The sequence below is a fragment of the Micromonospora sp. NPDC018662 genome (genome assembly GCF_044391475.1).
Classification (GTDB): domain Bacteria; phylum Actinomycetota; class Actinomycetes; order Mycobacteriales; family Micromonosporaceae; genus Micromonospora.
Map to the genome: position 1 here is coordinate 226955 of NZ_JBISAC010000002.1, position 56465 is coordinate 283419.

The following is a 56465-nucleotide window of genomic DNA, read 5'->3' on the forward strand; positions in this document are numbered from 1 at the left end:
CGAGGAAGTCCAGCCGCAGCCCGTTGCCGGCGTACGCGCTGGTCAGCGACGCGAGACCGGCCTGGGTGGACATGCCGAGCTGGAGCGTGCCGAGCGCGTACTGGCGGGCCTGCTCCAGTTCCTCCGGCTTCGGCGGCACGGTGGCCAGCCGGCCCAGCTCGTAGCTGGTCTCCAGCAACGCGGGCGCGGTCACCTCGGTGGCCACCTCGGCGCCGGCCACCAGCACCGAACCGGCCACCGAGTGCTCGACCAGCGAGTGCGGCCCGTACGTGTAGCCCTTGTCCTCCCGGATGTTCTCCACCCAACGGGACGAGAAGTAGCCGCCGAAGAGCAGGTTGGCCAGTTGCAACGCGGCATGGTCCGGGTGGGTGCGGGGCACCGCCGGCAGCGCGAGGCGCAACGAGGACTGCACCGAGCCGGGCCGGTCGACGAGCAGCAGCGGGCCGGGCTCCAGCGGCGGCGCGGGCGGCAGCTCGGCGACGTGACCGTCGCCCCGCCAGCTGGCGAGCGCCGCCTCGGCCGCGTCCAGCGCGCGCGCCGGCTGCACGTCGCCGACCAGCACCAGCACCGCCCCGGCCGGGTGCACCCGCTCGGCGTGCAGCCGGCGCAGCGCGGCCGGGCGGACCGCCCGCACCTGGTCGGGCTCGGGGGTCTGCGTCGCGTACGGGTGACGGCCGTAGACGCGCTTGAGCAGCGCGGTCCGGGCCAGGTGGGACGGCTGGCTCTGGGCGACCTGGATCCGGTCGACGAGGCGGTCCCGCTCGGTGGCCACCCAGTCACCCGGGTAGCTCGCGCCGGTGAGCACCTCGGCGAGCAGCTCCAGCATCCGGTCCAGCCCGGTCACCAGGCCGGCGCCGGAGAGCATCAGCCGGTCCGGGTCGACGCCGGCGGAGAGCCCGCCGCCGACCTTCTGCAGCTCGGCGGCGATCTCGGTGGCGCTGTGCGCCTCGGTGCCGGCCAGCATGGTCTGCGCCAGCATCGCGCCGCGGGCCAGGTGGGCCCGCCCGAACGGCATCCAGAGCCGCAGCTCGACCAGGGGTACGGCGGGACGGCGTACCGCGATCACGGTGAGGCCGTTGCCGAGCGTGCGCTCCGCCTGCTTCGGGACGGTGAGTCGCCGGTTCGGGCCGAGCGCCGGCAGCGGACGGACGGTGGTGGCAGTAGCGCTCATCGGGCACCTCCGGCCACGACCTCGACGGATGCGCGACGCTCGGGCCGCAGCGTGGCGGCGGCGGCGCGGACCTGCTCCTCGGTCACCGCACCGACCAGCCGGGGCAGCTCGTTGAGCAGCCCCGGTTCGCCGCGTTGCTGCTCCAGCACGGCCATCCCCAGCGCGCGGCCGAGCACCGCGTCGGTGTCCCGCAGCAGGTGGGTGGCCATCCGGGCCTGGGTACGCGCCAGCTCGCCGTCGGTCAGCCCGTCGGCGGCCAGCCGGTCCAGCTCCTCGTCGATGGTGCGCAGCACCTTGTCCACGTCGCCGCCGGGCGGCAGGTGGGCCTGGAGCAGCAGCGCGGTGGGGTCGCGTACGTCGAACGGGTCACCCATGAAGCCGACGTAGCCGCCGAGGCCGGTGACCGTGCGGTCGCGCTGCACCAGCCGCTCGACCAGCCGGGACGCGTCGCCGTCGGTGAGCACCTCGGCGAGCACCACGTAGGGCAGGTAGCCGGCGAAGTCGGTGATCGGGTCGGGCACCCGCCAGGCGCCTGCCACGGCCGGGAGCGGGGCCAGCGCGTCGGTGTAGGTGCTGCGCCGCTCGGTGGTCAGGTCGGGCTCGGCGAAGTCGGGCCGCTCCGGCGCGGGGCGGGCCGGCACGTCGCCGAAGTGCCGTTCGATCAGCGCGGTCGCCTCGGCCACGTCGATGTCGCCGCTGACCGCCAGCACCGCGTTGCCGCTGGCGTAGTAGTGCCGGAAGAAGTCGGCGGCGTCGGCCACCGTCGCCGACTCCAGGTCGTCGAAGGACCCGTAGCCGTCGTGCGCGTTGGGGAAGGTGTCGAACATCACCGGCGGCAGCGTCAGCCAGGGGAACCCGCCGTACGGCCGGTTGAGCACGTTGACCCGGATCTCCTCCTTGACCACGTCGACCTGGTTACGCAGGTTCTCCTCGGTCAGCCGGGGGCCGCGCATCCGGTCCGCCTCGAGGAAGAGCGCCCGTTCCAGCGCGTTGCTCGGCAGCGTCTCGAAGTAGTCGGTGTAGTCGAAGTGGGTGGAGCCGTTGAAGGTGCCGCCGGCGCCCTGCACGTGCCGGAAGTGGGCGAGCTTCTCCAGGTTCTCCGAGCCCTGGAACATCAGGTGCTCGAAGAGGTGGGCGAAGCCGGTGCGCCCCTCCGGCTCGGAGCGGATGCCGACGTCGTAGACCACTGCCACCCCGATCACCGGGGCGCTGCGGTCCGGGGTGAGCACCACCCGTAGGCCGTTGTCGAGGGCGAACCGCTCGACCGGGTACTTCGTGGCTGGGATCTTCACTCTCCTGGTCGGCACGCGATCGACACTAGCGCCTCCGTACCGGCCACACCGGCGGTGTGCCGTGGCCGAACGGTGGACAGATGCGGGACGGGTCTTGACGCCGCGCGGCTCCCTGCCCCACTCTTCCTACCAACTAAATAGGAATACTGCGGATTGGACATTCGATGAGACGGCTCCCCCTGCGCCGCCTGGTCACGCTGGCCACCCTGGCCGTGGTCGGCGCGGCCACGCTCGGCACCACGGCCGCCTGCGGCGGCGACGACAGCGACGCCGCCGGTGACTCCGGCCCGGTGACGCTGCGCCTGGGCTACTTCCCCAACCTCACCCATGCGCCGGCGGTGGTCGGCGTGGAGAAGGGGATCTTCAAGGAGAAGCTCGGCGACAGCGCCAAGCTGGAGACGAAGACGTTCAACGCCGGCCCGGCGGCCATCGAGGCGGTCTTCTCCGGCGCGCTGGACGCCACGTACATCGGTCCGAACCCGACCGTGAACGCCTTCTCGAAGTCGAAGGGCGAGGCGGTCCGGGTGGTCTCCGGCGCCGCGTCCGGCGGCGTCGCGCTGGTGGTCAAGCCCGGCATCACCTCGGTGGAGCAGCTGCGCGGCAAGAAGATCGCCACCCCGCAGCTCGGCAACACCCAGGACGTCGCGCTGCGCTACTGGCTCAAGGAGAAGGGCCTGGCGACCACCAAGGAGGGCGGCGGCGACGTCAAGGTCGTCCCGCAGGAGAACGCGCAGACCGTCGAGACCTTCGGCAGCGGCGCCATCGACGGCGCCTGGGTGCCGGAGCCGTTCGTCTCCCGGCTGGTCAACGCCGGCGGCAAGGTGCTGGTCGACGAGCGCGACCTCTGGCCGGACAAGAAGTTCGTCATCACCAACCTGCTGGTCAGCACCAAGTTCCTCAAGGCGCACCCGGACGTGGTGAAGAAGCTGGTCGAGGGCCAGGTCGCGGCGAACGAGTTCGTCAACACCAAGCCGGACGAGGCGCAGCAGGCCATCTCCGAGCACATCGGCAAGATCACCGGCAAGCCGCTGGACGTCAAGCTGATCAAGCAGGCCTGGACCACGCTGGAGTTCACCAACGACCCGATCGCGTCCTCGCTGAAGGCCGGCCTGGACCACGCCGTCGCGGTCGGGCTGACCCAGCCGGTCGACCTGAACGGCCTCTACGACCTGAAGTACCTCAACGAGGTGCTGAAGGCGCAGGGCAAGCCCGAGGTCACCCAGCCGTGACGTCGACCACGACGACCCCGCGCAGCGCGACCGGCTCGGTCGCGCTGCGCGGCGTGACCAAGGTGTACGGCCAGGGCGAGCAGGCCGTCCTGGCGTTGGACGGGGTGTCGCTGGACGTCGCGCCCGGCGAGTTCGTCTGCATGGTCGGCGCGTCCGGCTGCGGCAAGAGCACGCTGCTGAACCTGGTGGCCGGCCTGGACCGGGTCAGCGGCGGCGCGATCGAGCTGGGCGAGGGCGTCAACCCGGGCCTGATGTTCCAGGAGCCGGCGCTCTTCCCGTGGTCGACCGTCGAGGGCAACGTCGAGGTGCCGCTGAAGCTGCGCGGGCTCCCCCGCGACCAGCGCCGGGAGCGGGTCGCCGAGCTGCTGCGCACGGTCCACCTGTCCGACTTCGGCCGCAAGCGCCCGCACCAGCTCTCCGGCGGCATGCGGCAGCGGGTCGCGCTGGCCCGCACGCTCGCGCTGGACACCCCGGTGCTGCTGATGGACGAGCCGTTCGGCGCGCTCGACGCGATGACGCGGGACATCCTGCACGACGAGCTGGAGCGGATCTGGGGCGAGCGCAAGCTCACCGTCCTGTTCGTGACGCACAACGTGCGCGAGGCGGCCCGGCTCGCCGACCGGATCGTGCTGCTCTCCAGCCGGCCCGGCCGAATCATCTACTCCACCCGGGTCGACGTGCCTCGACCCCGGCGGATCGACTCGCCGGAGGTCTCGGCCATCGCCGCCGAGGTCACCGACCGGCTGCGCAAGGAGGTGGGCCGACATGGCCAGTGACACCCTCGCCGGTTCGACCCGCACCGACGCGGAGATCTCCGGCCTCGACGCGTTGGAGATCGCCGGCCGGGAGAAGGGCCCGTCCCGGTTGCGCCGGCTCTGGTCCGCCACCTGGCCCAAGTTCGCCGCGCTGGCGCTGGCGATCGCCCTCTGGCAGGCCGTGGTCTGGAGCGGCTGGAAGGAGCCCTGGGCGCTGCCCGGCCCGGCGGTGGTCTTCGGTGACCTCGGCCACTACCTGGTCAGCTCCGCGCTCTGGGAGGGGCTGGCCACCACCGCCCGTCGTGCCGCCGTCGGGTTCGCCGCCGCGGTCGCGGTCGGCCTGCTGCTCGGCCTCGGCGTGGCCCGGGTCAAGGTGCTCCGCGCCGCGCTCGGCTCGATGATCACCGCGTTGCAGACCATGCCGTCGATCGCCTGGTTCCCGCTGGCCATCCTGCTGTTCCAGCTCAGCGAGCAGGCCATCTTCTTCGTGGTGGTGCTCGGCGCCGCGCCGTCGGTCGCCAACGGCGTCATCCACGGCGTGGACTACGTGCCGCCGCTGCTGGTCCGCGCCGGCCGCAACCTCGGCGCCCGCGGGCTCAACCTCTACCGGTACGTGATCGCGCCGGCCGCGCTGCCCGCCATCGTGGCCGGGCTCAAGCAGGGCTGGGCGTTCGCCTGGCGCAGTCTGATGGCCGGCGAGCTGCTGGTGGTCATCGCCACCCGCACCTCGATCGGCGCGCAGCTCACCTACGCCCGCGAGCTGAGCGAGGCGCCCCGGCTGATGGCCATCATGATCGTGATCCTGGTGGTCGGTCTGCTGGTGGACACCGCGTTCGGCGCGGCCGACAAGGCGATCCGCCGCCGCTGGGGCGTGCTGGACCAGGCCGGCAACTGACACCGTGTACATCTCCGCGCGCGCCGACTACGCGCTCCGGGCCATGCTCGCCGTCGCCGACGCCGGATCCACCGGCGACGGGGATCCCGGCGGCGAGCTGGTCAAGGCGGCGAGCCTGGCCGAGCGCCAGGACATCCCGCTCAGCTTCCTCCAGGGGATCCTGCTCGACCTGCGGCGGGCCGGGCTGCTGCACAGCCACCGCGGCACCGAGGGCGGGTACGCGCTGAGCCGGCCCCCGGCCGAGATCAGCGTCGGTGACGTGCTGCGCGCAGTCGGCGGCGCGCTCACCAGCGTCCGGGGCATGCCCGCGGACCGGGCCGGCTATCACGGGGTGGCGACCGGGCTGCGGGACGTCTGGCTGGCGGTGGACGGCGCGATCGCGCTGGTGGTGGACCGCACCACGCTGGCGGACCTGCTGGCGGACCGCGCCCCGGCGCCCTGAGTCCGCCGGTGCCCGGAGGCCGGGCGGGGCCCGGTGCCGGGGCCCCGCCCGGCTGCTCGCGCCCCGGGCGGTGACGGCGCTTGTCGCTGAGGGCGATGGGTGGCCCGCTGCCGACAGAACGGATCGGTGGGGGCCTGGCCGAGAAGGCATCCCCCTGGAGCAATATGACCGAGCGGCATATTTATACCGCTGAGGTATATCCGTCTTCGCCGCACATCCGCCAGCGGACGTCACCCTGCGTGACCCCCGTCAGGCCCGACTGACCGTACGGATCAGCCGGGGTTGAAGGTGCGGGCCGCGCCACGGTCCGGCGGACCGCCCGTGGCCGGATGCCAGGGGCCGAACGCGGCCACCACGGCGAGCGCCAGGCCGGCGCCCGCCACCGCGAGCACCAGCAGCACCTCCCGGGCCCCGCCACCCGAGCCGGCGTCCCCCGCCATGGTCGCCCCTCCCGCATCCGGCCGGTCCCCCCGACCGGCCCACGGGACCCAGCATCGTCGCCGCGACGGCGCCGGACAGTCGGCCACCCGACTGAACATTCGCTGATCCCCGACTCAGCGAGGCACCGCATGACGGCCGGTCAGCGGCACCGCACGGAACGTCCGGTCAGCGTCGGCGCGGGCGACGGCGGGGCCGCGTCCCCGGGGCGGGGTGCGCGGCGACCGGCGGCGGAACGGCGATGGTCACCGGAGTGCCGGAGGGCTCGCGCGCCCCGGTCAGCCGGCCCAGCTCCGCGTCGCCGGCGCGTACCCGGGTGGTCTGCGGGTTGATCCCCGCCGTGCTCATCAGCCGGGCCACGTCCCGGCGCTGCTCCGGCAGGACCAGCGTGACCACGGTGCCCGACTCCCCGGCCCGGGCGGTCCGGCCACCCCGGTGCAGGTAGTCCTTCGCCTCCGTGGGCGGGTCGGCGTTGACCACCAGGTCCAGCCCGTCGACGTGGATGCCGCGGGCCGCCACGTCGGTGGCCACCAGCGCGGTGACCTGACCGGTGCGGAACTGCTCCAGGATCCGGGTGCGCTGCGGCTGCGACTTGCCGCCGTGCAGCGCCGCGGCGCGCACGCCCTTGGCGAGCAGTTGACGGGCCACCCGGTCGGCGCGGTGCTTGGTGGCGATGAAGACGATGGTCCGACCCTCCCGCGCGGCGATGTGGGCCAGCGCGGCCGGCTTGTCCTCCGGCTCCAGGTGCAGCACGTGGTGCGTCATCGCGGTGACCGTGGCGGTGCCCGGGTCCACGGAGTGCGTGACCGGGTTCGCGAGGAAGCGGCGGACCAGCCGGTCCACGCCGCGGTCCAGGGTGGCCGAGAAGAGCATCCGCTGACCGCCCGGGGCGACCTGCTCCAGCAGCTTCGTCACCTGCGGCAGGAAGCCCATGTCGGCCATCTGGTCCGCCTCGTCCAGCACGGTGATCTCGACCTGGTCCAGTCGGGCGGACCCCCTGTCGATCAGGTCGTGCAGCCGGCCCGGCGTGGCCACCAGCACCTCGGCCCCGGCCCGCAGCGCGTCCGCCTGGCGGGTCAGCGAGAGCCCGCCGACCACTGTGGCGCAGCGCAGCCCGAGCGCGCCGGCGTACGGGGTGAGCGCGGCGGTCACCTGCGCGGCCAGTTCCCGGGTGGGCACCAGCACCAGCGCGAGCGGACGGCCGGGACGCGCCCGGCGGCCGGCCGTACGGTGCAGCAGCGGCAACCCGAACGCGAGCGTCTTGCCGGAGCCGGTCCGGCCGCGGCCGAGCACGTCCCGGCCGGCCAGCGAGTCGGGCAGGGTCGCCGACTGGATCGGGAACGGCGCGGTGATGCCCTGCGCGGTCAGCTCGGCGACGAGCGCCGGCGCCAGGCCGGTGGCGGCGAAAGTGGGCATGGTCGTGGTCATGCGGAAAGCCTTCCTCGAGGCGGCACGTGTCGAGGAAGGGCGCCGGGCGACGGCGCGTCACCGGCGTGGCCGGTGATCACAAGCACGAACCGAAAGGGACGGGCCGGCCCGCCTCGGCGCGCCAGCTCCCGCGTACGGGAGGGCGGCGCGGCGGGCCGGCCCGTGCACCACGCCCGGCGGGGCGCGGTGGTGGTGCCGGTTGATCCGAAGATCAGAGCGGGCGGATGTTCTCCGCCTGCGGGCCCTTCTGGCCCTGGGTCACCTCGAACTCGACCCGCTGGTTCTCGTCCAGGCTCCGGTAGCCGGAGGTCTGGATCGCCGAGAAGTGGGCGAAGACGTCGGCGCCGCCGTCGTCCGGGGTGATGAAGCCGAAGCCCTTGTCAGCGTTGAACCACTTGACGGTGCCAATTGCCATGTGTTTCGTCTCCTTGACGGAACGGTCGGCCCGCACGTGTTGCGGGCCGGAGAGGAGCCCACCACGCATGGGCTGCGTGGCGTGCCTGTCGCTGCTGGTCGCCCCGCCCGGAGAACTCCGGACACAACAAAGAGCGCCTGGGGCCACAATCCGCCAGGCGCACACAGAGTCTCTGGAAACCAAAACTGCAACGAGACCAACGTACCACGGATCTCGCCCGGCGGGGAGATCACGTCGGAATTTCCGGCACGGCGGCCACCAACGCGGTCAACCCCTCGACGTCGAGCAGGTCGGTCGGGCGGACGGTCACCGCGTCCCGGACGTAGTGGAACGCCGCGCCGACCCGCTCCACCGGCACGCCGGCCAGCTCCGCCCAGGCCAGCCGGTAGACCGCCAGCTGCACCGCCGCCGCCTCGGCCTCCCGGCCGGCGGGCTGGCGGCCGGTCTTCCAGTCGACCACGTCGTAGCGCCCGCCGGGGCGGGCGAAGACGGCGTCCATCCGGCCCCGGACCACCACGCCGGCGACCACTGTGGCGAACGGCACCTCCACCTCCACCGGCACCCGGTCGGCCCACTCGCTGGTCAGGAAACGCTCCTGCAACTCGGCCAGCGCCTCGTCCGGGGCGGCGCCGTCGTCGGCCGCCCCGGGCAGCTCGTCGACGTCCAGCAGCCGGTCGGCGCCGAAGCGCTGCTCCAGCCAGGCGTGGAAGGCGGTGCCCCGCCGCGCGTACGGGCTGGGCGCGCTCGGCATCGGTCGACGCAGCGTCCAGGCCAGCGCCTCGGGGTCGCGGCGCAACGCCACGAGCTGGGTCACCGAGAGCTGGCCGGGCAGCTCGACCTCGACCGCCTCGGCCCGGCGGGCCAGCTCCGCCCGCTCGGCGAGGAGCAGATCGGCCTCCCGCCGCCAGCGGTCCACCTCCGGATCGTCGACCGGCGTGTCGGCCGTCACCCCCGGATCCGCCGCCTCGACCCCGGCCACCGGCACCGGCGACCCGGCGACGGTGGCCAGCAGGGCCGCCTCGCGGCGGGCCGCGTCCGGGTCGGCGAGGTGCCGGCGGACCAACGCCGCCGCCTCGGTCAACGCCGGCCGGCGCCCGCCCAGCGGGTCGGCCGGCCACTCGGCCCGCAGCACCGTCTCGGTGGTCGGGTTCACCGCGTCCCCGGCCGGCTCCGGCGTCCAGGCGTCGACCACGTGGCCGTCCGTCCCGGCCAGGCCGACGTCGTGCACCTCCCGCAGGAACACCGACGGGCCGCGGAACCGCTTCGTCCCCTCGCCCCACCAGTAGCCGGAGCAGAGCAGCAGGCGGCGGGGCCGGGTCACCGCCACGTACGCCAGCCGGCGCTCCTCCCGCTCGTCGTGCGCCCGCCAGGCGTCGGTGAACTCGGCCAGCGCACGGGCCACGCCACGCTGGTCCGCCGCCTCCGGCAGGGCCAGCTCGGGCAGCCCGTCCGCGTCGCCGCGCAGCGGGAACGGCAGCACCCCGAGCCCGCCCAGCCAGTGGTCCGAGTTGCGGACCGGCCCCGGCCAGACGCCCCGGGTCAGCCCGGCCACCGCCACCACGTCCCACTCCAGGCCCTTAGCCGCGTGCGCGGTGAGCACCTGCACCGCGCCGGCCACCACCTCGACCTCGCCCGGCGCCAGCCCGCGCTCCTCGTCCTCGGCGGCGGCCAGGTAGGCGAGGAAGCCGGCCAGCGTGGCGCCGGGCGTCTCGCCGCTGAACCGCGCCGCCACGTCGCCGAGCGCGTCCAGGTGGGCGCGGGCCAGCCCGGCGTCGCCGGCGCCGTCCCGACCGGCCCGGACCGCCACCTCGACGTCCAGCCCGATGCTCCGCTCGATGTCCGCGATCAGCTCCGGCAGGGACTGGTCCAGCCGGTAGCGCAGCAGCGCCAGCTCCATCCCGTACGACCGCAGCCGCGCGAACCCCTCCGCCGAGTACGCCTGCGCCGGCCCGAGGTCGGCCAGCGCCTCGACCAGCGTCGCCTCGTCCAGCACGTCCACGGTGATCTCCGGCCCGTCGTCGCCGGTCAGCTCGCGGCGACTGCGGGCGATGGCCCGGGCGCGTCGGTGCAGGGCGACCAGGTCACGCGGGCCGATCCGCCAACGCGCGCCGGTGAGCAGCCGCAGCAGCGCCGCCCCGTCGGTCGGGTCGGCCAGCACCCGCAGCGTGCAGACCACGTCCCGTACCTCCGGGGTGTCCAGCAGCCCGCCGAGCCCGACCACGTCGACCGGCAGCCCCCGGGCCCGCAGCGCCGCCTCGATCGCCGGGATCTGGCTGCGCAGCCGCACCAGCACCGCAGTGGTCGGGCGACGGTCGGCCGGAATGTGCTCGGGCAGCGCGTCCGGCGTCCCGGCCGCGCCCCGCCAGGCCGCCAGCACGCTGTCCGCGATCCAGTCGGCCTCGTCGGCGTACGTCGGAAGGAGCGCGCAGTGCACCGTGCCGGCGGCCCGACCGCCCGGCGTACGGTGCGGGATCGGGTCGCGGACGCTGAGCGCGGCGTGCAGCTCGGGCACCCGGGCGCCGGCCGCCCGCAGCGGCACCGAGAGCGCGTTCGCGACGCCGAGGATCTCCGGCCGGTTGCGCCAGCTCGTGGTGAGGCCGAGCACCTCGGCGGGGGTGCCGTCGGCACGGGCGAACTCGCCGGGGAACCGGTCCAGCGTGCCGGCGCTGGCCCCGCGCCAGCCGTAGATCGACTGGCAGGGGTCGCCGACCGCGGTGACCGGGTGGCCGCCGCCGAACAGCGCGTTGAGCAGCACCACCTGGGCGTGGCTGGTGTCCTGGTACTCGTCGAGCAGCACCACCCGGAACCGGTCCCGCTCGATCACGCCGACGCCCGGATGGTCGCGGGCCACCCGGGCCGCGCGGGCGAGCTGGTCGGCGAAGTCCATCGCCTCGAAGTCGTCCTTGCGCCGCGCGTACGCCCGGACCAGCGGCAGCAGTTTCAGCCGGGTCCGCTGGAGCTGGAGCGCCTTGCGCACGTCGGCGTAGACCCGGCCGGGGCGGGACTGCACCTCGGCGAAGAAGCGACCGGTCCAGCCGGCCAGCTCGTCCGGGTCGACCAGGTGCTCGTCCAGCTCACCGGCGAGCGCGAGCACCGCGTCGGTGATGGTGGACGGCATCCGGTCCACCTCGGACATGTCGCCGTCGTAGTTGCGCACCAGCAGGTCGACGAGCTGCCAGCGGGACGCCTCGGTGAGCAGCCGGGTGGTCGGCTCGTACCCGGCCCGCAGCCCGTGCTCGGTGACGATCCGCCCGGCGTACGAGTGGTAGGTGGAGACGGTCGGCTCACCCGCCAACGGGTCCTCGCGGGGGTCCCGCCGGGGCCGGCCCAGCCGACGGACGAGCTGGTCGAGGCGGGTCCGCACCCGGTGGGCCAGCTCGCCGGCCGCCTTGCGGGTGAAGGTCAGCCCGAGGATGTGCTCGGGACGCACGTACGCGTTGGCGACCAGCCAGACCACCCGCGCGGCCATCGTCTCGGTCTTGCCCGAGCCGGCGCCGGCGACCACCAGCAGCGGCTCCACCGGCGCCGCGATGATCGCGGCCTGCTCGCGGGTGGGGGCCGGCAGCCGGAGCAGCCGGGCCAGCTCGACGGGCGTGTAGCGGGGACCCGCGTCGGCGGCCCGGGGCGTGGGCGGCGGCGCGCCGGTGGCGCCGAACAGCGCCGGCTGGATCGTCATGTCTGCTCCGGGGGTGGCTCGACCACCTGGCGGCCCTGGCCGGAGACCGGGCAGCTGGTGCGTACCGGGCAGACCCGGCACTTCGAGTTGGCCACGGCGGCGAACGTGGCGGCGGCCATCGTGTCGGCGGTGCGGCGGACCAGCGCGGTGGCCCAGCCGGCCTCCGGGCCCTCCCCGGCCGCGGCCTGGGCCTGCTCCTTGGCGTCCCGGGCGCCGGTGCCGAGCTGCACCAGCGCGGCGCCGCCGGACTCCGCGCCGAACTCCGCGAACCCGCCCGCCTCCACGGCCGCCTGGTATGCCCCGAGCTGCGGATGTTCGGCGACCTCCCGCTCGGTGACGGCGGTGGACTTGCCGGTCTTCAGGTCGATCACCACGAGCCGGCCCTCGGCGTCGACCTCCAACCGGTCGACGCGGCCGGTCAGCTCGACCGGCCGGGCCGGGTCGTCGAGGCGGACCGCGAACTCGTGCTCGATGGCGAGCAGCCGGCGCGGGTTGCCGGCCAGCCAGCGCAGCAGCTTGTCGACCATCGCCTCGGCGCGCTGCCGCTCCGGGCCGACCATCCAGCGGGCGGCCAGCTCGATCGCGTCGAACCGGGCGGCCACGTACTCCAGCAGCGCCTCCCGGTCGACGCTGGCGTCCTCGGCCAGCATCGCGGCGGCGTGCACCAGGTTGCCGACGCCCTGCGCGGCGCTGGCCGGCCCGCTGCCGCCGTGCCGTTCCAGCAGCCAGCGCAGGCTGCACCGCAGCGCGCTCTCCATCGCCGAGGGCGTGACCCGCACCGGCTCGCCGTCGTCGACCAGCGGCCGGTCGTCGGAGAGGCCGCGCAGGCCCCACCAGTCGTCCGGGTGCGCGCCGGGCACCCCGGCGGCGGCCAGCCGGGCCAGCTCGCCCGCCGCCGCGTGCCGCCGGCTCACCGGGGCCGCCGGGTCGGTGATCGCGGTACGCAGCTCCGCCACCAACGCGGACAGCGTGAGCCCGCGCGGCGGCAGGGTCACCGGGAGCGCGCCGGGCGACCAGTCCTGCGGGTGCTCGTCGCCGTGCGGCACCGGCCCGTCCCCCGCCGGTCCCCCGCCGGCCGGGCCGTCACCGCGCGGGCCCCCGCCGGCCGGGCCGTCACCGCGCGGGCCGTCACCGGGCGGGGTGGGCGCGGTGGCGCCGCTCCCGCCGGTGGCGGGCGGATCGCTGGCGGCCAGCTCGTGCAGGAAGCGGCTGGGCTGCTCCTCGTGGTCGTCGCCGCCGACCGCCGCGGAGGCGACCGCGGTGACCAGCAGCCGGCGCCGGGCCCGGCTGACCGCGACGTGGAACAGCCGCCGCTCCTCGTCCAGCAACGCCGACGTCTGCCCGACCAGGCTGGCCCGCAGCCCGGCCCCGTCGGCCCGGCCGGCGAGCACGTCGACCAACCGCTCGGAGCCGAGCAGGCTGCCGCGCAGCCGCAGGTCGGGCCAGACGCCCTCCTGGACGCCGGCGACGGCGACGAGATCCCACTCCAGGCCCTTGGCGGCGTGCGCGGTGAGCAGGCGGACCGCCTCGCCCTGGTCGGCGGCGGCGGCGAGCGTGTCCGCCGGCAGCTCCTGCCCGAGCACGTGGTCGAGGAAGACCTCGGTGCGGGCCCCCGGCAGCCGGTCGGTGAACCGGGCCGCGGCGTCGAAGAGCACCAGCACCGCGTCCAGGTCGCGGTCGGCGGCCTCGGCGCGCCAGCGCTGGGCGGTCTCGTGCTCGCCGGTGGCCTCCCGCCCCCGGGTGACCGCCCCGGCCCAGCGCTCGGCCAGCCCGCTTTCCCGCCACACCGCCCAGAGCACGTCCTCGGCGGTGGCGCCGGGCGTGGCGGCGGCCTCCCGCGCGGTCGCCAGCACGTGCGCCACCGCCTGCGCGGGCGCCGCCCACCGCCGCTCGATGGTGGCCAGTTCGGCCGGGTCGCGCAGCGCCTCCACCAGCAGCTCACCGGAGGGGCGGCGGTCGCCGCCGGCCAGCGCGAGCGCCCGTAGCCCCTGGCGCAGCCGCCGCTCGGCCAGCGGGTCGGCGCCGCCCAGCGGCGAGTGCAGCAGCGCGACCGCCGCCTCCTCGTCCAGCCGGTCGGGTTCGAGCGCGCAGCGCAGCAGGAGCAGCAGCGGCGCCACCGCCGGCTGGAGGTGCAGCGGCAGGTCCTCGCCGTGCACGACGGTAGGCACACCGGCGGTGTGCAGGGCGCGCCGCAGCGACGGGAGCTGCCGCCCGGTGGACCGGACCAGCACCGCCATCCGCGACCAGGGCACGCCGTCGAGCAGGTGCGCCTCGCGCAGCGCGTGGGCCAGCCAGGCGGACTCACTGGTCGCCGAGCGGAACGTGCGCACCTCCACCGCGCCGGCCGGCGCGTCCGGGAGCGCTCGCAGCCGCCGGTGCGCCGCCGGGCCGCGCAGCCGACGGGCCAGCCGGGCGGTCGCCGCCAGCAGCTCCGGCCCGGCCCGGTAGGAGGTGGTCAGCGTGACCTGGGCGGCCGGCGCGCCGGACGCGGTCCGGAACCGGTGCCCGAACGTGATGACGGCGGCCGGATCGGCGCCGCGGAACGCGTACGTGGAGGAGTCCGGGTCGGCGAAGGCGACCAGGGACCGGCCGCCACCGGCCACCGCGGCGAGCAGGTCCACCTGGGCCGGATCCGTGTCGGCCAGCTCGTCGACGTAGACGTGGGTCAGGCGGCGGCGTTCGGCGGCGAGCAGCTCCGGGTCGTCGAGCAGCATGCCGGTGGCCGCCCGCACCAGCTCCGCCGGGTCGTACGCGACCGAGCCCCGGTTGCTCACGTCGCGCAGCGCGAGGACGGCGACGTACTCCCGGAGGAAGCGCGCGGCGGCCGGCCAGTCGGCGCGGCCCAGCTTCTCACCCAGCCGGGCCAGCTCGACCGGGCCGACGCCCCGCTCGGCGGCCCGCATCAGCAGGTCGCGGAGCTGCTGGGCGAACGCCCGGGTGCGCAACGCGGGAAGCAGGTCCGCCGGCCAGCCGACCGGATCGTCCTCCGGTTCCTCGCCCACCACGTCGAGCAGCTCCCGGATGATCAGATCCTGCTCCGGGCCGGTGAGCAGCCGGGGCGACGGCTCACCACGTTCGGCGGCGGCGCGACGGAGCAGCCCGAAGGCGTACGCCGGGAACGTGCGGACCAGCGGCTCGCGCACCACCCGGCGGCCGTCCCCGGCGATCCGCGCCTCGATGCGCCGCCGCAGCTCGGTGGCGCCGCGCCGGCCGAACGTGAGCACCAGCACGCGCTCCGGGTCGACGCCCTCGGCCACCCGGGCGGCGACCGCCTCGACCAGGGTGGCGGTCTTCCCGGTGCCGGGACCGCCGACGACCAGCATCGGCCCGTCGGTGTGTGCGATCACCTCGGCCTGCACCGGGTCGGGATGCCGGCCTGTCGCCTGGCCCGGGTGCGCGGCATCGACCGCCGACCCCCCGGATCGCGGCTCCGACACGGCCGGCCCGTCGGACCGGCCCACCCCCTGCCCCGCCCCGGCGTCGTGGGTGACCCCCGCCCCCGCGCCGCCGGGCCGGCGCACCAACCGGTACGCCTGCATCACCGACATCCCACCACGCCGGTACGACACCCGGAAACCGACGCCGCCGGGCACGCCGCAGCTCACCGGCGACGGCCGCCCCGACGTCCGTCCCACAGGCAACGCGGAGACACCCATGACGTTCCACCCGCCCGGCCCGTGCGCGGTGAGTGGAACGCCATGGGTGTGAAACGGGGCCGGAGACACCCATGACGTTCCACCCGTCCGGTGCGCGGGCGGCGAGTGGAACGCTATGGGTGTCGGACGCGGGGGCAGCCGCGGAGCGGCAGCGCGGACGGTCAGGCGAGGCGGGCGTCGATGAGGTCGAGGGCGGCGGGCACGCTGTCGGCGACCATCAGCAGGTCGAGACCGGCCGGCTTGAGGAAGTTGCGCTCGGCCAGCGTGCCGAGCCAGTCGAGCAGCGGCCGGTAGAACCCGTCCGCGTCGACCAGCACCATCGGCTTGGCGTGCAGGGCGAGCGTGGCGGTGGTCCAGACCTCGAACAGCTCGTCGAGCGTGCCCAGCCCGCCGGGCAGCGTGACGAACGCGTCCGACCGGTCGATCATCAGCGTCTTGCGGCTGGCCATCCCGTCGGTGACCAGCAGCTCGTCGGCGGCCAGGTCGGCGACCTCCAGGTCGACCAGCGGCTGCGGGATGACGCCGAGCGTGCGCCCGCCGGCGGCCCGCGCGCCGTCCGCCACCGCACCCATCATCCCGACGCAACCGCCGCCGCTGACCAGCGTGTGCCCGCGCCGGGCCAGCTCCGTGCCGGTCTCGGTGGCCAGCGCCAGCCAGCGGTCGTCGAGGGTACGGGAGGACGCGCAGAACACGCAGACGTCGGCCATGTCAGCGCGACCCGGCCGGGCCCTCGGGGGCGGCCTCGGCGGCGGCCTGCTGGTCGGCGGCCACCCGGGCGACCGCCTCCTCGCGTACCGCCTCCTGCTCGGCGGAGAGCACCGCCTCGGCCTCCACGATGTGCCGGACCGCCTCGTTGACGTCGTCGGTGACCCGGATCAGGTCGAGGTCGCTCGGCCCGATCTTGCCGTCGGCGGCCATGGTGGCGCGCAGCCAGTCGAGCAGGCCGCCCCAGTAGTCGGCGCCCATCAGCACCACCGGGAACCGGGTCACCTTGCCGGTCTGCACCAGGGTGAGCGCCTCGAACAGCTCGTCCATGGTGCCGAAGCCGCCGGGCAGCACCACGAACGCCTGGGCGTACTTGACGAACATGGTCTTGCGGGCGAAGAAGTAGCGGAAGTCGATGGCCAGGTCGACCCAGTCGTTGAGGCCCTGCTCGAACGGCAGCTCGATGCCGAGCCCGACGGAGAGCCCGCCCGCCTCGCCGGCGCCCCGGTTGGCGGCCTCCATGACGCCTGGCCCACCGCCGGTGATCACCGCGTAGCCGGCTCGGGCCAGGGCGCCGCCCAGCTCCTCGGCCAGCCGGCACTCCGGGCTGTCGGGCTTGCTGCGGGCCGATCCGAAGACGCTGACCGCTGGCGGCAGGTCGGCGAGCGTGTCGAACCCCTCGACGAACTCGGACAGGATCCGCAGCGCCCGCCAGGCGTCCTTGGTCTTCCAGTCGCCGCGCCCGCGGGAGTCGAGCAGCCGCTGGTCCGCGGTGCTGTTCGGGATCGCCCGGTTGCGCAGCGTGACCGCTCCGCGGTGCCGCTCGGCCCGCGGCCCCTGCTCAGCCGGCCTCCCGGTGCTCTCGCTCATGGGGCCACCGTAGTGGAGCGACGGCGGCGCGGCGCGGAGGCCGGCGAGCCGGAGAAAATCTTTGCGATCAAGGCAACTAATTCGCTCGCTCGTACGTCTTACTATTCACATACCCGGTATGCCCGGGGGACGCGCCTTCGGGGGAGGAGCCAGCGTTTGATCAGCAACAGCGAGATGATCCGGATCCGCCGGCAGATGCAGCGGCGGATCCACGACGTGGTGGCCGAACGCCGCCGTGCCCGGATGATGGAGGCCCACCGCGCCGAGCCGGCCGGCGACACCGACGAGGCGGACGCGCCGCTGACCACACACGTCTGACCATCCGCAGGCCCGCGACGCCGGGCGCGGGCCTGCGGATCCTTCGGTACGTCAGGCCGGGGCGAGCCAGCGGTGCAGGGTGGCCGCGCCGTCCCGGATCTTGGTCAGCTCGACGTGCTCGTCCTTGTGGTGCGCCAGGTTGGGGTCGCCGGGCCCGAAGTTGAGCGCCGGGATGCCCATGGCCGCGAACCGGGCCACGTCCGTCCAGCCCAGCTTGCCGATCGGCGCGGCACCCACCGCGGCCAGGAACTCCTGCGCGGCCGGGTTGTCCAGCCCCGGGGCCGCGCCGGCCGCCGCGTCGGTGACCGTGAGCTCGAAGCCGGCGAACACCTCGCGCAGGTGGGCCTCGGCCGCCGCCGGGTCGCGGTCCGGGGCGTACCGGTAGTTGATCTCGATGTCACAGCGGTCCGGGATGACGTTGCCGGCCACCCCGCCGTGGATCCCGGTGGCGTTGAGCCCCTCGCGGTAGTCGCAGCCCTCGATGGTCACCCGACGCGCCTCGTACGCGCCCAGCCGGCGCAGCACCTCCCCGGCGCCGTGGATGGCGTTCACCCCGTGCCAGGACCGGGCCGCGTGGGCCCGCTCGCCGTGCGTGGTGACGATGGCCCGCATCGTGCCCTGGCAGCCCGCCTCGACGATGCCGTACGTCGGCTCCAACAGCACCGCGAAGTCGGCCGTCAACCACTCGGGGTGGCTCTGCGCCACCAGCGTGAGACCGTTGTAGCGGGACTCGATCTCCTCGGCCTCGTAGAAGAAGTAGGTGACGTCGTAGCGCGGGTCGGGCAGCGTCACGGCCAGGTGCAGCGCGAACGCCACCCCGGACTTCATGTCGGAGGTGCCGCAGCCGTACATCAGGTCGCCGCGCATGGACGACGGGAAGTTGCCGTTGAGCGGCACGGTGTCCAGGTGGCCGGCGAGCACCACCCGCTGCGCGCGGCCCAGGTCGGTGCGGGCCATCAGCGTGTTCGAGTGCCGGTAGGTGGTCAGGTGGGGTACGCCACGCAGCACCTCCTCGACGCAGTCGGTGATCGCCTTCTCGTTGAGGGAGACCGACTCGATGTCGACCAGGGCGCGGGTCAGCGCCACCGGATCGGCCAGGACCTCGGGGGTCAACGGGTTCTGCATGTCTCGCACGGTACCGTCATCTCCGGTGGGTGCGAGGAACACGTTCCGCGCCCGCGGCCGCGGGCAGCGGCGGACGCCGCCGCCGGGAACGAGAGGTGACACCGTGACGTCCGCACCATCCGCCTGGGGCATCGGCCTGGCCACCGTCACCGCCGACGACCAGGTGCTCGACACCTGGTACCCGACCGGCAAGCTGGGCCTCGGCGAGCTGCCCCTGGTGCCCGGGGAGGACCAGGCCGACGTGCTCGACCTGCCGCCGGGCGCGATCGGCGAGCGGGCGCTGCCCGGCCTGCGTACGGTCGAGGTGACCACCGTGATCGGTGCGCTCGACGACCCGATCAAGGACGCGGCCGACGCGTACCTTCGCCTGCACCTGCTCTCCCACCGCCTGGTGCGACCCAACGAGCTGAACCTCGACGGCATCTTCGGCAAGCTGGCCAACGTGGCCTGGACCTCGGCCGGGCCGTGCCCGCCGGAGCGGGTCGACGAGCTGCGCGTGATCGAGCGGGCCGCCGGCCGCCACCTGGCGGTCTACGGCGTCGACAAGTTCCCCCGGATGACCGACTACGTGGTGCCCGGCGGGGTGCGGATCGCCGACGCGGACCGGGTCCGGCTCGGCGCGCACCTGGCCGCCGGCACCACTGTCATGCACGAGGGCTTCGTCAACTTCAACGCCGGCACGCTCGGCACCTCGATGGTCGAGGGGCGGATCGTGCAGGGCGTGGTGGTCGGTGACGGTTCCGACATCGGCGGCGGCGCCTCGATCATGGGCACGCTGTCCGGCGGCGGCACCGACCGGGTCCGGATCGGCGAGCGCAGTCTGGTCGGCGCGAACGCGGGCGTCGGGATCTCGCTCGGCGACGACTGCGTGGTGGAGGCCGGCTGCTATCTCACCGCGGCCTCGAAGATCACGCTGCCGGACGGCCGGGTGGTCAAGGCCCGCGAGCTGTCCGGCGTGGACGGGCTGCTGTTCTGGCGCAACTCGGTGACCGGCGCGCTGGAGGCGCGGCCGCGTACCGGCCGGGGCATCGAGCTGAACGCCGCCCTGCACGCCAACGACTAGCCCGCCGTCCGGGTCCGTGGCGCGACCGCCACGGACCCGGACGGCCGGGTTCACCGCAGGCGGTACGCCTGGATGATCCGCTGGGTGACCGTGTTGCCGGCGTCGTCGCGGGCCGAGGCCCGCAGCGACACGTAGCCGGGGCCGGCCGGGTGCACGACGGTGGCCGTCCAGCCGGCGCCCTGCTTCTTCAGCGGCGCCTTGCGCCACGTCTTCCCACCGTCGTACGACACGTCGACGGTGAGCGCCGCGACCGTGCCGGCCGGCGCGCCGGGCTGACGCTGCACCGCCACCGGAACCGCGAACGTGCGGCCGGCCGGCGCGGTGCCGTCCACCGTGAGCGGCGGGGTGAACCGGACCGCCATCGCCGGCAGCCGCGCCGGCGTCTCGCCCGGCACCCGCTTCGAGCGGAACGTCCAGCTCGCCGAGACCTCCGTGCTGAGGTCCGTGAAGGAGCGCTTCGCGACGGTGTCCACCCGGTAGTTCGCGAGCCCCGGGGGCAGCTCCTCGAACACGCCGTAGCCGGGTGCGGCGACCTCGCCGACCAACTTGCCGTTGCGGTAGAGCGCGGTGCGCTCGGTGTCGTTGAGCGAACCGCCCGGGTGCCCGGCCGCGTCGCTGTGCATCGGCAGCGAGACGACCACTGTGTCACCCGTGCGGGTGATGCCCTGCTCCGGCCAGCGCGGCTGCGGGAAGGACGGCCCGTACGGCGCGGCGTTCCAGTTCTCGGTGTAGCTGTGGCCGGCCCGGTAGCGGGTCGGTCCGGACTCCAGCACCGCCTGCGTGTTGAGCCAGCCCTCCTCGTCCCGCTTGCCGAGGTCCAGCTCGAAGTTCCAGCGGGTGCGGCTGGTGCTGAGGTGCTCGATCCGCTTGCCGGGCACCTGGACCGGCACGACGATCGCCGAGCCGCCCATGTTGTAGTCGGGCTCCGGGTAGACGATCCGCTCGTTCTCCAGCCCCGGGTAGCCGTTCGCGAACCGGCTGGTGACATGCGCCAGGTCGGCCGGCTGGTAGTGGCGGACGAACCCGGTCGGGAAGCGGCCGGGGAACACGTCGCTCAGCCCGTAGAAGTAGGGGCTGCGCTCCGGCGCGGTCGGTTCGGTCCACTGGCTGGCCAGTGAGCCGACGAAGACCTGGTCCGAGACCGTACGGCCGAGCTGGGCCGAGTAGAGGCCCTCGAAGCGGTCGGTCCAGAGCCCGAAGCTGGCGTAGTAGTCGCCGAAGTTCCAGGCGGCGGTGAAGTCGATCAGCAGCGGGGCCGCGCCGCGTTGGGGCACGGTGGTGCGGACCGGCTTCGCCCGCCGGGCGTCCAGGGTGAGCCGCTGGTTCCCGGTCACCACCAGTTCCGGCTGGGCCAGCATGGAGATCTCCGACCAGCCCTGGTCGCCGTCCACGAAGAGCAGGCTCTGCACGCCGTACCGGCCCTTGGGCACCCGGATCGTGGCCTCGCCGTCGGCGTCGAAGACGTCCCGGGTCGCGCCGTCGTCGAGCCCGATCAGCGTGGTGTAGAAGTCACCGGTGAGCGCGCCGGCCCGGTTCCGGTGGGTGAGGGCCAGGTCGTAGCTCTCCACCTCGCGGTTGACCGCCAGCGGGGTGACCGCGACGGCGTCGCCGGACCGGGCGGTCAGCCGGCCGGTCCAGTATCCGTCGGCGCCGCCGAGCCGGGTGTCCACCACGACGGTGACCTGGCCGGTGCCGCCGGCCGGGACGGTGAGCCGGGAGGTGCTGAGGGTGAGCATGCCGGCCGGCGCGGTCCGCCCGCCCGGGCCGGTGAACTCGGTGCCCAGCTCCAGCGTGATCGGGGCCGAGCCGTCGTTGCGGTAGGTGACGGTCCGGCTGATCGGCTTGTCGTCGGCGTGCGGCCAGACCGCCAGGCCGAACGAGACCGAGGACGGTTCGCTGGTGACCTGCTCGGTGATCGCGTGGGCCACGTCGACCCGGCCGGCGCCCTGCTGGAACGCGGTCTGGTCGGGGTGCGGCCGGGCCGAGGCCATCAGCGTGGCCTTGTAGCGGCCGGCGTTCCAGCCCGGGTGCTGCTGGGCGATCAGCGCCACCGCGCCGACCACGTGCGGGGTCGCCATCGAGGTGCCGGAGAGGGAGACGTACTTGTCCCCCACCGGGTCGCCGATCTGGCCGTGGGCGGCGCGGGCGGCCACGATCTCCACGCCCGGCGCGGTGATGTCCGGCTTGATCGCCCCGTCGCCGACCCGTGGGCCACGGCTGGAGAAGTCGGCCAGGTCGTCGTTCCGGTCGACGGCGCCGACCGCCAGCGCGGCGTCGGCGCTGGCCGGCGAGCCGACCGAGCCGTCGGCCCCGTCGTTGCCGGCGGCGGTCACGAAGAGCGTGCCGGTCTGCGCGGTGAGCGACTCGACCGCCTGCTCCAGCGGGTCGACCTCCGGGGTGTCGAAGCCGCTCAGGCTCATGTTGACCACCGTGGCGTGCTGCTCGGCCGCGGCCCACTGCATGCCGGCGAGGATCGCCGACTCGGTGCAGCCGAACGTCTCGCAGACCTTTCCGGACAGCAGCGTGGCGTCCGGAGCGACGCCCCGGTACTTCCCGCCGGAGGCGGCGCCGCTGCCGGCGATGATCGAGGCGACGTGGGTGCCGTGCCCGACGATGTCGTCCGGGTCGGCCTCCTCGCTGAAGTTGCGCGACTCGGCGACCTTGCCGGCCAGGTCCGGGTGGGTGAGGTCGACGCCGGTGTCGAGCACCGCGACCTTCACGCCCTTGCCGGTCCATCCGGCGGACCAGGCGGCCGGCGCGCCGATCTGCGGCACGCTGTGGTCCAGCGTCAGCCGCCGCCGCCCGTCCAGCCAGATCCGGTCGACACCCCCCGCCGCGTCGAGCCGGGCACCGGACCGGTCCGCGGCGACCGCCCGCCAGAGCGTGCCGGCGTCGGCCTTGGTCGCGGCGAGTGCCGCGCCGCCGATCGCCGGCAGGTCGCGGATCACCCGGGTGCCGGCGAGCGGGGCCGCCGTCCGCCGGGCCGCCCCCGGTCGGTACGACACCAGCAGCGGCACGGTGTCGCGGTGCGCGTCGTCGTAGCCGGCCGCGATCAGGCCGGTGACGTCGAACAGGCGTGGGTCGAGCCGGCCGGAACGGACCAGTGCCAGCGCGTCCTGGGGGACCACGCGGAGGCTGTCCCGTTCCCGGCTGACCAGGAACTGGAGTCCGGCGCGACCGGCGCCGGGGCGGACCGCGGCACGGCCGCCGGAGGCGACGGTGACCTGGTCACCGGTGATCAGGGTGACGGTGGCGGGCCGGGCCGACGACCCGGTCGGGGCGGGCGTGCCGGTCGGGGCCGCCGTTGCGGCGGCGTGCGCCGGCACGGGCAGGCCGAGTGCGAGGCCCAGGGTGAGGCCGAGCGCGGCCAGTTTTCTGCGGTTCCGGGGCAACCTTTTCTCCTCGCTGAGGCGTTTCATCGACGGAAGGCACATCGATGCGAAGCATCAGAATTACATACCGGGTATGCAATCGGAAGTCGCCTATCCGACCGAACAGGTTTCCTCCGCCCGGCCGCACCGGGGATGATCCACCGATGAGTGCCATGAAGGACCGGATGCTGGCCGGCGAGCCGTACCTCGCCGACGACCCCGCGATCGTCGCCGACCTGGAGCGCGCCGCCCGACTGACCGAACGCTTCAACCGCAGCGCGGCCGACGACCCGCAGGGCCGCCTCGCCGCCCTGCGCGAGCTGCTCGGCACGCTCGGCGAGGGCGCCTGGGTCCGGCCGCCGTTCCACTGCGACTACGGCTTCCAGACCCACCTCGGGCCGCGCAGCTTCGTCAACTTCAACGCCGTCTTCCTCGACGTCGCCCGGATCACCATCGGCGCGGACGTTCAGATCGGACCGAACGTCCAGCTCCTCACCGCCACCCACCCGGTGGAGCCGGAGGCCCGTCGGGCCAAGTGGGAGGCCGCCGAGCCGATCACCATCGGCGACAACGTCTGGCTCGGCGGCGGCGCGATCGTGCTCGCCGGCGTGACCATCGGCGACGACACGGTGGTCGGCGCCGGCGCGGTGGTGACCCGCGACCTGCCGGCGAACGTGGTGGCGGTGGGTAACCCGGCGCGGCCGATCAGAACCCTTACCTGACGCCTGAGCTGCCGAAACAACCCTCCGGGGGGATGCGGAATCCGGAATTCGCGCGCACTCTGGGTAGTGAGATGCTCACTCTGGGGAGGCCCCCATGGAGCGCGTGCTGGAACTACGGGTGCACGGCGTGTCGAACACCCCGCCGGATCAGCTGCTGGGCCTCGACCCCGGACCGGGCGGTGACGGTCCCCAACCGGAGCTGGTCGCCGGCGGACAGGTGACCGGTTTCTACCGTTCCACCCGGGCCGCGGGGGACGACCCGATCAGCGTCGAGGCGTACAGCTGGGGGAAGTTGACCTCCGGCGCGCGGACCCGGCGGGACATCGAACGCGCGCTCTGGACGCTGCTGCTGCCCTTCGCGCTGGCGAACGTCGCGCTGCACGCCCGCACCGGCATCCCGGCGGACCCGGACCGGGAACGCTGGGCCAGCCGATCCGGCATCACCGCCTGGCTCATCCGACTGTTCTGCCTCAGCCTGACCTGCACGCTGGTGATCGCCGTGACCGGCATCGGCGTCGACCTCGTCGGCTGGCAGTGCGTGGGCCGGGAATGCCTGGGCCAGCTCCCCGGCCCGTGGGAGTTCCTCGGCAACGCCTGGTGGCGCCGCGACACCCGGGCCCTGGCCATCGGGCTGCTGCTGCCGCTGCTCGTGCTGGGCACGATCGGGCTGGTCGCCTGGCGCACCTACCAGTACGAGGCGGAGATGCCGGCCGAGCCGCGCCCCGCCCCGGCCGGAGGTGGGGCACCCGAGCCGCCGGAACCGCTGGAGAACCCGTTGCAGGACCCGACGTTCTGGAACGGCGAGGGGCAGCTACGCCGCGCCGCGGTGCTGCACCTGTGCGCCGGGGCGGTGACCGCCGCCGCCGTGCCGGTCACCGCGGTGCTGCTGATGGACCCGCCGCGCGGCCTGCGCGCCGCGGTCGCCTGGCCGACCGTGGCGCTGTTCGCCGCAGTGGTGACGATCGCCGTGGTCGCGGTGGGCCGCCCCTGGCTGACCCGCCGCCAGGGTGCGACCCCCCTGGGCCGGTGGAGCATCGCGGTGGCGGTGCTCACCGCGCTCGCACTGGTCGGCACGTTCGTCCTCCTGCTGCTCCCGGACGGTCCGGCCGGCCGGCCGCTGTCGACGTACCGGCCACCGGTCGGGTGCCCGGCGGTCCCGGACCTCGCCGGCTGCCGCGCCGCGCGTCCGCTGCCCGGCTACGAGACCGCGCTCGCCTGGCTCGTCACCTACCAGGTGCTGCTGTTGGTGGCCATCGGCGCGGCGAACCGCTCCGGCCGGCGGGCACTGGCCGGGCCGGCCGCCGCCGCCGTGCTGCTGCCGCTCGGGGTGGCCTGGATAGAACGCGGTCTGCCCGGCCTGCCCGCCGCGCCGGCCGGGCTGCACACCTGGATGCTCGTCGGCCCGGCCATCGCGCTGGCCGTCGCCGGGCTGCTGATGCCGCGCCTCCGGCCCGCCGTGCCGACCCAGCCGCTCGGCGCGTACACCGGCCTCGCCTGGCACGGCTGCGCGCCTGCGGTCATCGCGGGCTTCGGCTGGATGATGGCCGTCGCGTACGGCGCCGGGTTGCTCTACTGGGTCAGTGAGCGGCTCGACGGGCCGGTCGACCCCGCCGGCCCCGGACGCGTGGTGCCGCCGCTCGCCGTCTTCTGGGCCGGACTGGCCTGCGTGATCGGGTTGCTCATCCTGCTCGGGCTGCTGGTCCGCGCCGCATACCTGCTGCACCGGCTGCGCCGCGCGGAGTACGCCCGGCTGACCTCGGTCGACGGCCTCTCCCCGCACGACAGGCGCCGCTGCCGCGACGTCAGCACCTACCGGGCGCTGCACCGCCTGGTGGGCGAGCACGCGGTCCGGCTGATCGGCTGGTTCGCGGCCGGGGCCGCGCTCCTGATCATCATGTGCTGCACCGCGGCGCTCTCCGGCCACCGGCCCAGCCCGCTCTCCCCGGCCGGCTGGCAGATCGTGATCCACTGGACCGCCGAACTCGGCGACGCCGTGCTCGGCTGGCTGCCGGTGGTGACGAGCGCACTCGGGCTGATGGTCTACCGCACCGACTCGGTCCGCCGCTCGGTCGGCGTGGTCTGGGACGTGTGCACGTTCTGGCCGCGGGCCGCGCACCCGCTCGCCCCGCCCAGCTACGCCGAACGGGCCGTGCCGGAACTCCAGACCCGGGTCGCCGGGCTGCTGGCGCTGCCGCCCCACCACCCGGACCGGATGGACGGCGTGATCCTCTCCGGGCACAGTCAGGGCACCGTCATCTGTGCCGCGATGCTGCTGCACCTGCCCCGCCGGTGGCGGCGGCGGACCTGGTTCTTCTCGTACGGCTGCCAGCTCACCCGGCTCTACGGCCGGATCTTCCCGTCCTACTTCGGGCCGGAGCGGCTGCGGACGCTGGCCCGGGCTGTCACCTGGCCCGGCGGCCACGTCGCCTGGACGAACTTCTGGCGGGACACCGACCCGCTCGGCTGGCAGGTCAGCGCCGGGCAGCGGGACGTGGCGGTGACCGACCCGGAGGCGCTGCACCCGACCGGCGGCGAGGTGGCCGACCCGCCGATCCGCAGCCACAGCGGCTACCCGGAGGCGGTCGAGTTCGCCCGCGAACGGGCCGTGGTGGCCCGCCTGCTGCGCCGGAGCGTGCCGTCACCGCGCCCGGGGGTCGGCTGACCGCCGCCCGGCCCGTGGCGCGTCACGCCGGCGGCGGCTCGGCCAGCCGGACCACCAGGTCGGCGTGCCCGGCCGTGCCGGCGACCAGCCGGGCGTTCTCCTCGTCGCTGCCGAGCGCCCAGGCGCGGGCCTGCTCCGGCGACTTCCCGTACGCCTCGTGCCGGGCGGTGAGGCGGCGCAGCCGCAGCTCGGCGTCCAGGTCGAGGAACCAGGCCTGGTGCAGCAGCGAACGCACCTCCTCCCACGGGTCGTCCCGCAGCAGCAGGTAGTTGCCCTCGGTGACCACCAGCCGCACCTCGGGCGGCACCTCGATCGCCCCGGCGACCGGCTCCTCCAGGTCGCGGCGGAACTCCGGCGCCCACACCGAGGTCGGCTCCAGCCGCCGCAACCGACGCAGCGTGGCGACGAAACCGTTGACGTCGAACGTGTCCGGAGCGCCCTTGCGCCCCACCCGGCCCAACCGGGTCAACGCCGGACCGGCCAGGTGGAAGCCGTCCATCGGCACCAGCCGGGCGGTCGGACCCACCTCGGCGACGATCCGCTCCGCCAGCGTCGACTTGCCGACGCCGGGCGCGCCGGCGATGCCGAGCAGCTGTCGCGGGCCGTCCGCGGCGAGCGCCCGCGCCCGGGCGACCAGCTCGGCCAGCGGGAGCACCTGTGCCGGCGGCATCAGGCGAGCACCGGCTCGCTGATGGTGAACCGCGCCTCGACCGCCGCGTGCACCGGCTGCGGCGCCGGGTCCAGCTCCAGCTCCGGCACGGCCTCGCCGGAGCGGGCGTACGCCGCCTTGGCCAGCATCGGCGGAGCCGCGGTCAGGCCGGTGTCGGCCAGCTCCCGCAGCGCGGTGACCCGCGCGCCGAGCGCCTCCGCGTACTCCCGCGCCCGGGCCAGCGCGTCCGCGATCGCGGCGTGCCGCACCTCCCGGTACGCCGGGCTGTCCGGCCGCAGCGACCACACCGGGCCGGCCACCTCGACCTGCTCGTGGTCGGCCAGGCGGAGCATCAGCTCGCCGAGCGCGCTGAAGTCGGTGACGGTGACCGTGGTGCTCACGCTGCCCTGGTAGGCCACCACCCGGTCGCCCGAGCGCTTCGTCACCGGCCACACGTTGACCTGGCCGGTCTCCCGCCGCGCCACGGTCGGCTCGGCGGCGTCGAGCAGCGCCCGCACCGCGGCGGCCCGTTCGGCCAGCCGGGTCAGCGTGGTCTCGCGGTCGCGGTCCCGCACCGACACCGTCACCGTGAACCGGGCCAGCTCGGGCGCGACCTCCCGGTACGCCTCGCCGCGTACCGCCACGACCGGTGCGTCCGCCATGCCGCTCAGCCTAACGGCGGGGTGGCCGGCAGGTGCGCGGTGTACCCGACCGCGCCGGCCGTCACCCGGCACCCGGTCAGGTGGCCCCCCGCCGCGCCCAGCTCCCGCAGGTAGGCCAACTCGCCGGCGTGGTCCGCGTCGGCCGGGAACTCCCGACGCTGCGGGGCGAACTCCCGGCCGCGCAGCGCGGCGCGCGCCGCCCGGCCCTCGGCCAGCCGGCCGGCCAGGGCCTCGGCGTCCCCGGCCCGCAGCGCGGCGGTCAGCTCGGTGAGGAGGTCACCGACCCCGGCCAGCTCGGCGAGCACCCGGTCCCGGTTGCCGAGCAGCATGTTCGCGGTCCGTTCGGGCGGCCCCCCGGCCACCCGGGTGCCGTCGGAGAAACTGCCGGCGGCCAACGCCAGCACCGCGTCCCGCAACGGCGAGCGTTGCACCGTGCCGGCCAGCGCGCCGGCGAGCACGTGCGGCACGTGCGACGCGAGCGCGGCGGCGGCGTCGTGTTCCGAGGCCGACATCGGCACCACCCGGGCGTGGAAGACGTCCACCAGCAACGCGGCCAGCCGCCGGAACGCGGCCAGCCCGGTGGGCCCCGGGCAGAGCACCCAGGCCGCGCCGTCCAGCAGCTCCGGGCCGGCCGCGCCGAGCCCGGCCCGGTCCGCGCCGGCCATCGGGTGGCCCGGTACGAACCGGTGCCCGAGCCCCTGCGCGCTCGCGGCGGTGGCCACCTCCGCCTTGACGCTGCCCACGTCCGTGAGCACGCACCGGTCGTCGGTGGCGGCGGCCACCCGGGCCAGCGTGGTGGGCAGCGTGGGCAGGGGGCCGCAGGCGAACACCACGTCCCGGCCGGCGACCGCGTCCTCGACGGTCTCGGCGACCGGGACGCCCCGCTCGCGCAGGTGCCCCCGGACGGCCGGGTCCGGGTCCCAGCCGGCGACGTCGAGCCCGGCGTCGCGGAGCCGGAGCAGCACCGAGCCGCCGATCAGCCCGGTGCCGACCACCGCCGCGTGTGCCAGCCCGCCGGCCTCGCCCACCATCGGTCCACCTCGGGTCCGCGTCGTCGGCGGAGCCCGGGCGGCCCCGCGGAAGTCCCGCCGAGGATATCGCCCGGCCCGCCGCCGGGGCGCAGGGCGTTAAGCGGGGGCCCCGCCTCTGCCGGAAGCGTTAAGCGGGGGCCCCGCCTTGCAAGCGGCCGGCCACGGCGTCGACGTGCGCGTCGGACTCGGTGAGGGCCACCCGGACGTGTTGGGCGCCGGCCGGGCCGTAGAAGACGCCGGCGGCGACCAGGATGCCGCGCCGGGCCAGCCAGTCGACCGTGTCCCAGCAGTCCTCGCCGCGGGTCAGCCAGAGATAGAGCCCGGCCTCGGAGTGCTCGACCGTGAAGCCGGCGCCGGTGAACGCGGCCCGCAGCTTCTCCCGCCGCGCCCGGTACCGCTCCCGCTGGGCGTCGGCGTGCGCCTGGTCGCCGAGCGCGGCCACCATGGCGGCCTGCACCGGCGCCGGCACGATCATGCCGGCGTGCTTGCGGATCTTGAGCAGCTCGGCCACCAGCGCCGGGTCACCGGCCACGAAGCCGGCCCGGTAGCCGGCCAGGTTGGAGCGCTTGGAGAGCGAGTGCACCGCCAGCACGCCCGCGTACTCCCCGCCGCACACCTGCGGGGAGAGCACCGAGACGGGCTCGGCGTCCCAGCCCAGCGGCAGGTAGCACTCGTCGCTGGCGACCACCGCGCCGCGCTCCCGGGCCCACTCGACCACCTTGCGCAGGTGGGCGGCGGGCAGCACCCGCCCGGTCGGGTTGCCCGGCGAGTTGACCCAGACCAGGCGGACCCGGGGGTCCGGGCCGAGCGCGGTCAGCGAGTCGCTGCGCACCGTCGTGGCACCGGCCAGTCGCGCGCCGTCCTCGTACGTCGGGTACGCGATGGACGGCACCACGACCACGTCACCGGGGCCGAGCCCGAGCAGCGTGGGCAGCCAGGCCACCAGTTCCTTGGAGCCGATGGTGGGCAGCACGCCCAGCCCGTCGACGCCCGCGCCGCAGGCCCGGGCCACCCAGGCCGTGATCGCGGCCCGCAGGGCGGGCGTGCCCGCGGTCAGCGGGTAGCCCGGCGCGTCCGACGCGTCGGCCAGCGCCTGCCGGATCAGCGGCGGCACCGGGTCGACCGGCGTACCCATGGAGAGGTTGATGAGACCGTCCGGGTGCGCCGCGGCCGTGGCGGCCGCGGCGTCCAGCGTGTCCCAGGTGAACTCGGGCAGCCGGGCCGAAACCGGCGCGGGCCGGCTCAGTTGTCCTCGCTGCGCGGCGGCTGCGCGGCGACGAAGGTGGCGTCCTTCTCCACCTTGCCGATCTTGGAGGCGCCCCCGGGCGAGCCCAGGTCCTCGAAGAACTCGTAGTTCGCGCCGGTGTAGTCCTTCCACTGCTCCGGCACGTCGTCCTCGTAGAAGATCGCTTCGACCGGGCAGACCGGCTCGCAGGCCCCACAGTCGACGCACTCGTCGGGGTGGATGTAGAGCATCCGGTTGCCCTCGTAGATGCAGTCGACCGGGCACTCCTCGATGCATGCCTTGTCGAGCACATCCACGCACGGCTCGGCGATGATGTAGGTCACCGGTCTTCTCCTCCGCAAGACTCGTCGCGATCATCCGCAACGGTAAGAGCCTAGTATCTCGCCGGGGAGGGGGTCGATCGTGCTCCGACAGCAGGACGTGGGACACCGGATCGTGGTCCGCCGGATTGTGGGGATTCGTGCGGGCCGGCCGCTGTTCTCCGACGCGCTCGGCGAGTTGGTCGAGCTGAGCGAGACCCACATCACGCTGGCCACCGACGGCGGCCCGCTGCGCGTCCCGGTCGGCGAGGTGCATCGGGCCAAGCGGGTGCCACCGGCCCGACGGCCGACCGCCGCCGCCGTGGTCGACCTGGAGACCGCCGCGGACGAGGCGTGGCCCGCTCCGGTACGCGCACGGCTCGGCGACTGGCGGCTGCGGTCCGCCGCCGGCTGGACCGGCCGGGCGAACAGCGCGCTGCCGATCGGCGACCCGGACCGGCCGCTGCCGGCGGCGCTGGACGCGGTGCAGCGCTGGTACGCCGACCTCGGCCAGCCGGCGCTGGTGAACACGCCGCTGCCGCTGGCCGCCCCGGTCGGCGCGGAACTCGACGCGCGCGGCTGGACGTCCCGCCCGCCGACCCTGGTCCAGACCGTCCCACTGGTCGCCCTGACCGCCCCCGCGCCGGAGGCGGGCGCCGCCGACCCGCCGCCGGTGGCGCTGGCCGCCGCACCCGCCGACGACTGGCTGGCGATCGCCGCCGACCGCAAGGGCGGGCTCCCGGACGCCGCGCGACACGTGCTCACCGCCGTGGACCGGATCCGCTTCGCCGAGCTACGGGTCGACGGCCGGCTGTTCGCCGTGGGCCGGGGCACCGTCACCGGCGGGGGCCGGTGGCTCGGCGTGAGCCTGCTCGAGGTGCTGCCGGAGGCCCGCCGGCGCGGGTACGCCGTCGCGGTCGTCCGCGCGCTGGCCGGCTGGGCCGCGGCCGAGGGCGCCACCCGCGCGTTCCTCCAGGTCGAGCAGCACAACACCGGCGCGGTGGCGCTCTACCGCCGGCTCGGCTTCACCACCCACCACACCTACCTGACCCGGGTGGCGCCCTGACGTCAGCGGCGGACGATCTTCCGCGGCCGGGACGCCTTCAGCTCGGCGTACCGCTTGAGCTGGCGGGAGCGGAAGTCGCGGCCCAGCGCGGTGAGGGTCAGGTAGCCGACCAGCACACCGGCCGCGGTGGCCGCGAGATAGAGCCAGATCTGGGCGAAGAACAGGCCGGCGCCGCCACCGAACGGGTTCTCGCCGACCAGCAGCGGGCCGACGAAGACGGTCAGCGCCAGCGCCGCGACCACCGCGACGGCCAGGTCACCGGCCCAGTGCCCGACCGGCCGGTCGGCGCCCCAGCGGAACGCCGCGCCGGCCAGGATCAGGCCGATCGCCAGGAACATCACCAGTGAGACCCGGCCGGCGGCGGTGTCGTCGTCCGGGAAGGCGAACTTGATGACCAGCCGGGCCACCACGTTGACCGCGAACAACGCGGCCGCCAGCACCCCGACCGCACGCCACCGCTGACCCATCGCACGCCTCCCGCACGTACCGCCCGCCCCGGCGGCGAGCCTCTGGCAGGAATGTCTACCACCGTCGCCGGTGCGGCGTCAGCACCTCACCGGTGAGCCGGCGGCGGTGTCACCACGTGCCGGAAGCCGAGCACCGCGAAGGTGACCGCGCCGGCGACGATCAACGCCAGGCCGAGCACGTTGTCACCGGCGAGCGCCAGGTCGCCCTCGGTGGTCCGGAACCCGCCCACGACGATCACCAGGAACCACGGCAGCGCGGCCAGCGCCACCGCCCACCGGCTGCCCGTCGAGGAGTGCGCGAACCAGCCCAGCAGCACCGTCGACGCCGCCACGGCGGCGATCCCGGCGACCGCCAGCCCGATGCCGACCAGCGCCTGGGCGCCACCGGAACGGCCCTGCACCGTCTCCCAGGCCCAGGTGGCGAAGATCAGGTCGAGCAGCGCGAACAACGCGCCGGCCCAGACCGACACCACGCCACCGGCCACCCGCAGCACACGGTCCAACGCCCGCTCCGCGCCGCTGGGCGGCGCGGGCGACGGCTGCTCCGGAAGGACCGACACGGGTACGGCCGACGACGTCACCGGAGACCGGCCGCGACCGGGGAACGATCCGGCCCGTCCACTGCCAGCCCGGCGAAGAGGTCGTCCTCCCAGCCGTACGGGCCGACGCCCGGCCCCCTCTCGCCGACCGCGAGCGTGAAGTATTCCACTCCCATGAACTCGGCGCCGAAGTTGCCGGCGATCGCGTAGAGCCAGGAGTCGGCCGGGATCTGCGTGGCGTGGGCGCGCATCGCCGCCTCCTTGGCGGCGTGCTGCTCGGTGGCGTCGACCCGCGCCGCGATCCGCGCGTCCGGCGTGCCGAACGGCAGCTCGTCGGCGTCGGAGATGCCGGCGAAGGGATTGTCCGACGACTCGGTGAACGCCTCCAGGCCGGCGTCCAGCACGCTGCGCGGCATGGCCGTCCAGTAGACCTTCGCCGGGGCGATCCCCTCGGCCGCGGCCAGCTCCACCGCCCGCATCGTCACCCGGTGCGCCTGGATGTGGTCGGGATGGCCGTAGAAGCCGTTCGGGTCGTAGGTGACCACCACCTGGGGGCGGACCTCGCGGACGATCTCCAGCAGGTGCCCGGCGGCCACGTCCAGGTCGGCCCGCCAGAACGCCCGCGGGTGCTCGTTGGTGGCCATCCCCATCATCCCGGAGTCGCGGTAGCGGCCCGCGCCGCCGAGGAACCGGTGGTCGGTGACGCCGAGCGCGGCGCAGGCCGCGGCCAGCTCGCCGATCCGGTAGCCGCCGAGCTGGTCGGCCTCCGCCGCGGCGAGCCCGGCCAGCGCCGGCACGTGGATCTCGCCCTCCTCACCCAGCGTGCAGGTCACCAGCGTGACGTGGGCGCCGGCGGCGGCGTAGTGCGCCATCGTCGCGCCGGTGCCGATCGACTCGTCGTCGGGGTGCGCGTGGACCAGCAGCAGGCGTCGGTCGGGCAGCGTCGTCACGCCCGTCACTCTAACCGGCGGTCCTGCCCGTCCGGCGGTCATGCGTCCGTCCAGGTCGGCCACATCACGCCCGGTGCCCGCCTACGATCTGCAGGCGTGGACTTTCCCGAGCTGGCCGCCCGTACCCGTCGGTTCAGCCTGGGGGCGCCGCGCGCCGTGACCGTCGCCGGTGACGGCTCCCGGGTGATCTTCCTGCGTTCCGCAGGTCCGGAGGACCCGGCCGACGCGCTCTGGCTGCTCGACGTCGACACCGGCGAGGAGCGCCTGGTCGCCGACCCGGCGGTGCTGCTGGGCACGGACGCCGAGCCGGTCCGCCTGGCGCCCGGCGAGCGGGCGCGGCGCGAGCGGCTGCGGCTCAGCTCCGGCGGCATCGGCTCCTACGCGCTGGACGCGGCCGGCCGGGTGGCCACGTTCGCGCTGGCCGGGCGGCTGTTCCGGGCCGACCTCAGGCACGGCGACGTGGTCGAGGTGGCCACCGTGGGGCCGGTCATCGACCCGCGTCCGGACCCGACCGGCGAGCGGCTGGCCTACGTCACCGACGCCGCCGAGGGCGTCCGCCGGGGCCAGCTCCGGGTGGTCGAGCCGGACGGTACGGACAACCTGCTCGCCGGCGAGGACAGCGGCGTGACCTGGGGGCTGGCCGAGCACATCGCGGCCGAGGAGTTCCACCGTCACCGGGGCTACTGGTGGGCCCCGGACGGGCGTGCGGTGCTGGCCGCCCGGGTCGACGAGTCCCGCCTGCCACGCTGGTACCTGCACGACCCGGCCGACCCGGCGAGCCCGCCGACGTCGCTGGCGTACCCGGTGGCGGGTGGCCCGAACGCGGAGGTCAGCCTGCACCTGCTCGACCTCGACGGCGGCTGGGTCGACGTGCACTGGGACCGGGAGACCTATCCCTACCTCAGCTCGGTGGAATGGGCTGACGGTGGGCCGCTGATCACGGTGCTGCGCCGTTCCCAGCAGCACGGCCTGGTGCTCGCGGTGGACCCGCGCACCGGGGAGACGCAGGTGCACGCCGAACTGGCCGACCCGCGCTGGGTGGAACCGATCCCGGGCACCCCGGCGCACCTGCCCGACGGGCGCGTGCTGGTCGGCGGCGAACTGGCCCACGACGGGTACGACGCCCGCTGCCTGTTCGCCGACGGCACGCTACTCACCCCGCCCTCGCTGTACGTGCGGCGGGTGGTCGGGCGGCTGCCGGCCGGCCCCGACACGGCCGCCGACCTGCTGGTCGAGGCGAGCGAGGGCGAACCCAGCCAGCGCCACCTCTTCCGGGTGCGGACCACCATCGGCGGTGGGATGGACGCCCGCCGGATGGGCAGCGACCCGGGCTGGCACACCGCCGCCATCGGCGGGTCCACACTGGCGGTGGGCGTCGCCTCGCTGGAGTACGCGGGGGTCCGCTGGCGGGTGTGGCACGGCGACCGTGAGGTGGGCGAGCTGCGCTCGCTGGCCGCCACCTGCTCGTACGCGCCGCGCCCGACGCTGGTGCGGGTGACCGACCGGCGGCTGCCCAGCGCGGTGCTCTACCCGGCCGAGCACGTCAAGGGCACCCGGCTGCCGGTGCTGGTGGACGTCTACGGCGGCCCGGGCCACCAGGAGGTGATCGCGGCCCGCAGCGCCTGGCTGGAGCGGCAGTGGTGGGCCGAGCAGGGCTTCGCAGTGGTGACCGTGGACAACCGGGGCACGCCCGGCATCGCGCCCTCGTTCGAGAAGGCGATCCACCGCCGCGTCGCGGACGTGATCCTGACCGACCAGGTGGACGCGCTGACCGCGCTCGCCGGCAAGCACCCCGACCTGGACCTGGACCGGGTGGCGGTGCGCGGCTGGTCGTTCGGCGGCTGGCTCGCCGGCCTGGCGGTGCTGCGCCACCCGGAGCTGTTCCGGTGCGCGATCGTGGGCGCGCCGGTCACCGACTGGGCGCTGTACGACACCGCCTACAGCGAGCGCTACCTGGGGATGCCGGAGGACGGCATGGACGTCTACGCCCACCACTCGCTGGTGGAGCTGGCCGCCGAACCGCTCGGCGACCCGGCCGACGCCCGGCCCATGCTGCTGGTGCACGGCCTGCTCGACGACAACGTGCTGGCCGCGCACACGCTGCGGCTCTCCGCCGCGCTGCTGGCCACCGGCCGCCCCCACGCGGTGTTGCCGCTGACCGGCGCGAGTCACCTGGCGGCGGGCGGCGTCTCCGAGCGCCTGCTCCGCCTGGAGCTGGACTTCCTCCGCCGCTACTTGTAAGGCGGGGGCCCCGCTTAACGCATTCGGTATAGGCGGGGGCCCCGCTTAACACTCGAAGTGGCCGCGGCTGCGGCTGTGGGTGACCGTCAGGTGCCGCATCCAGCCGAGGAATCGACCGTGGAGCGCCCCCGGGTCGGGTGGGGCCGGGTTCAGCCGAGTCAGATCCTCGGCCGCCCCGTTCAGCAGCCCGCCATGTCCAACGCCAGGTAGTGCGGTTCGCTGGCGTACTGGGCGGCCAGCTCCAAGCGGGCAGGCCCGCAGGGCCAGGGGTGGGCGCAAGCGGTGCAGATCCAGATCGGCTTGAGCGGGGCGTGTCGCCACACGTCGACCTCCTGGGATAGGGCCTCGCCCCATCACGCCCTAGCGCACATTGCCCCGTCAACCTTGACGGGTCTACATGGGTGGGGTTATTTAATCGCGTAGACAATGTCGGGCCAGCTCGCTCCTACCGTCGAAGGCGTGACCAAGGAGACGGGACCGGGCGAACTCGTCGCAGCCGGCGAGATCTTGAAGATGCTCGGGGTGGGCAGGTCGAGGTTTCGGGAGATCCGGCGGCACCCCGCTTTCCCTACGCCGTACCAGGAACTGTCCGTCGGCGCGGTCTGGCTCAAGCGGGACGTCGAGCGCTACATCCGGGACCACCGCCCACCCCGGCCGGCGGACGACGAGGAATAGGCGCAGCGCCAGGACGCTGTTCGGCCGTCCTCAAACGAGTGAGCCCCGGCCGGCACTTGGCACCGGTCCGGGGCTCAGCCAGACGAGATCTTGGTACGAAACGGCCCCATACCAAGATCTCCGGCGCTACTGCTTTACGTACGCGTTGACGAAGTTCGGGTAGCCGAAGACTGAGGAGATGAAGACGCCGCCGGCCTTCGAGCCGTGCACGTTGTACGCCACGTCGACGTAGAGCGGCACCACCGGCGCGAACTCCTTCATGATCCGCTCGTCGAGCTTGCCCCACTCCGGGCCCTGGTCGGCCGGGGGCATGGCCAGGATCCGGTCCATCTCGGCGTTGATCGCGTCGTCGTTGAAGTACGACGAGTTGCTGTTGCCCTCGGCCTTGATGGTGCGGCCGTCGTAGAGCACCGGCAGGATCGACGCGCCGCTGGGCCAGTCCGCGGCCCAGTTGCCGATGTAGAGGTCCCACGGGTTGTTCTTCTTCTTGACCTCGTCCAGCTTCGAGTCGTCCGGGATGTTCCGCACGGTGATCTTGAAGCCGGCGCGCTCCAGGTTGCCCTTGAGCTGGACCGCCTGCTGCTGCTCGTTGGTGTTGTCCGCGACGCCGAGGACCAGCTCCGGCGTCTGGCCGCCCAGAAGCTCCTTCGCCTTCTCCGTGTTGCCGTTGGCGCCGGCCGGGTAGGCGTCGTACGCCTTGTAGCCGATGGTGGACGGCGGCATCAGGGTGGTGATCGGCTGGGCGACGGTCTGGCCGCCGAGCGCCTTGACCAGGCCCTCCCGGTCGATCGCGTAGTTGAGCGCCTGGCGGATCTTGAGGTCCTTGACCCGCTGGGTGTTGATCACGAGCTGGTTGGCGCTCGGGGTCGGGGAGAGCAGCGTCCGGGACTTCAGCGCCGGGTCACCGGCCACCTTGGCGACCAGCGAGGGAGGCACCGAGTTGAAGGCCAGCGCGCTCTGGTCGGCGCCGTTGTCGGCGATCACCCGGTTGTTGGCGGCGTCCTGGGTCGGGCCGAAGGTCCACACGAACTGGTCCGGGTACTGGTGCCGCACCGGGTCGGTCTTCGCGTCCCAGTTCGGGTTGCGGTCCAGCGTGAGCTGGACACCCACCTGGTTGGCGGCGACCTTGTAGGGGCCGGACGAGAACGGCTTCTGGTCCAGGTTGACGCCGGTGTCCTTCTCCGGCTTGAGCGGCGCGGTGGTGGGCAGCGAGACCGCGAACGGCAGGTCGCAGCGGGGCTTGGCGAACTCGAAGCGCAGCGTCTTGTCGTCCGGCGTGGTCAGGCCCGGCGGCAGCGACGTCTTGTTCTTCTTGAAGTCCCACTTGGTGTCGAACTGCGGGGTGTCGGCCAGCCACTCCTGGAGGTAGGTCGGGCCGCCGGTGAGGTCCGGGTCGAAGGACCGGGCGATGCCGTACGCGATCTCCTTGGCGGTGATCGGGCTGCCGTCCTCGAACTTCACCCCGTCCTTGATGGTGAATTCCCAGACCTTGCAGTCGTTGTTGACGTTCTTGCCCGGGGTCTCGGCCAGGTCGCCGACCAGCACCAGGCCGCCCTTGCCGTCGTCCTTCCAGGTGGTCAGGTAGCGCGCGAAGAGCGGGTTGGCCATCAGGCCGGCGAACGAGTACGTCCGCTGCGGGTCCAGGTGGGAGATGGGGGTCTCCCGGATGATGGTGAACGTGCCGCCCTTGGCCGCGCCGTCCACCTCCGCGGCAGGCCCCTGGGAGTCCTTGGGGTCGGTCGCGATGACGCCGGTCTGCTGCCGGTTGCCGTCCACGGTGGTGCCCTCGCCCGTGTTCTCCGAGCAGGCGCCCAGCCCCACCACGAGTGCGATGGCGCCGCCGACGGCGACCGCTGCGCGTGGTCGTCGCATCTTCTACCTCCAGGTAATAGTTTCGATGGGTCTCGTCGGGCCGGGCGTTCAGCCCAGTCGCACCCGGGGATCGATCACCGCGTAGAGCAGGTCCACCACCACGTTGGCCAGCACCACGAAGACCGCCGCGATCAGCACGGTCGCCATGATGGTCGGCAGGTCACCGGCGCGGACCGCGTCCACCGCGGTCCGGCCCATCCCGTTGAGCCCGAACGTCGTCTCGGTGATCACCGTGCCGCCGAGCGCGCCGCCGACGTCCAGGCCGGCGATGGTCACCACCGGCGTGATCGCCGCCCGCAGCGCATGCCGCCCGTAGACCGTCCGTTTGGCCAGGCCCTTGGCCCGGGCGGTGCGGACGAAGTCCTCCGACAGCGTCTCCAGCATCTGCGCCCGGGACAGCCGGGCGTAGATGGCGGAGAAGAGGAAGGCCAGCGCCACCCAGGCCAGGACCAGCCCACTGCTCCACTTGAGCGGATCGTCGAACAACGAGGTGTAGCTCGGCACCGGCAGCAGTCGCAGGTTGTAGACGAACACGATGAGCAGCACCGCGCCGACGAAGTAGAGCTGCAACGAGGCGCCGGTCAACGAGAAGCCGATCGCCGCCCGGTCCAGCCAGCTGCCCCGGCGCAGCGCCGAGACCATGCCCAGGCCGACGCCGAGCAGCAGCCACAGGATCGCCGCCGGGATGACGATGCTCAGCGTCACCGGCAGCACCCGGGCGATGGTGTCGGAGACCGCCTCGTTGGAGACGTACGACCAGCCGAGGCAGGGCGCGTCGCACCGGCCGCCCTGGGCGCTGCCCAGGTCCCGTCCGGTGACGATGCCCTTCATGTAGCCGGCGTACTGGCTGATCAGCGGGTCGCGCAGGCCCAACTCCTGGCGGACCCGCTCCAGCCGCTCCGGGTTGCAGTTCTTCGGGCACATGCCGGTGACCGGGTCACGCGGCAGGGCGAAGAACATCAGGAAGCTGAGCACGCTGACCGCGAAGAGGGTGAGCGCGGCCGAGAGCAGCCGGCGGATGAGGAAACGCGTCACGGACCGGCCTCCTACCGGGACGACTTCGGGTCGAGCGCGTCGCGCAGCGCGTCCCCGAAGAGGTTGAAGGCGAACACGAGCGCGAAGATCGTGATGCCGGGGAAGAAGACGTACGCCGGGTCGGTCTGGAGGTAGTCGAGGCTGCGGTAGATCATCCGCCCGAAGCTCGGCGTCTCGTCGGTCAGCCCGACGCCGATGAACGACAGCGCCGCCTCGCTGGTGATGTACTGCGGGACCGCCAGCGAGAACGCGACCAGGATCGGCGCCCAGACGTTCGGCAGCAACTGACGGAACAGCATGTGCCCCAGCCCGGCGCCGCTGGCGCGCGCCGCCTCCACGAACTCGCGCTCGCGCAGCGCGATGATCTGGCCCCGGACCAGCCGGGCCGTGCTGGTCCAGCCGAACAGCGCGAAGATCGCGATGAGCACCCCGATCTGGAAGTACGCCGGGACGGCCTCCCGCTGGCCGTAGAAGCGCAACGCCACGGTCGGCATCAGCGCCAGCGCGATGATCAGGAACGGCATGGCCAGCGTCAGGTCGGTGATCCAGTTGATCACGGTGTCCAGCCAGCCACCGAGGTAGCCGGCGAGCGTGCCCAGCGTGACGCCGATGGCGGCGGTCAGCACCGCCGCGGCGAACGCGATGAACAGCGACGTCCGCAGCCCGTGCACCATCCGGATGAAGATGTCCCGGCCCAGCCCGGGCTCCAGCCCGAACCAGTGCTCGCCGGTGACGCCGCCGGCGTAACCCAGCGGCATGCCGTAGCCGTCGAGCCGGCCCTGGAACTGTTCCTTCGGCCCCACCCCGTACAGCGCCTCGATCAGCGGCACGGCCAGCGCAACCAGCACGAAGAAGACGAGGAGCGCGCCACTGACCAGGGCCGTGCGGTCCCGCCGGAGTCGGGCCAGGGCGAGTTGACCGGGTGACCGGCCGACGAACTCCTTGTCCCGGCGCTCGTCGCCGTCACCTGGCGACTCGATCTCGGCCAGCGCAACCCCCTCGACCGGGGACAGGCTCATTTCGACACCTCCACGGATTCGCTGGTCGAGACCGCGATCGGGCCGTTCTCCGGGTAGTGGCAGGCGGTGTGTTGGCTGCCGCCGTCGCGGGTGGTCAGTGCGGGTGTGTCGGTGGCGCAGTGGTCGGTGGCTTTCCAGCAGCGGGTCCGGAAGCGGCAGCCCGAGGGCGGGTCGAGGGGGGTGGGGACGTCGCCGGTGAGGCGGATGCGGCCGGCGGGGCCGAGGGTGGTGACGTCCGGGATGGCCGACAGCAGCGCCCGGGTGTAGGGGTGCTGCGGGCGGGTGTAGATGGCGTCCCGGTCACCGATCTCGACGATCTTGCCGAGGTACATGACGGCGACGCGGTGGGAGAAGTGGCGGATCACCGCGAGGTCGTGGGCGATGAACACGAACGCCAGGCCCAGATCGCGTTGCAGCCCTCGCAGCAGGTTGATGACCTGCGCCTGAATCGACACGTCCAACGCGGAGACGGGCTCGTCGGCCACGATCAGCTTCGGTTTGAGCGCGAGGGCGCGGGCGATACCGACGCGTTGGCGTTGCCCGCCGGAGAACTCGTGCGGATACCTGTTGTAGTGCTCCGGGTTCAACCCGACCAGTTCCAGCAACTCCTGCACCCGGCGTTTGACCCCTCCGGGCGGGGCGATGTTGTTGACCTGCAACGGCATCGCCACGATCCGACCGACGGTGTGTCGGGGGTTCAACGACGCGTACGGGTCCTGGAAGATGATCTGCAAATCCTGGCGCAGGCCGCGCAGGTCACGACGGCCGGCGTGGGTGATGTCCCGACCGGCGAACCGGATCGAACCGCTGGTGGGTTCCAGCAGCCGCACCAGCATCCGCCCGGTCGTCGTCTTCCCACACCCGGACTCCCCCACCAGCCCGAGGGTCTCCCCCGGGCGCACGTCGAAGTCCAGGCCGTCGACCGCCCGCACCGCACCCCTGCCGCGCAGCCCGTTGCGCACCGGGAAATGCTTGCTCAACCCGCGCACCGACAACAGCGGCTCGGTCTCGACGCTCATCGGGCCACTCCCACCTGGGCGATGTCCTGCTGGTAGAGCCGGGTGCGCTCCTCGGCCGGCAGGTGGCAGGCCACCAGATGCCCCGCCTCCCCGGCCGCCCGGAGCGCGGGCACCTCCGTGCGAGAGCGGTCGCCGTTGACGTCGGCGTAGCGACAGCGGGGATGGAACGCACACCCCGACGGCAGATGGATCAACGACGGCGGGTTGCCCGGGATCGGCACCAGGTCCGCGTCGGCGTCGCCGTGCAGCGACGGCACGCTCGACAACAACCCCCAGGTGTACGGATGCTGCGGCGTCCGCAACACCTGCGCCACGCTGCCGTGCTCCACGGCCCGGCCGCCGTACATGACGAGGACGTCGTCCGCCACCTGGCTGACCACCCCCAGATCATGCGTGATCAGGATGATGGCCGACCGGAACTCCGCCTGCAGATCAGCCAGCAGGTCCAGGATCTGCGCCTGCACGGTCACGTCCAACGCCGTGGTCGGCTCGTCGGCGATCAGCAGGTCGGGGTCGTTGACCAGCGCCATCGCGATCATCGCGCGCTGCCGCATCCCACCGGAGAACTCGTGCGGGTACTGCTCGAACCGCTTTGCCGGCTGCGGAATGCCGACCCGGTCCAGCATGTCCACCGCCCGGGTGCGGGCCTCCCGCTTCCCCGCCCTCGGGTGGTGCACCCGGTACGCCTCCGCGATCTGCTTGCCCACCGAGTAGTACGGGTGCAACGCCGACAGCGGATCCTGGAAGATCATCGCCATGTCCCGGCCACGCAGCCGCCGTACCTCCTCATCGGGCAGGCCGACGAGCTGACGCCCGCCGACGGAGATCTCCCCGGTGACGGTCGCCCGCCTGGACGTGCTGTGCAGGCCCAGGATCGCCAACGACGTGACGCTCTTGCCGGAACCGGACTCGCCCACGATGCCGAGCGTGCGACCCCGCTCGACCGCGAACGACACCCCGTCCACGGCCCGCACCACACCGTCCTCGGTGTCGAAACGCACCCGCAGGTCCGTGACCTGGAGATAGGGCGCTTCGGCGGAGCGCTGCTCCGGCACTTCGGGGCGGCCCGGCTCCCCGGACGGCACCGACTCCGACCTGCCCATGACGCCTCCTCCTCGGTGACGAAGAGAACCTACAGCAAATCTCTGGAGGCGAAAATAAGCTACAAAGTGCAGGCTGTCAGCGGTCGCAGCGTAACGACCTGGTCTCCGCTCTGTCGATCTTGCCGGTGGATCCCGGTGGGCGGGCCGAGGGCCCGCCCACCGGGAGACGTCAGCCCGCGGAGACGTCCTCGGTGACGGTGAGGACCACCGGGCCGCCCGGCAGCGTCCGGCTGTCCGCGCGATCCGGCATGTCGTACGCGGTGCTGGCCCGGGCGGCGTCGCTGAGCACGAAGCCCACCGTGTACTCACCCGGGGCGAGACCCTGCCACGGCAGGTAGAGCCAACTGGTCACCGTCCCGTCGGGCGCCTGGCTGCTGCCGCCGAAGGACTGCGACACCACGTCGCCGTCGGCGTCGTACAGGTAGACCCCCAAACCGTTGATCGGCGCGACCTGCACCTCGGCGTCGATGGTGAGCTTGACCGAGGTCTGTGCCACCTCACTCGCCGGCACCGACGACGGATCGAGGCGGGCGCTCCGCGCGATCGGCGGGTTGGTGCTCGGCACCCGCCGGATCGTCAGCCCGGGGTCGGGTGCGCCGTACGTGCTGCCGTAGAGCGCCACGTTTCCGGCGCCGTCGACCACCGCCAGGCCCTCGACCACGCACTTCTCGGTCTGCTGATACACCCTGACCTGCACCGCGACGCGGCCGTCCGCCCTGGTGGTCGGGAGCCCCCACTGCTGGCAGCCGCCGGTGAGGTCCAGCTCGACGGTCGAGAGCCCCTTCCGCGTGTCGGTCACGACCATGCTGAGCTCGGTCATCACCGAATCGCGCCAGTTGTCCACCGGGTTCGGATCGACCGCGAAGGCGCTCGCGCGTACCGTCGAGTTGGTAGTGGTGGTGATGGACGGCGCGGTCGGATTCTTGTAGGTGGTCGTCCCCCCGGCGTTGTTCCGGAGCACCAACGCGGCCACCCGCCAGTTGCCGGCCGCCGCGTCGGCGGGCACGACCACGTCGATCGAGCACGCCATGTAGACGCCGTCCTGCTGGCCACTGCTCACCCGGCCGCACCGCAGGCCGGTGCTGTATTCCTCACGCTCCCAGGTGAAGCCGGTGCTGACGGTCGTCCCGCCCGGACCAGCCAACCGGATCGTGCCCTTCCAGAAGCCGGACTGCCAGTCCTGCACGGTGAAGTCGTACGTCACCGTGGCCGGACCGCTCCCCACGTAGAAGTAGGGGCGGCGCACCGGGGAGTTGAGCGAGATCGAGTCGGCGCTCGGCCCGGACGAGTCGATGAGCGTCCGAGCCGTGAACCGGTAGCCGAACGACTGGAGGCGGGTGCCCGAGAAGGTGGCCGTGGCATCCCGGGAACTGACGGAGACCTTGGTGACCTCCCAGACCGCGGTGTCCGCGTCGGAGTAGCGCCGGACCGGAAGGGCGAACGAGTAGGTGGATTCCTGCGGGGTCCCCGACTCGTACACACCGTCGCCGCAGCAGGTTTCCTGATAGGCGTAACGCGCGACCCAGTCGTGGCCGACCAGTTCCCCGGTGACCGTGCTGCGCATGCGCATCGTGACGGTGCCGAAGACGTAGTCGGCGTCCGGGTCGGTGTTGGTGACCGTCCAGGTGAGCGTGTTGGCGGCGTAGCTCCCGGTCGCGTCCACGGTGGTGTCGGCGAAGGCGAGAGCGGTGAGCCCGAGTCGCGGGGCCGCGGCGTGTGCGGCGGAGGCGCCGACCATGGTCGTGGCGACCATGACGACGAGCGTCAACGCGCCGTGGAGCAGCCGGCGCGCGGAATTGGCAGACATGAGCACTTCTTATCAGCGCCCGACGATTCCGGTTGCCCCGTCCGCGCCCCGGTCGGCATCGGTTTCGCGACAGCCCGTCCGGGCTCGCGCGACTCGGCGTCCTCGCTCCGGAGTCGGACGTGAGGTGCGACCATGGTCGTGGCGACCACGGGACGATTCCCGCCGGCACGAGGTGGAGGTGACCATGACCGCGGCGGTGTTCGGCCACGACGGCCCATGGACCGAAGAGGAGTACCTCGCCCTCGGCGAGACGCAGCAACGCGTCGAACTCTTCGACGGGAGCCTCCACGTGACGCCAGCACCCACTCCGCGCCATCAGAACATCTCTGGCGAGCTGCGCGCCCTGCTCCGCACGCCGGTGCGCCAGGCCGGCCTTCGCGTGCTGGAGGCCGTGAACGTGCGGCTCAGGTTCGGCCGGATCCTGATTCCCGATCTCGCCGTCACCGATGACGTCGATCTCCGAGTTCCGGTGATCGAGGCGAGCAGTGTCCGACTCGTCTGCGAGATCATCTCGCCGAGCAACGCCGCCACCGACAAGGTGCTCAAGATGCACTACTACGCCGCGGCCGGCATCGAGTCGTACCTCCTCGTCGATCAGGAGTCCCTGACGACGCGGTTGTACCAGCGGCGTGGCTCGCACTATGTCGAGCGGTCCACCGCCAAGGCCGGCGACGTGCTGGAACTGACCGACCCCGTCCGGGTCGCAGTCCGCCCGGAGGAACTGCTCGACTGACGGATGTCGGTGTGCTCGCCTAGGGTCGGACGTATGGGATTCGATGCGGCGACCGCCGCCGTGCAGGCCGCCCTCGACGCCGGGGCCCGCTACGCGGACGCCCGCGTCATGCACCGCCGCTACGAGTCGATGTCGGCGCGCAACGGCGACATCGAGGAGCTGGCCCAGCACGAGAGCATCGGCCTGGGCGTGCGCGCGCTGGTCGGCTCCGGCTGGGGCTTCCACGCCGTACCCGAGCTGTCCGACGCTGCGGCCCGCGACGCCGGCCGGCGCGCCGCGGCGATCGCCACCGCGAGCGCGCGGGTTCCCGGTCCGCCGATCGACCTGGTGCCGGTGGAGGCGGCGGTGGCGAGCTGGGCCTCGGAGTGCGCGGTCGACCCGCTCGGGGTGCCGCTGTCCGACAAGGGCGACCTGCTGGTCGGCGCCACCGCCACGATGCGGGAGCACGGCGCCGACCTGGCCGAGGGGCTCTACCAGATCTGGGACACCACGAAGTGGTTCGTCTCCAGCGAGGGCCACCGGATCGACCAGCACATCCGCGAGTGCGGCGGCGGCATCTCGGCCACCTCGATCGGCGACGGCGAGACGCAGCGCCGGTCCTACCCGAGCTACCGCGGGCAGTACGGCACCACCGGCTGGGAGCTGGTCACCTCGCTCGACCTGGCCGCGCACGCCGCCCGGATCGCCGAGGAGTCCCGCGAGCTGCTCACCGCGCCGGAGTGCCCGGCCGGCGAGACCGACCTGATCCTCGGCGGCGAGCAGCTCGCGTTGCAGATCCACGAGTCGGTCGGGCACGCCATCGAGTTGGACCGCATCCTCGGCTGGGAGGCGGCGTTCGCCGGCACGTCCTGGCTCGACCTGACCCGGCTCGGCTCGCTGCGCTACGGCTCCGAGCTGATGAACGTGACGATCGACCCGACCATCCCGGGCGCGCTCGGCAGCTTCGGCTTCGACGACGAGGGCTCACCGGCGGTGCGGCGGGACGCGGTCCGCGAGGGGCGGTGGGTCGGGGTGCTCGCCGGCCGGGACTCGGCCGCCGTCGCCGGCCTCGATCACGGCGGCAGCGTACGCGCCGACGGCTGGGCCCGGCTGCCGATGGTGCGGATGACGAACGTGGGCCTGGAACCGGGCCCGCACACGCTCGACGAGATCATCGCGGCCACCGACGACGGCGTGCTGATGGACGTCAACCGGTCCTGGTCGATCGACGACAAGCGGCTCAACTTCCAGTTCGGCTGCGAGGTCGGCTGGGAGGTGCGCAACGGCCGACGGGGGCGGATGCTGCGCAACCCCACCTACACCGGCATCGGGCCGGTCTTCTGGCGCTCGATGGACATGCTCTCCGCCGAGACGGTCGCGTGGGGCACGCCCAACTGCGGCAAGGGGCAGCCCGGCCAGGTCGGGCACACCGGCCACCCGGCCGCGCCGGCCCGGTTCCGCGGCGTCCGGGTGGGGGTGCGCGCATGAGCGAGCGGAGCGAAGGAATCGAGCGGGATCTCGCGGGTCGGGTGGTGGAGCTGGTCCGGCGGGTGGCCGGGCCGGGCGCCGAGGCCGAGGTGCTGGTGACCCGGTCCGATCTGGCGCTGACCCGGTTCGCCAACTCGTTCATCCACCAGAACGTGGCCGAGACCGGCACCGCCGTGCGGCTGCGGCTGCACGTCGACGGCCGGACCGCCGCCGGCGGCGGCAACCGGGTGGACGCCGACGGGCTGGCCGCGCTGGTCGAGCGCACCCGGGCGGCGGCCCGGCTCGCCCCGCCCGACCCGGCCTGGCCGGGGCTCACCGCGTCGGCGCCGACGCCGACCGGCCCGGCCGTCGACGAGGCCACCGCGTTCGCGTCGCCCGACGAGCGGGCCGCCCGGGTCCGCGCGTTCGTGGACGCGGTCGAGGGGTTGGAGGCGGCCGGCTACTGCCGCACCGCGTACCGGTCGGGCGCGTTCGCCAACTCGGCCGGGCACTCGGCGGTGGGCCGGGCCGCCGAGGCGGCGATGGACGGCATCGCCCGCACCGGCGGCGCGGACGGGGTGGCGCGGCTCTGCGCCGACCGCCTGGCCGACCTGGACGGCGCCGCGCTCGGCGCCCGCGCGGCGGCCAAGGCGCGGGCCGCGACGGACCCGGTCGAGCTGCCGCCGGGGCACTACGAGGTGGTGCTCGAACCGGCCGCCGTGGCCGACCTGCTCCAGAACCTCGCCTGGTACGGCTTCAACGGCAAGCGGCACGCCGAACGTCAGTCCTTCGCCGAGCCGGGCACGGCCCAGTTCGACCCGGTGGTCACGCTGGTGGACGATCCGCTGCACGCCTCGACGCTGCCGTTCGACCTGGAGGGCACCGCCCGGCGGGCGCTCACCCTGGTGCGGGCCGGCACCACCACCGCGGTGGCGCACGACCGACGCAGCGGCGCCGGGGCGGGCACCGGGTCCACCGGGCACGGCATGGCCGGCGGGTCGACGTTCGGCCCGATCCCCAGCAACGTCCGCCTGCTACCGGCGGACGCCGCCCCGGGCGCGACCGTCGACGGTCCGGCCACGACGGTGGGCGCGGGGGTGACCGGGGCGGTAGGCGACCCGGACACGGCGGCCCTGGTGGCCGGCGTGCGACGCGGGCTGCTGGTCAGCGACTTCTGGTACACGCGGGTGCTGGACCCGAAGCAACTGGTGGTCACCGGCCTGACCCGCAACGGCGTCTGGCTGGTCGAGGACGGTGTGCCGGTGCGGGCGGTGCGTGACTTCCGGTTCACCGAGTCCTACCCGCGCGCGTTGGGGCCGGGCCGGGTGCTGGGCCTGGGCCGGCGGCCGGTCCGGCAGCCGGACCGGTTCGACGGGTCGTGGTGGGAGGGCCCGCCCCTGCGGCTGTCCTCGTGGAACTTCACCGGCGGCGCGTCCGGCTGACCGGTCGGCCCGCGCCGGCGACCGGTGGGCGCGCCGCTCGCCACCCCACGCATATTGATCATGATCCGGGTCTTTCCAACCAGCGGGACACACGGGACACTGCGTTGCGCGGCCGGGCCGTGAAGATCGGCGTAACGTGTGTCACTTAGCCGCGCCGGTTCACCGGCGTGGTCCCACGCGTGCGCAGGACGTGACAGTGACGTCAGGGAGATGACTCGAATGACATCAACGGCGACGAGGCCGCGGGGAGCGCGGGCACGAGCCGCCATCGCGGCGAAGACGTTGCGGACCGACCGCTGGTGGCTCGCACCACTGATCACCGTGGTCGGGCTCAGTGCCTGGGTCATCTACGCGACCGTCCGGGTCTTCATGCACAAGTGGTACTGGGTGGATCAATACCACTACCTGACGCCGTTCTACTCCCCCTGCGTGACCGAGCGGTGCGTCGAGGGCTCCTCGCACTTCGGCAGCTTCCTGCCCGGCTGGTGGATCATCCCGGACGCGGCGTTGACCCTGCCGTTCCTGCTGCTGTTCCGGCTGACCTGCTACTACTACCGCAAGGCCTACTACCGGTCGTTCTGGCTGTCGCCGCCGGCCTGCGCCGTGCCGGACGGGCACCAGACGTACAGCGGGGAGACGCGGTTCCCGCTGCTGGGGCAGAACCTGCACCGCTACTTCTTCTACGCCGCCGCGATCATCTCGCTGATCAACACCTGGGACGCGATCTACGCCTTCCACTCTCCCGAGGGCTTCGGCTTCGGCCTGGGCAACGTCATCCTGCTGATCAACGTGGTGATGCTCTGGGCGTACACGATCTCGTGCCACTCCTGCCGGCACATCATCGGCGGCCGGCTCAAGCACTTCTCCAAGCACCCGGTGCGATACAAGGCGTGGACCGGGGTGTCCTGGCTGAACGTCCGGCACATGCAGCTCGCCTGGATCACGCTCGGCACCCTGGCGTTCACCGACTTCTACGTGATGGCGATCGCCGCCGGCTGGTTCAACGACCTGCGGTTCATCAACTGAGGGCCCCTGACATGACTGAGACGCGAATCGAACGACACCACTACGACGTCGTCGTGATCGGGGCCGGCGGCGCCGGCCTGCGCGCGGCGATCGAGGCCCGGCTGGCCGGCAAGAAGACCGCGATCATCTCGAAGTCGCTGTTCGGCAAGGCGCACACGGTGATGGCCGAGGGCGGCGCCGCGGCGGCCATGGGCAACGTGAACTCGCGGGACAACTGGCAGGTGCACTTCCGGGACACCATGCGCGGCGGCAAGTTCCTCAACAACTTCCGGATGGCCGAGCTGCACGCCAAGGAGTCACCGCAGCGGATCTGGGAGCTGGAGACGTACGGTGCGCTCTTCGACCGCACCAAGGACGGCAAGATCTCGCAGCGCAACTTCGGCGGCCACGAGTACCCGCGCCTGGCGCACGTCGGCGACCGGACCGGCCTGGAGCTGATCCGCACCCTCCAGCAGAAGATCGTCTCCCTCCAGCAGGAGGACAAGCGCGAGTTCGGCAGCTACGACGCGCGGATCCGGGTCTTCTCCGAGACCACGATCACCGAGCTGCTGCTCGACGGCGACCGGGTGGCCGGCGCGTTCGGCTACTACCGGGAGTCCGGCGAGTTCATCCTCTTCGAGGCGCCGGCCGTGGTGCTGGCCACCGGTGGTGTCGGCCGGTCCTACAAGGTCACCTCGAACTCGTGGGAGTACACCGGCGACGGCCACGCGCTGGCGCTGCGCGCCGGGGCCACGCTGATCAACATGGAGTTCCTCCAGTTCCACCCGACCGGCATGGTCTGGCCGCCCTCGGTGAAGGGCATCCTGGTCACCGAGTCGGTGCGCGGCGACGGCGGCGTGCTGAAGAACTCCGAGGGCAAGCGGTTCATGTTCGACTACGTCCCGGACGTCTTCCGCAAGCAGTACGCGGAGACGGAGGACGAGGCGGACCGCTGGTACACCGACCCGGACAACAACCGGCGTCCGCCGGAGCTGCTGCCCCGCGACGAGGTCGCCCGCGCGATCAACAGCGAGGTCAAGGCCGGTCGGGGTACGCCGGCCGGCGGCGTCTACCTGGACATCGCCTCCCGCAAGTCGGCGGAGGAGATCCAGCGCCGGCTGCCGTCGATGTACCACCAGTTCAAGGAGCTGGCCGACGTCGACATCACGAAGGAGCCGATGGAGGTCGGCCCGACCTGCCACTACGTGATGGGCGGCGTGGAGGTGGACCCGGATTCCGGCGCGGCGGCCGGCACGGTGCGCGGGCTCTTCGCCGCCGGTGAGGTCTCCGGCGGCATGCACGGCTCCAACCGGCTCGGCGGCAACTCCCTGTCCGACCTGCTGGTCTTCGGCAAGCGGGCGGGCGGGCACGCCGCGACGTACGCCGACCAGCTCACCGCCCGCCCGGCGGTGTCGGTGGCGGCGGTGGAGGCCGCGGTGGAGACGGCGCTGGCGCCGTTGCAGCGCGACACCGGGGAGAGCCCCTACCAGCTCCAGCAGGACCTCCAGGTGGTGATGGGGGATCTGGTCGGCATCATCCGGCGGGAGGGTGAGCTGGCCGACGCGCTCGGTCGGCTGGCCGAGCTGCGGGAGCGGGTGGCGAAGGTGAGCGCGGTCGGCGGCCGGCGCTACAACCCGGGCTGGCACCTGGCGCTCGACCTGCGCAACATGCTGGTGGTCTCGGAGTGCACCGCGAAGGCGGCGCTGGAGCGGCAGGAGTCGCGCGGCGGGCACACCCGGGAGGACTACCCGGCGATGGACCCGAGGTGGCGGCAGGTCAACCTGGTCTGCTCGCTGGACGGCGACGCGGTCCGGCTGACCCACAAGCCGCTGCCGAGGATGCGGCCGGAGCTGATCGGGCTGTTCGACCGGGCCGAGCTGTCGAAATACCTGACCGACGAGGAGCTCGCCGAGTTCGACGCCCACACCGAAGAGGAGCGCTGAGGTATGGGAACCAAGCGACAGTTCCGCATCTGGCGGGGTGACGAGACCGGCGGCGACCTGCAGGACTACACGGTCGAGGTGAACGAGGGCGAGGTCGTCCTCGACGTCATCCACCGGCTCCAGGCCACCGAGGCGCCGGACCTGGCCTGCCGGTGGAACTGCAAGGCCGGCAAGTGCGGCTCCTGCTCGATGGAGATCAACGGCAAGCCGCGGCTGGGCTGCATGACGCGGATGTCGACGTTCGAGGAGGCGGAGACCGTCACGGTCACGCCGCTGCGGACCTTCCCGGTGATCCGGGACCTGGTCACCGACGTCTCCTTCAACTACGAGAAGGCCCGGGAGACCCCGGCGTTCGCGCCGCCGGCCGACGTGGCGCCCGGTGACTACCGGATGCAACAGGTCGACGTGGAGCGCTCGCAGGAGTTCCGCAAGTGCATCGAGTGCTTCCTGTGCCAGAACGTCTGCCACGTGATCCGCGACCACGACGAGAACAAGCCGGCGTTCTCCGGTCCCCGGTTCTTCATCCGGGCCGCCGAGCTGGACATGCACCCGCTCGACGCGCGCACCGACCGCAAGGAGTACGCGCAGTCGGAGATGGGGCTCGGCTTCTGCAACATCACCAAGTGCTGCACCGAGGTCTGCCCCGAGCACATCAAGATCACCGACAACGGGATCATCCCCATGAAGGAACGGGTCGTGGACCGCAGGTACGATCCCCTTGTGTGGCTCGGTAACAAGATCTTCCGGAGGGGTCAGGTGCCTCAGACCAGCGCGACCAGCGGGCATGCCAGCGGTGCGGTGACCACCGGCGCGGCTCACCGCGGGGTGCACTCGCACGCCGGCGGCTCGCACGACAGCGGCGCCGAGCGCCAGGTCCAGCAGGGCGTCAACTGGCAGCGCGAGGTGCCGCACCCGACGGCCCCGGCGGTCGACTCCAGCGGCCGGCTGCCGCTGACCGAGCTGACCTTCGACCGGGCCGCCGCGCCGTCGCCGTTCGGCGACGACGTGGAGTTCCCGCTGCCGGCGGAGCACCTCAACTTCGCCCACCCGCAGCAGGACGAGCCGAAGCACTGACCAGCGGCGCGACGATGACGGGGGCCAGCGGCACACGCCGCCGGCCCCCGTCCCGTTTCCGACCGGCTGTCCGGTTCGGCGAGCCCATCGGGCCCGGCACGGCAGGCGGTGGGACCGCGCGGCGTGGTGCGGAGGGCGGCGAGCCCGCGTGGCCTGGTGCGGCAGGCGGTGGGACCGCGTGGCGTGGTGCGGCGGGCGTCGGGCGCGGCTCAGGAGTCGGCGAGCAGCGGGCGCAGCGCGGGCACGATCGGCACGTCGGCAGGCAGCCAGTCGACGGTGTCCAGCTCGGTCGCGGAGAGCCAGCGCAGCTCGGCGTGCTCCAGCGCGGTCGGCTGGTCGCCGTGGAGCAGGCGGGCCGCGTAGACCCGCAGGACGGACCGGCCGTGGGCCATCCGGACGTCCCGCCCGACCCGGGCGCCGACCGCGACCCGGACGCCCAGCTCCTCGGCGCACTCCCGGGCCAGCGCTTCGGTCTCGGTCTCGCCGGGCTCGACCTTGCCGCCGGGGAACTCCCACCGCCCCGCCACCTCGGGCGGCGCGGCGCGCTCGCAGGCGAGGACCCGGCCGGCCACGATGATCGCCGCTCCGACGACCACCCTCGGCTCCCGCCGGTCGGCCTGCCCATTTCCGCTAACCCGTTCGGTCCGCACGGGCCACCAGCGTGCCAGATCAATCGGCGGTTTGGGTAGCTGAGTCGGCCATCAGGCCAGCAGAAGACGGAAGTGTGGGCGTGGACACACCATCTGTGCGACGACAGACTAGAGGGCGTCGACTGGGACACGGGATGGCGACGATTTGGCCACAAGCCGGCAACGACGCCTGGGAGGTGCGGTGATGCGCGTGCTGTTCAGCAGCCGGGCGAAGCACGACTACCTCAGCGACGCGCTCGCCCTGCTGTCCGGGTGGACGCGGGAGGGCGAGCAGCTCAGCCGCACGCTCACCCTCGACGACACCCAGCACGCCGCGCTCACCGAGCGGGTGGCGGTGGTCGCCGACGCGCTGCGGCTGCGCCCCGAGATCAGCCGCCAGGCCGGGCGGACCCGGATCCGGTTGGGCCACGACGACGGCGATCCGCTCACCGAAGGTGAGGTGCTGCTCGCGGCCCGCATCGAGGACGCGGTCCGGGCGGTCACCGCGCCCTGAGCACTGGCACGCCTGCCCTACCGTCGGAGTCATGTCTGGCGCTACGTACGACCGCAAGGAACAGTTCCAGCAGATCCAGAGCGGGCTGCTGCCCGGGGAGCAGATCATCGCCGTCTACGACGCGATCGGCACCGGCACCGGCTTCATCGGCCTGACCGACCGGCGGGTGATCGTGCAGGACCGCTCCTTCGTCGGCAAGCGGTACGCCATCACGAGCATCCCGTACTCGAAGATCACCAGCGTGAGCGTGGTGAGCAACAAGTCCTGGGGCGGCTCGTTCTTCTCCACCGGGGCGATCGCCGTGCACGTCGGCACGCACACCTACGAGGTGGAGTTCCGGGGCGCGGAGAAGAGCCACCACGTGCACAACGTCATCCTGCACCACATCTCCTGACCGGCCTGGCACAATCGCCGCCATGCGGGGGCTGACGGCGCGGTGGCGCACCTGGCGCGACGAGCACCGGTGGGCCGTACGCCTGATCCGTCGGCTGCTGCTGGTCGGCGCCGCCGGCGCGGTGCTGCTGGCGGTGGCGACGGCGGCCAGCGTGGCCTGGGTCCGCGACGACGCCGAGGGGCACATGTTCGCCGCCGCCGACGTGCCGGCCGCGCCGGTGGCGCTGGTGCTCGGCGCCCAGGTGGAGGCCGACGGCACGCCGTCGCCGTTCCTGGCCGCCCGGCTGGAGATCGCCCGGCAGTTGTTCGACGCCGGCAAGGTCAAGGTGGTGCTGGTCTCCGGCGACCACATGGACTGGGATTACGACGAGCCGGACGCGATGCGCCGCTGGCTTGTCGACCGGGGCGTGCCGGCGGAGAAGGTCGTGCTCGACCACGCCGGCTTCGACACCTACGACTCGTGCGCCCGCGCCCGGCGCGTCTTCGGCGTGCGGCAGGCCACAGTGGTCACCCAGTCGTTCCACCTGCCCCGCGCGGTGGCGCTCTGCCGGCAGGCCGGCATCGAGACCAACGGCGTCGGCGACGACACCGTCCGCCGGTTCGCCGAACAGTGGCGGGTCAGCGCCACCCGGGAGTACGGCGCCTGCGTGAAGGCCGCGGTGGACGTGCTCTCCGGCCGCGACCCGGTGCACCTGGGCCGCCGGGAGACCGGAGTGGACGACGCGCTCCGGGCCGGCTGACGGCGGTAATCCGGTTGTCGGGCGCGGCAGCGGCTGGTCTGCTGGTTCCGGAGCAGCCCACGGAAGGAGCACCGCCATGCCGGAAGCGGCGAAGTCCCGCCACCCTGTCGTCAACCTCCTCGAGAAGAGACTTCGTGTTTTCGTACCCCATTCCGGCGGGGGTCGCTGACCACCCGCCGCGTCCCGTCCGGCCCGGTCGACGGGAGGCCGTGTGATGTCCGTCTTCGACGATCCCGGCCACTTCGGACGGCTCTGGGCCGCCACCTACGACGGCCCCGGCAACCCGGATCCCACCCCAGCCGTCGACTTCCTCGCCCCGCTCGCCGAGGGCGGCCCGGTGCTCGAACTGGCCGTCGGCACCGGCCGGGTGGCCCTGCCGCTGGCCGCGCGCGGCCTCACCGTGGAGGGCGTCGAGGCGTCCCCGGAGATGGTCGCGCTCCTGCGCGCCAAGCCCGGCGGCGAGCAGCTGCCGGTCACCATCGGTGACATGGCGGACGTCCCGGTGTCCGGGCCGTACCGTCTGGTCTTCCTGGTGTTCAACACGCTGTTCAACCTGGTCGACGCGGAGCGTCAGGCGGAGTGCTTCCGCAACACCGCCCGGGTGCTGGCGCCCGGCGGGGCGTTCGTCATCGAGACGTTCGTGCCCGACCCGGCCGACGTCGGCCGGGACCAGCAGGTCCAGGTCCGGGCGGTGACCGAGGGCTCGGCCACCATCCGGATGCACCGGTACGACCCGGCCACGCAAACGGTCCTGCGGCAGACCGTCACGTTCGACGCCGACGGCGTGCGCCTCGAACCGTTCGCGATGCGCTACGCCTGGCCGGAGCAGATCGACGAGATGGCGCAGCGGGCCGGGCTCCACCTCGCCGAGCGGTACGCCGACTGGGATCGGACGCCGTTCGACGCGGACAGCCGCACGCACGTCTCCGTCTACCGACTCGGATAGGGGTCGCGCCGAGGGCCGGGACGCTGGTCCCCGCCCTCGGCCGTCCCGGTTACGCTGACCGGCCGGGAGGGCCGATGACCGTCACCGTCGCCGCGATGGACGACACGCACGCCGACGCCGTGCTGGAGATCTATCGCCTCGGCATCGCCGAGGGCAATGCCACGTTCGAGACCGGGCCGCCCGACTGGCCCGGGTTCACCGCCGGGCGGTCGCCCGACCACCGCTGGGTGGCGCTCGACCCGACCGGGCGGGTGCTCGGCTGGGTGGCCTGCTCCCCGGTCTCCGACCGCTGCGTCTACGCCGGGGTGGTCGAGCACTCCGTCTACGTGCACCCCGAGGCGCGGGGCCGTGGCATCGGCCGGCTGCTGCTGGACGCGCTGATCGACTCCACCGAGGCGGCCGGCGTCTGGACCATCCAGTCCGGCGTGTTCCCGGAGAACACCGCCAGCCTGGCGCTGCACGCGACCCGCGGGTTCCGGGTCGTCGGCACCCGGGAGCGGATCGGCCGGCACCACGGCGTCTGGCGGGACGTCACGCTCATCGAACGGCGCAGCCCCCGGATCCGCTGACCGCGGACCGGGGGCCGAGCGCCGGGGGCCTAGCGGGACTCGCGGTTGAACAGCCGCCGGGACCAGAGGTAACCGCCCAGCGCGATGGCGGCGCACCAGCCGAGCGCGCTCCAGCAGTCGTTGCCGATCGGCTCGGCCATCAGCAGCCCGCGCAGGCTCTCGATGATCGGGGTGAACGGCTGGTACTCGGCGAACCAGCGCAGGCCGGCGGGCATCGAGTCGGTGGGCACGAACCCGCTGCCGAGGAACGGCAGCAGGATCAGCGGCATCGGCAGGTTGCTGGCGGTCTCCACGCTCTCGCTGACCTGGCCGAGCGCGACGGCCAACCAGACCAGCGCGAACGTCACCGCCGCGAGGAGGCCGACCGCGCCCAGCCAGCCGGCCGGCCCGGCGGTGGGACGGAAGCCGACCAGCAGCGCCACGCCGATCACCACGGCCAGGCTGATCGCCGTCTGGATCATGCTGCCGAGGACGTGTCCGGTCAGCACCGAGACGCGGGCGATGTGCATGGTGCGGAACCGGGCGATGATGCCCTCGGTCATGTCCATGGCGATCGAGATCGCGGTCCCCTGGACCGTGGCCGCCACCGTCATCAGGATGATCGCCGGCGCCACGTAGTTGGCGTACGCGGCGCGGGATCCCGCACCGGCCGCGCCGCCGCCCCCGAGCCCGGCGCCCAGGGTGCCGCCGAGCACGTAGACGAAGAGCAGCAGGAACACCACGGGCATCCCGACCAGCATCACGGTCATCGACGGGTAGCGCAGCATGCGCTTCAGGTTGCGGCGCAGCATGGTCACCGAGTCACGCAGCGGGTGGAAGCGCATGTCGGCGTGGGCGGAGATGCTCATGACGTGGTCACCTTCCGGTCGGTGAGGGCGAGGAAGACGTCGTCGAGGTCGGGGGTGTGCACGGACAGTTCGTCGACCTCGACGCCCCGGTCGTCGAGCCGGCCGATCAGCGCCTTCAGCGAGCGCAGGCTGCCGTCACCGGGCACCCGCAGGGCGAGCGCGTCGCCGTCGCGGGTGGCCTGGTCGAGCACCCGTACCGCCACGTCGAGGCGCGCCGGGTCGGCGAACCGCAGCCGGACGTGCCCGCCGGGGATGCGACGCTTCAACTCC

The 56465-nt window shown here is 73.5% G+C and carries 51 protein-coding genes (2 of these 51 running past the window's edge); 22 read left to right on the forward strand and 29 right to left on the reverse strand.

Annotated features, from left to right (window positions below):
• Together ACH495_RS06370 and ACH495_RS06375 are read right to left on the reverse strand one after the other, a co-directional pair.
• A protein-coding gene (locus ACH495_RS06370; protein WP_396856707.1) for a M16 family metallopeptidase crosses the window boundary here: on the reverse strand, positions 1-1171 show its 5' portion. It extends 170 nt beyond the left edge of the window; 1171 of the gene's 1341 nt are visible here — the first part of the coding sequence; the start codon lies at positions 1169-1171; its stop codon lies beyond the left edge, outside the window.
• Positions 1168-2478, reverse strand: coding sequence for a M16 family metallopeptidase (locus ACH495_RS06375; protein ID WP_396856708.1), 1311 nt, complete (start codon positions 2476-2478; stop codon positions 1168-1170). Before ACH495_RS06375 ends, ACH495_RS06370 begins: the two co-directional genes overlap by 4 nt.
• 149 nt (positions 2479-2627) lie before the next feature.
• Here ACH495_RS06375 and ACH495_RS06380 point away from each other — a divergent pair, with 149 nt between their 5' ends.
• From ACH495_RS06380 to ACH495_RS06395, 4 genes are read left to right on the forward strand one after another with little or no spacing between them, the layout of a single operon-like run.
• The gene (locus tag ACH495_RS06380; RefSeq protein ID WP_396856709.1) at positions 2628-3692 is read left to right on the forward strand and encodes an ABC transporter substrate-binding protein; all 1065 of its coding nucleotides are present in this window, start codon (positions 2628-2630) and stop codon (positions 3690-3692) included.
• Positions 3689-4468: an ABC transporter ATP-binding protein gene (locus tag ACH495_RS06385; protein WP_396856710.1), complete on the forward strand. Its 780-nt coding sequence runs from the start codon at positions 3689-3691 to the stop codon at positions 4466-4468. The genes ACH495_RS06380 and ACH495_RS06385 overlap by 4 nt, the downstream gene beginning before the upstream one ends.
• On the forward strand, positions 4458-5342 hold the full coding sequence (locus tag ACH495_RS06390) for an ABC transporter permease (protein ID WP_396856711.1): 885 nt from the start codon (positions 4458-4460) through the stop codon (positions 5340-5342). The genes ACH495_RS06385 and ACH495_RS06390 overlap by 11 nt, the downstream gene beginning before the upstream one ends.
• 4 nt (positions 5343-5346) lie before the next feature.
• Positions 5347-5784, forward strand: coding sequence for an Rrf2 family transcriptional regulator (locus tag ACH495_RS06395; RefSeq protein WP_281937838.1), 438 nt, complete (start codon positions 5347-5349; stop codon positions 5782-5784).
• A gap of 272 nt (positions 5785-6056) precedes the next feature.
• On the opposite strand, the gene ACH495_RS06400 is transcribed toward ACH495_RS06395, so the two are convergent.
• From ACH495_RS06400 to ACH495_RS06430, 7 genes are all read right to left on the reverse strand, one after another.
• Positions 6057-6224, reverse strand: coding sequence for a hypothetical protein (locus tag ACH495_RS06400; protein ID WP_396856712.1), 168 nt, complete (start codon positions 6222-6224; stop codon positions 6057-6059).
• A gap of 166 nt (positions 6225-6390) precedes the next feature.
• Positions 6391-7650 (reverse strand): DEAD/DEAH box helicase, encoded by a 1260-nt coding sequence (locus tag ACH495_RS06405; protein ID WP_396856713.1) that lies wholly within the window; start codon positions 7648-7650, stop codon positions 6391-6393.
• Between the two features lie 211 nt (positions 7651-7861).
• On the reverse strand, positions 7862-8065 hold the full coding sequence (locus tag ACH495_RS06410; protein ID WP_013288421.1) for a cold-shock protein: 204 nt from the start codon (positions 8063-8065) through the stop codon (positions 7862-7864).
• A 229-nt stretch (positions 8066-8294) separates the two neighbouring features.
• Complete coding sequence (locus ACH495_RS06415; RefSeq protein ID WP_396856714.1) at positions 8295-11741, reverse strand: ATP-dependent helicase; 3447 nt, start codon at positions 11739-11741, stop codon at positions 8295-8297.
• Positions 11738-15280, reverse strand: a complete 3543-nt coding sequence (locus ACH495_RS06420; protein ID WP_396857326.1) for an ATP-dependent helicase — start codon at positions 15278-15280, stop codon at positions 11738-11740. The genes ACH495_RS06415 and ACH495_RS06420 overlap by 4 nt, the downstream gene beginning before the upstream one ends.
• 278 nt (positions 15281-15558) lie before the next feature.
• Positions 15559-16104 carry a TIGR00730 family Rossman fold protein gene (locus ACH495_RS06425; RefSeq protein ID WP_396856715.1) on the reverse strand — a complete coding sequence of 182 codons (546 nt, stop codon included), beginning with the start codon at positions 16102-16104 and terminating at the stop codon, positions 15559-15561.
• 1 nt (position 16105) lies between these two features.
• Positions 16106-16972, reverse strand: a complete 867-nt coding sequence (locus ACH495_RS06430; RefSeq protein WP_396856716.1) for a TIGR00730 family Rossman fold protein — start codon at positions 16970-16972, stop codon at positions 16106-16108.
• 156 nt (positions 16973-17128) lie between these two features.
• Here ACH495_RS06430 and ACH495_RS06435 point away from each other — a divergent pair, with 156 nt between their 5' ends.
• Positions 17129-17290 (forward strand): hypothetical protein, encoded by a 162-nt coding sequence (locus tag ACH495_RS06435; RefSeq protein WP_396856717.1) that lies wholly within the window; start codon positions 17129-17131, stop codon positions 17288-17290.
• Positions 17291-17341: 51 nt separating this feature from the next.
• Here the strand turns inward: ACH495_RS06435 and dapE are convergent, their stop codons facing one another.
• On the reverse strand, positions 17342-18415 hold the full coding sequence (dapE, locus tag ACH495_RS06440) for a succinyl-diaminopimelate desuccinylase (protein WP_396856718.1): 1074 nt from the start codon (positions 18413-18415) through the stop codon (positions 17342-17344).
• A 103-nt stretch (positions 18416-18518) separates the two neighbouring features.
• Between dapE and dapD the strand changes: the two genes are divergently transcribed.
• Complete coding sequence (gene dapD, locus ACH495_RS06445; protein ID WP_396856719.1) at positions 18519-19478, forward strand: 2,3,4,5-tetrahydropyridine-2,6-dicarboxylate N-succinyltransferase; 960 nt, start codon at positions 18519-18521, stop codon at positions 19476-19478.
• 50 nt (positions 19479-19528) lie between these two features.
• Here the strand turns inward: dapD and ACH495_RS06450 are convergent, their stop codons facing one another.
• On the reverse strand, positions 19529-22870 hold the full coding sequence (locus ACH495_RS06450) for a S8 family serine peptidase (protein WP_396856720.1): 3342 nt from the start codon (positions 22868-22870) through the stop codon (positions 19529-19531).
• A 143-nt stretch (positions 22871-23013) separates the two neighbouring features.
• Here ACH495_RS06450 and ACH495_RS06455 point away from each other — a divergent pair, with 143 nt between their 5' ends.
• Positions 23014-23571, forward strand: coding sequence for a sugar O-acetyltransferase (locus ACH495_RS06455; protein ID WP_396856721.1), 558 nt, complete (start codon positions 23014-23016; stop codon positions 23569-23571).
• A 94-nt stretch (positions 23572-23665) separates the two neighbouring features.
• Positions 23666-26233 (forward strand): hypothetical protein, encoded by a 2568-nt coding sequence (locus tag ACH495_RS06460; protein ID WP_396856722.1) that lies wholly within the window; start codon positions 23666-23668, stop codon positions 26231-26233.
• 22 nt (positions 26234-26255) lie between these two features.
• On the opposite strand, the gene ACH495_RS06465 is transcribed toward ACH495_RS06460, so the two are convergent.
• From ACH495_RS06465 to fdxA, 5 genes are all read right to left on the reverse strand, one after another.
• On the reverse strand, positions 26256-26903 hold the full coding sequence (locus ACH495_RS06465) for a nucleoside/nucleotide kinase family protein (protein ID WP_396856723.1): 648 nt from the start codon (positions 26901-26903) through the stop codon (positions 26256-26258).
• A complete protein-coding gene (locus ACH495_RS06470) occupies positions 26903-27544 on the reverse strand; it encodes an SIMPL domain-containing protein (protein WP_396856724.1) in 642 nt (213 codons plus the stop codon). The genes ACH495_RS06465 and ACH495_RS06470 overlap by 1 nt, the downstream gene beginning before the upstream one ends.
• 5 nt (positions 27545-27549) lie before the next feature.
• Positions 27550-28575, reverse strand: a complete 1026-nt coding sequence (locus ACH495_RS06475) for a prephenate dehydrogenase (protein WP_396856725.1) — start codon at positions 28573-28575, stop codon at positions 27550-27552.
• A gap of 127 nt (positions 28576-28702) precedes the next feature.
• Positions 28703-29821, reverse strand: a complete 1119-nt coding sequence (dapC, locus tag ACH495_RS06480) for a succinyldiaminopimelate transaminase (RefSeq protein WP_396857327.1) — start codon at positions 29819-29821, stop codon at positions 28703-28705.
• Positions 29818-30144 (reverse strand): ferredoxin, encoded by a 327-nt coding sequence (gene fdxA / locus ACH495_RS06485; protein WP_396856726.1) that lies wholly within the window; start codon positions 30142-30144, stop codon positions 29818-29820. Before fdxA ends, dapC begins: the two co-directional genes overlap by 4 nt.
• 79 nt (positions 30145-30223) lie before the next feature.
• Here fdxA and ACH495_RS06490 point away from each other — a divergent pair, with 79 nt between their 5' ends.
• Positions 30224-31186, forward strand: coding sequence for a GNAT family N-acetyltransferase (locus ACH495_RS06490; protein ID WP_396856727.1), 963 nt, complete (start codon positions 30224-30226; stop codon positions 31184-31186).
• A gap of 2 nt (positions 31187-31188) precedes the next feature.
• Here ACH495_RS06490 and ACH495_RS06495 read toward each other — a convergent pair whose 3' ends face one another.
• The 3 genes from ACH495_RS06495 to mshB form a co-directional block, all read right to left on the reverse strand.
• Complete coding sequence (locus tag ACH495_RS06495; protein ID WP_396856728.1) at positions 31189-31653, reverse strand: hypothetical protein; 465 nt, start codon at positions 31651-31653, stop codon at positions 31189-31191.
• Between the two features lie 86 nt (positions 31654-31739).
• Positions 31740-32234: a hypothetical protein gene (locus ACH495_RS06500; RefSeq protein WP_396856729.1), complete on the reverse strand. Its 495-nt coding sequence runs from the start codon at positions 32232-32234 to the stop codon at positions 31740-31742.
• Entirely contained in the window at positions 32231-33151 is a 921-nt protein-coding gene (gene mshB / locus ACH495_RS06505) for an N-acetyl-1-D-myo-inositol-2-amino-2-deoxy-alpha-D-glucopyranoside deacetylase (protein WP_396856730.1), read from the reverse strand. Before mshB ends, ACH495_RS06500 begins: the two co-directional genes overlap by 4 nt.
• Positions 33152-33238: 87 nt before the next feature.
• Between mshB and ACH495_RS06510 the strand changes: the two genes are divergently transcribed.
• On the forward strand, positions 33239-35383 hold the full coding sequence (locus ACH495_RS06510; protein ID WP_396856731.1) for a prolyl oligopeptidase family serine peptidase: 2145 nt from the start codon (positions 33239-33241) through the stop codon (positions 35381-35383).
• A gap of 179 nt (positions 35384-35562) precedes the next feature.
• On the opposite strand, the gene ACH495_RS06515 is transcribed toward ACH495_RS06510, so the two are convergent.
• Positions 35563-35706 (reverse strand): hypothetical protein, encoded by a 144-nt coding sequence (locus tag ACH495_RS06515; RefSeq protein WP_396856732.1) that lies wholly within the window; start codon positions 35704-35706, stop codon positions 35563-35565.
• A 136-nt stretch (positions 35707-35842) separates the two neighbouring features.
• Between ACH495_RS06515 and ACH495_RS06520 the strand changes: the two genes are divergently transcribed.
• Positions 35843-36058 (forward strand): hypothetical protein, encoded by a 216-nt coding sequence (locus ACH495_RS06520; protein ID WP_396856733.1) that lies wholly within the window; start codon positions 35843-35845, stop codon positions 36056-36058.
• A 126-nt stretch (positions 36059-36184) separates the two neighbouring features.
• On the opposite strand, the gene ACH495_RS06525 is transcribed toward ACH495_RS06520, so the two are convergent.
• The 6 genes from ACH495_RS06525 to ACH495_RS06550 form a co-directional block, all read right to left on the reverse strand.
• The gene (locus ACH495_RS06525) at positions 36185-37930 is read right to left on the reverse strand and encodes an ABC transporter substrate-binding protein (protein WP_396856734.1); all 1746 of its coding nucleotides are present in this window, start codon (positions 37928-37930) and stop codon (positions 36185-36187) included.
• 48 nt (positions 37931-37978) lie between these two features.
• The gene (locus ACH495_RS06530; RefSeq protein ID WP_396856735.1) at positions 37979-38965 is read right to left on the reverse strand and encodes an ABC transporter permease; all 987 of its coding nucleotides are present in this window, start codon (positions 38963-38965) and stop codon (positions 37979-37981) included.
• Positions 38966-38976: 11 nt separating this feature from the next.
• Entirely contained in the window at positions 38977-39984 is a 1008-nt protein-coding gene (locus tag ACH495_RS06535; RefSeq protein ID WP_396856736.1) for an ABC transporter permease, read from the reverse strand.
• A complete protein-coding gene (locus ACH495_RS06540; RefSeq protein ID WP_396856737.1) occupies positions 39981-41003 on the reverse strand; it encodes an ABC transporter ATP-binding protein in 1023 nt (340 codons plus the stop codon). Before ACH495_RS06540 ends, ACH495_RS06535 begins: the two co-directional genes overlap by 4 nt.
• Positions 41000-42106 (reverse strand): ABC transporter ATP-binding protein, encoded by a 1107-nt coding sequence (locus ACH495_RS06545; RefSeq protein ID WP_396856738.1) that lies wholly within the window; start codon positions 42104-42106, stop codon positions 41000-41002. Before ACH495_RS06545 ends, ACH495_RS06540 begins: the two co-directional genes overlap by 4 nt.
• Before the next feature lie 169 nt (positions 42107-42275).
• On the reverse strand, positions 42276-43913 hold the full coding sequence (locus tag ACH495_RS06550) for a hypothetical protein (RefSeq protein ID WP_396856739.1): 1638 nt from the start codon (positions 43911-43913) through the stop codon (positions 42276-42278).
• Positions 43914-44097: 184 nt separating this feature from the next.
• On the opposite strand from ACH495_RS06550, the gene ACH495_RS06555 reads away from it, so the two are divergent.
• From ACH495_RS06555 to ACH495_RS06580, 6 genes are all read left to right on the forward strand, one after another.
• Positions 44098-44646 carry a Uma2 family endonuclease gene (locus ACH495_RS06555; RefSeq protein ID WP_396856740.1) on the forward strand — a complete coding sequence of 183 codons (549 nt, stop codon included), beginning with the start codon at positions 44098-44100 and terminating at the stop codon, positions 44644-44646.
• A gap of 33 nt (positions 44647-44679) precedes the next feature.
• Positions 44680-46113: a TldD/PmbA family protein gene (locus ACH495_RS06560; RefSeq protein ID WP_396856741.1), complete on the forward strand. Its 1434-nt coding sequence runs from the start codon at positions 44680-44682 to the stop codon at positions 46111-46113.
• Positions 46110-47534: a metallopeptidase TldD-related protein gene (locus ACH495_RS06565; protein WP_396856742.1), complete on the forward strand. Its 1425-nt coding sequence runs from the start codon at positions 46110-46112 to the stop codon at positions 47532-47534. The genes ACH495_RS06560 and ACH495_RS06565 overlap by 4 nt, the downstream gene beginning before the upstream one ends.
• 219 nt (positions 47535-47753) lie before the next feature.
• Positions 47754-48560, forward strand: coding sequence for a hypothetical protein (locus ACH495_RS06570; RefSeq protein ID WP_396856743.1), 807 nt, complete (start codon positions 47754-47756; stop codon positions 48558-48560).
• A gap of 11 nt (positions 48561-48571) precedes the next feature.
• Positions 48572-50482, forward strand: coding sequence for a fumarate reductase/succinate dehydrogenase flavoprotein subunit (locus ACH495_RS06575; RefSeq protein WP_396856744.1), 1911 nt, complete (start codon positions 48572-48574; stop codon positions 50480-50482).
• 3 nt (positions 50483-50485) lie between these two features.
• The gene (locus ACH495_RS06580) at positions 50486-51556 is read left to right on the forward strand and encodes a succinate dehydrogenase/fumarate reductase iron-sulfur subunit (protein ID WP_396856745.1); all 1071 of its coding nucleotides are present in this window, start codon (positions 50486-50488) and stop codon (positions 51554-51556) included.
• A gap of 209 nt (positions 51557-51765) precedes the next feature.
• On the opposite strand, the gene ACH495_RS06585 is transcribed toward ACH495_RS06580, so the two are convergent.
• Positions 51766-52152 (reverse strand): (deoxy)nucleoside triphosphate pyrophosphohydrolase, encoded by a 387-nt coding sequence (locus tag ACH495_RS06585; protein WP_396856746.1) that lies wholly within the window; start codon positions 52150-52152, stop codon positions 51766-51768.
• 238 nt (positions 52153-52390) lie between these two features.
• On the opposite strand from ACH495_RS06585, the gene ACH495_RS06590 reads away from it, so the two are divergent.
• The 5 genes from ACH495_RS06590 to ACH495_RS06610 all read left to right on the forward strand — a co-directional run bounded on the left by ACH495_RS06590 (position 52391) and on the right by ACH495_RS06610 (position 55347).
• Entirely contained in the window at positions 52391-52699 is a 309-nt protein-coding gene (locus ACH495_RS06590) for a 4a-hydroxytetrahydrobiopterin dehydratase (RefSeq protein ID WP_396856747.1), read from the forward strand.
• Between the two features lie 31 nt (positions 52700-52730).
• Positions 52731-53093: a PH domain-containing protein gene (locus ACH495_RS06595; RefSeq protein WP_396856748.1), complete on the forward strand. Its 363-nt coding sequence runs from the start codon at positions 52731-52733 to the stop codon at positions 53091-53093.
• A 22-nt stretch (positions 53094-53115) separates the two neighbouring features.
• Positions 53116-53832 (forward strand): vancomycin high temperature exclusion protein, encoded by a 717-nt coding sequence (locus tag ACH495_RS06600; RefSeq protein WP_396856749.1) that lies wholly within the window; start codon positions 53116-53118, stop codon positions 53830-53832.
• A gap of 214 nt (positions 53833-54046) precedes the next feature.
• On the forward strand, positions 54047-54778 hold the full coding sequence (locus tag ACH495_RS06605; protein ID WP_396856750.1) for a class I SAM-dependent methyltransferase: 732 nt from the start codon (positions 54047-54049) through the stop codon (positions 54776-54778).
• Positions 54779-54852: 74 nt separating this feature from the next.
• Complete coding sequence (locus ACH495_RS06610) at positions 54853-55347, forward strand: GNAT family N-acetyltransferase (protein ID WP_396856751.1); 495 nt, start codon at positions 54853-54855, stop codon at positions 55345-55347.
• A 29-nt stretch (positions 55348-55376) separates the two neighbouring features.
• Here the strand turns inward: ACH495_RS06610 and ACH495_RS06615 are convergent, their stop codons facing one another.
• Together ACH495_RS06615 and ACH495_RS06620 are read right to left on the reverse strand one after the other, a co-directional pair.
• Positions 55377-56195: an ABC transporter permease gene (locus tag ACH495_RS06615; protein ID WP_396856752.1), complete on the reverse strand. Its 819-nt coding sequence runs from the start codon at positions 56193-56195 to the stop codon at positions 55377-55379.
• On the reverse strand, positions 56192-56465 hold the 3' end of the coding sequence (locus ACH495_RS06620; protein ID WP_396856753.1) for an ATP-binding cassette domain-containing protein. 662 nt of this gene lie beyond the right edge of the window; 274 of the gene's 936 nt are visible here — the last part of the coding sequence; its start codon lies off the right edge, out of view; its stop codon occupies positions 56192-56194. The genes ACH495_RS06615 and ACH495_RS06620 overlap by 4 nt, the downstream gene beginning before the upstream one ends.

Coding starts and splice junctions, on each gene's coding strand:
- ACH495_RS06595 (WP_396856748.1), top strand. CDS start 52,731: ATGTCTGGCGCTACGTACGACCGCAAGGAACAGTTCCAGCAGATCCAG.
- ACH495_RS06610 (WP_396856751.1), top strand. CDS start 54,853: ATGACCGTCACCGTCGCCGCGATGGACGACACGCACGCCGACGCCGTG.
- ACH495_RS06540 (WP_396856737.1), bottom strand. CDS start 41,003: ATGAGCGTCGAGACCGAGCCGCTGTTGTCGGTGCGCGGGTTGAGCAAG.
- ACH495_RS06390 (WP_396856711.1), top strand. CDS start 4,458: ATGGCCAGTGACACCCTCGCCGGTTCGACCCGCACCGACGCGGAGATC.
- ACH495_RS06405 (WP_396856713.1), bottom strand. CDS start 7,650: ATGACCACGACCATGCCCACTTTCGCCGCCACCGGCCTGGCGCCGGCG.
- ACH495_RS06425 (WP_396856715.1), bottom strand. CDS start 16,104: ATGGCCGACGTCTGCGTGTTCTGCGCGTCCTCCCGTACCCTCGACGAC.
- ACH495_RS06545 (WP_396856738.1), bottom strand. CDS start 42,106: ATGGGCAGGTCGGAGTCGGTGCCGTCCGGGGAGCCGGGCCGCCCCGAA.
- ACH495_RS06415 (WP_396856714.1), bottom strand. CDS start 11,741: ATGACGATCCAGCCGGCGCTGTTCGGCGCCACCGGCGCGCCGCCGCCC.
- ACH495_RS06550 (WP_396856739.1), bottom strand. CDS start 43,913: ATGTCTGCCAATTCCGCGCGCCGGCTGCTCCACGGCGCGTTGACGCTC.
- ACH495_RS06560 (WP_396856741.1), top strand. CDS start 44,680: ATGGGATTCGATGCGGCGACCGCCGCCGTGCAGGCCGCCCTCGACGCC.
- ACH495_RS06455 (WP_396856721.1), top strand. CDS start 23,014: ATGAGTGCCATGAAGGACCGGATGCTGGCCGGCGAGCCGTACCTCGCC.
- ACH495_RS06420 (WP_396857326.1), bottom strand. CDS start 15,280: ATGCAGGCGTACCGGTTGGTGCGCCGGCCCGGCGGCGCGGGGGCGGGG.
- ACH495_RS06380 (WP_396856709.1), top strand. CDS start 2,628: ATGAGACGGCTCCCCCTGCGCCGCCTGGTCACGCTGGCCACCCTGGCC.
- ACH495_RS06570 (WP_396856743.1), top strand. CDS start 47,754: ATGACATCAACGGCGACGAGGCCGCGGGGAGCGCGGGCACGAGCCGCC.
- ACH495_RS06590 (WP_396856747.1), top strand. CDS start 52,391: ATGCGCGTGCTGTTCAGCAGCCGGGCGAAGCACGACTACCTCAGCGAC.
- ACH495_RS06565 (WP_396856742.1), top strand. CDS start 46,110: ATGAGCGAGCGGAGCGAAGGAATCGAGCGGGATCTCGCGGGTCGGGTG.
- ACH495_RS06605 (WP_396856750.1), top strand. CDS start 54,047: ATGTCCGTCTTCGACGATCCCGGCCACTTCGGACGGCTCTGGGCCGCC.
- ACH495_RS06525 (WP_396856734.1), bottom strand. CDS start 37,930: ATGCGACGACCACGCGCAGCGGTCGCCGTCGGCGGCGCCATCGCACTC.
- ACH495_RS06460 (WP_396856722.1), top strand. CDS start 23,666: ATGGAGCGCGTGCTGGAACTACGGGTGCACGGCGTGTCGAACACCCCG.
- ACH495_RS06470 (WP_396856724.1), bottom strand. CDS start 27,544: ATGGCGGACGCACCGGTCGTGGCGGTACGCGGCGAGGCGTACCGGGAG.
- ACH495_RS06615 (WP_396856752.1), bottom strand. CDS start 56,195: ATGAGCATCTCCGCCCACGCCGACATGCGCTTCCACCCGCTGCGTGAC.
- ACH495_RS06600 (WP_396856749.1), top strand. CDS start 53,116: ATGCGGGGGCTGACGGCGCGGTGGCGCACCTGGCGCGACGAGCACCGG.
- ACH495_RS06580 (WP_396856745.1), top strand. CDS start 50,486: ATGGGAACCAAGCGACAGTTCCGCATCTGGCGGGGTGACGAGACCGGC.
- ACH495_RS06475 (WP_396856725.1), bottom strand. CDS start 28,575: ATGGTGGGCGAGGCCGGCGGGCTGGCACACGCGGCGGTGGTCGGCACC.
- ACH495_RS06555 (WP_396856740.1), top strand. CDS start 44,098: ATGACCGCGGCGGTGTTCGGCCACGACGGCCCATGGACCGAAGAGGAG.
- ACH495_RS06535 (WP_396856736.1), bottom strand. CDS start 39,984: ATGAGCCTGTCCCCGGTCGAGGGGGTTGCGCTGGCCGAGATCGAGTCG.
- ACH495_RS06400 (WP_396856712.1), bottom strand. CDS start 6,224: ATGGCGGGGGACGCCGGCTCGGGTGGCGGGGCCCGGGAGGTGCTGCTG.
- ACH495_RS06430 (WP_396856716.1), bottom strand. CDS start 16,972: ATGAGCGAGAGCACCGGGAGGCCGGCTGAGCAGGGGCCGCGGGCCGAG.
- ACH495_RS06465 (WP_396856723.1), bottom strand. CDS start 26,903: ATGCCGCCGGCACAGGTGCTCCCGCTGGCCGAGCTGGTCGCCCGGGCG.
- ACH495_RS06410 (WP_013288421.1), bottom strand. CDS start 8,065: ATGGCAATTGGCACCGTCAAGTGGTTCAACGCTGACAAGGGCTTCGGC.
- ACH495_RS06575 (WP_396856744.1), top strand. CDS start 48,572: ATGACTGAGACGCGAATCGAACGACACCACTACGACGTCGTCGTGATC.
- dapE (WP_396856718.1), bottom strand. CDS start 18,415: ATGCAGAACCCGTTGACCCCCGAGGTCCTGGCCGATCCGGTGGCGCTG.
- ACH495_RS06495 (WP_396856728.1), bottom strand. CDS start 31,653: ATGGGTCAGCGGTGGCGTGCGGTCGGGGTGCTGGCGGCCGCGTTGTTC.